Annotated in this window: 54 protein-coding genes and 1 pseudogene (1 of these 55 cut by a window edge); 24 read left to right on the forward strand and 31 right to left on the reverse strand. The window is 64.9% G+C overall.

Features of this window, described 5'->3' with window-relative positions; all coding sequences use genetic code 11:
• Positions 1–854: the 3' portion of a branched-chain amino acid ABC transporter ATP-binding protein/permease gene (locus S58_RS32620; RefSeq protein ID WP_015669705.1), read on the forward strand. Its footprint begins 916 nt before the window's first position; only the last 854 of its 1,770 coding nucleotides appear in the window; its start codon lies off the left edge, out of view; its stop codon occupies positions 852–854.
• The gene (locus tag S58_RS32625; RefSeq protein WP_015669706.1) at positions 851–1,576 is read left to right on the forward strand and encodes an ABC transporter ATP-binding protein; all 726 of its coding nucleotides are present in this window, start codon (positions 851–853) and stop codon (positions 1,574–1,576) included. Before S58_RS32620 ends, S58_RS32625 begins: the two co-directional genes overlap by 4 nt.
• Positions 1,577–1,605: 29 nt before the next feature.
• Here S58_RS32625 and S58_RS32630 read toward each other — a convergent pair whose 3' ends face one another.
• From S58_RS32630 to arsA, 7 genes are all read right to left on the reverse strand, one after another.
• Positions 1,606–2,412 carry a shikimate dehydrogenase family protein gene (locus S58_RS32630; protein WP_015669707.1) on the reverse strand — a complete coding sequence of 269 codons (807 nt, stop codon included), beginning with the start codon at positions 2,410–2,412 and terminating at the stop codon, positions 1,606–1,608.
• A gap of 96 nt (positions 2,413–2,508) precedes the next feature.
• Positions 2,509–3,654 (reverse strand): ABC transporter substrate-binding protein, encoded by a 1,146-nt coding sequence (locus S58_RS32635; RefSeq protein ID WP_015669708.1) that lies wholly within the window; start codon positions 3,652–3,654, stop codon positions 2,509–2,511.
• Positions 3,655–3,868: 214 nt separating this feature from the next.
• Positions 3,869–4,288: an acyl-CoA thioesterase gene (locus S58_RS32640; RefSeq protein WP_015669709.1), complete on the reverse strand. Its 420-nt coding sequence runs from the start codon at positions 4,286–4,288 to the stop codon at positions 3,869–3,871.
• A 210-nt stretch (positions 4,289–4,498) separates the two neighbouring features.
• A complete protein-coding gene (locus S58_RS32645; protein WP_015669710.1) occupies positions 4,499–5,263 on the reverse strand; it encodes an SDR family NAD(P)-dependent oxidoreductase in 765 nt (254 codons plus the stop codon).
• 25 nt (positions 5,264–5,288) lie between these two features.
• Entirely contained in the window at positions 5,289–7,190 is a 1,902-nt protein-coding gene (locus S58_RS32650) for a feruloyl-CoA synthase (protein ID WP_015669711.1), read from the reverse strand.
• 1 nt (position 7,191) lies between these two features.
• A complete protein-coding gene (locus S58_RS32655; RefSeq protein ID WP_015669712.1) occupies positions 7,192–7,995 on the reverse strand; it encodes a crotonase/enoyl-CoA hydratase family protein in 804 nt (267 codons plus the stop codon).
• An 836-nt stretch (positions 7,996–8,831) separates the two neighbouring features.
• Positions 8,832–10,589, reverse strand: coding sequence for an arsenical pump-driving ATPase (arsA, locus tag S58_RS32660; protein WP_015669713.1), 1,758 nt, complete (start codon positions 10,587–10,589; stop codon positions 8,832–8,834).
• A gap of 164 nt (positions 10,590–10,753) precedes the next feature.
• On the opposite strand from arsA, the pseudogene S58_RS39240 reads away from it, so the two are divergent.
• Both S58_RS39240 and S58_RS35900 read left to right on the forward strand, forming a co-directional pair.
• Positions 10,754–11,093, forward strand: a pseudogene (locus S58_RS39240) (TRAP transporter substrate-binding protein); the annotation flags it as partial.
• A gap of 205 nt (positions 11,094–11,298) precedes the next feature.
• The gene (locus tag S58_RS35900; RefSeq protein WP_015669714.1) at positions 11,299–11,631 is read left to right on the forward strand and encodes a hypothetical protein; all 333 of its coding nucleotides are present in this window, start codon (positions 11,299–11,301) and stop codon (positions 11,629–11,631) included.
• 366 nt (positions 11,632–11,997) lie between these two features.
• Here S58_RS35900 and S58_RS32670 read toward each other — a convergent pair whose 3' ends face one another.
• The 4 genes from S58_RS32670 to S58_RS32685 form a co-directional block, all read right to left on the reverse strand.
• Complete coding sequence (locus S58_RS32670) at positions 11,998–12,477, reverse strand: DUF3237 domain-containing protein (protein ID WP_015669715.1); 480 nt, start codon at positions 12,475–12,477, stop codon at positions 11,998–12,000.
• Positions 12,477–13,796 (reverse strand): TRAP transporter large permease, encoded by a 1,320-nt coding sequence (locus S58_RS32675; RefSeq protein ID WP_015669716.1) that lies wholly within the window; start codon positions 13,794–13,796, stop codon positions 12,477–12,479. The genes S58_RS32670 and S58_RS32675 overlap by 1 nt, the downstream gene beginning before the upstream one ends.
• Before the next feature lie 6 nt (positions 13,797–13,802).
• Positions 13,803–14,312: a TRAP transporter small permease gene (locus tag S58_RS32680; RefSeq protein WP_015669717.1), complete on the reverse strand. Its 510-nt coding sequence runs from the start codon at positions 14,310–14,312 to the stop codon at positions 13,803–13,805.
• A 254-nt stretch (positions 14,313–14,566) separates the two neighbouring features.
• Positions 14,567–15,586, reverse strand: coding sequence for a TRAP transporter substrate-binding protein (locus tag S58_RS32685; RefSeq protein WP_015669718.1), 1,020 nt, complete (start codon positions 15,584–15,586; stop codon positions 14,567–14,569).
• 384 nt (positions 15,587–15,970) lie between these two features.
• Between S58_RS32685 and S58_RS32690 the strand changes: the two genes are divergently transcribed.
• On the forward strand, positions 15,971–16,393 hold the full coding sequence (locus tag S58_RS32690) for a PaaI family thioesterase (RefSeq protein WP_015669719.1): 423 nt from the start codon (positions 15,971–15,973) through the stop codon (positions 16,391–16,393).
• A 9-nt stretch (positions 16,394–16,402) separates the two neighbouring features.
• Here S58_RS32690 and S58_RS32695 read toward each other — a convergent pair whose 3' ends face one another.
• Positions 16,403–17,287, reverse strand: a complete 885-nt coding sequence (locus tag S58_RS32695; RefSeq protein ID WP_015669720.1) for a LysR family transcriptional regulator — start codon at positions 17,285–17,287, stop codon at positions 16,403–16,405.
• 121 nt (positions 17,288–17,408) lie between these two features.
• Here S58_RS32695 and S58_RS32700 point away from each other — a divergent pair, with 121 nt between their 5' ends.
• Positions 17,409–18,041, forward strand: coding sequence for a pyridoxamine 5'-phosphate oxidase family protein (locus S58_RS32700; RefSeq protein WP_015669721.1), 633 nt, complete (start codon positions 17,409–17,411; stop codon positions 18,039–18,041).
• A 1-nt stretch (position 18,042) separates the two neighbouring features.
• Here S58_RS32700 and S58_RS32705 read toward each other — a convergent pair whose 3' ends face one another.
• A complete protein-coding gene (locus S58_RS32705) occupies positions 18,043–18,771 on the reverse strand; it encodes a glutathione S-transferase family protein (RefSeq protein WP_015669722.1) in 729 nt (242 codons plus the stop codon).
• Between the two features lie 216 nt (positions 18,772–18,987).
• On the opposite strand from S58_RS32705, the gene S58_RS32715 reads away from it, so the two are divergent.
• Together S58_RS32715 and S58_RS32720 are read left to right on the forward strand one after the other, a co-directional pair.
• Positions 18,988–19,686 carry a helix-turn-helix transcriptional regulator gene (locus S58_RS32715; protein ID WP_015669723.1) on the forward strand — a complete coding sequence of 233 codons (699 nt, stop codon included), beginning with the start codon at positions 18,988–18,990 and terminating at the stop codon, positions 19,684–19,686.
• The gene (locus S58_RS32720) at positions 19,679–19,987 is read left to right on the forward strand and encodes a YkgJ family cysteine cluster protein (protein ID WP_015669724.1); all 309 of its coding nucleotides are present in this window, start codon (positions 19,679–19,681) and stop codon (positions 19,985–19,987) included. The genes S58_RS32715 and S58_RS32720 overlap by 8 nt, the downstream gene beginning before the upstream one ends.
• Before the next feature lie 25 nt (positions 19,988–20,012).
• On the opposite strand, the gene S58_RS32725 is transcribed toward S58_RS32720, so the two are convergent.
• The 4 genes from S58_RS32725 to S58_RS32740 all read right to left on the reverse strand — a co-directional run bounded on the left by S58_RS32725 (position 20,013) and on the right by S58_RS32740 (position 22,758).
• Positions 20,013–20,402 carry a hypothetical protein gene (locus S58_RS32725; protein ID WP_015669725.1) on the reverse strand — a complete coding sequence of 130 codons (390 nt, stop codon included), beginning with the start codon at positions 20,400–20,402 and terminating at the stop codon, positions 20,013–20,015.
• Between the two features lie 130 nt (positions 20,403–20,532).
• Positions 20,533–20,883, reverse strand: a complete 351-nt coding sequence (locus S58_RS32730; RefSeq protein WP_042341059.1) for a DUF3307 domain-containing protein — start codon at positions 20,881–20,883, stop codon at positions 20,533–20,535.
• A gap of 302 nt (positions 20,884–21,185) precedes the next feature.
• Positions 21,186–22,067, reverse strand: a complete 882-nt coding sequence (locus S58_RS32735; protein WP_042340374.1) for a DUF6537 domain-containing protein — start codon at positions 22,065–22,067, stop codon at positions 21,186–21,188.
• 19 nt (positions 22,068–22,086) lie between these two features.
• Entirely contained in the window at positions 22,087–22,758 is a 672-nt protein-coding gene (locus S58_RS32740) for a Crp/Fnr family transcriptional regulator (RefSeq protein WP_042340376.1), read from the reverse strand.
• Between the two features lie 271 nt (positions 22,759–23,029).
• On the opposite strand from S58_RS32740, the gene S58_RS39245 reads away from it, so the two are divergent.
• From S58_RS39245 to S58_RS32760, 4 genes are all read left to right on the forward strand, one after another.
• Positions 23,030–23,245: a hypothetical protein gene (locus tag S58_RS39245; protein WP_042340377.1), complete on the forward strand. Its 216-nt coding sequence runs from the start codon at positions 23,030–23,032 to the stop codon at positions 23,243–23,245.
• 363 nt (positions 23,246–23,608) lie between these two features.
• The gene (locus S58_RS32750; protein WP_015669729.1) at positions 23,609–24,406 is read left to right on the forward strand and encodes an enoyl-CoA hydratase/isomerase family protein; all 798 of its coding nucleotides are present in this window, start codon (positions 23,609–23,611) and stop codon (positions 24,404–24,406) included.
• A gap of 158 nt (positions 24,407–24,564) precedes the next feature.
• Entirely contained in the window at positions 24,565–25,299 is a 735-nt protein-coding gene (locus S58_RS32755) for a helix-turn-helix transcriptional regulator (protein WP_015669730.1), read from the forward strand.
• A gap of 82 nt (positions 25,300–25,381) precedes the next feature.
• A complete protein-coding gene (locus S58_RS32760) occupies positions 25,382–26,065 on the forward strand; it encodes an acyl-homoserine-lactone synthase (RefSeq protein WP_015669731.1) in 684 nt (227 codons plus the stop codon).
• A 651-nt stretch (positions 26,066–26,716) separates the two neighbouring features.
• Here S58_RS32760 and S58_RS32765 read toward each other — a convergent pair.
• The 8 genes from S58_RS32765 to S58_RS32800 form a co-directional block, all read right to left on the reverse strand.
• Entirely contained in the window at positions 26,717–27,370 is a 654-nt protein-coding gene (locus tag S58_RS32765) for a nitroreductase (RefSeq protein WP_042340378.1), read from the reverse strand.
• Between the two features lie 182 nt (positions 27,371–27,552).
• On the reverse strand, positions 27,553–28,800 hold the full coding sequence (locus tag S58_RS32770; protein ID WP_015669733.1) for an acyl-CoA dehydrogenase: 1,248 nt from the start codon (positions 28,798–28,800) through the stop codon (positions 27,553–27,555).
• A gap of 121 nt (positions 28,801–28,921) precedes the next feature.
• Complete coding sequence (locus S58_RS32775; RefSeq protein ID WP_015669734.1) at positions 28,922–30,166, reverse strand: acyl-CoA dehydrogenase; 1,245 nt, start codon at positions 30,164–30,166, stop codon at positions 28,922–28,924.
• 152 nt (positions 30,167–30,318) lie between these two features.
• On the reverse strand, positions 30,319–31,446 hold the full coding sequence (locus S58_RS32780) for an acyl-CoA dehydrogenase family protein (RefSeq protein ID WP_015669735.1): 1,128 nt from the start codon (positions 31,444–31,446) through the stop codon (positions 30,319–30,321).
• Positions 31,447–31,621: 175 nt separating this feature from the next.
• Positions 31,622–33,490 carry an AMP-binding protein gene (locus S58_RS32785; protein ID WP_015669736.1) on the reverse strand — a complete coding sequence of 623 codons (1,869 nt, stop codon included), beginning with the start codon at positions 33,488–33,490 and terminating at the stop codon, positions 31,622–31,624.
• A gap of 42 nt (positions 33,491–33,532) precedes the next feature.
• The gene (locus S58_RS32790) at positions 33,533–34,339 is read right to left on the reverse strand and encodes an enoyl-CoA hydratase/isomerase family protein (protein WP_015669737.1); all 807 of its coding nucleotides are present in this window, start codon (positions 34,337–34,339) and stop codon (positions 33,533–33,535) included.
• Positions 34,340–34,598: 259 nt separating this feature from the next.
• Entirely contained in the window at positions 34,599–35,357 is a 759-nt protein-coding gene (locus tag S58_RS32795; RefSeq protein ID WP_015669738.1) for an SDR family NAD(P)-dependent oxidoreductase, read from the reverse strand.
• A gap of 82 nt (positions 35,358–35,439) precedes the next feature.
• The gene (locus S58_RS32800; protein WP_042340379.1) at positions 35,440–36,099 is read right to left on the reverse strand and encodes a TetR family transcriptional regulator; all 660 of its coding nucleotides are present in this window, start codon (positions 36,097–36,099) and stop codon (positions 35,440–35,442) included.
• A 138-nt stretch (positions 36,100–36,237) separates the two neighbouring features.
• On the opposite strand from S58_RS32800, the gene S58_RS32805 reads away from it, so the two are divergent.
• The 4 genes from S58_RS32805 (at position 36,238) to S58_RS32820 (ending at position 41,111) form a co-directional block, all read left to right on the forward strand.
• Positions 36,238–37,410 carry an acetyl-CoA C-acetyltransferase gene (locus S58_RS32805; protein ID WP_015669740.1) on the forward strand — a complete coding sequence of 391 codons (1,173 nt, stop codon included), beginning with the start codon at positions 36,238–36,240 and terminating at the stop codon, positions 37,408–37,410.
• Positions 37,411–37,581: 171 nt separating this feature from the next.
• The gene (locus S58_RS32810; RefSeq protein WP_015669741.1) at positions 37,582–39,123 is read left to right on the forward strand and encodes an acyl-CoA synthetase; all 1,542 of its coding nucleotides are present in this window, start codon (positions 37,582–37,584) and stop codon (positions 39,121–39,123) included.
• 438 nt (positions 39,124–39,561) lie between these two features.
• Positions 39,562–40,632, forward strand: a complete 1,071-nt coding sequence (locus S58_RS32815; protein WP_042340380.1) for an alpha/beta fold hydrolase — start codon at positions 39,562–39,564, stop codon at positions 40,630–40,632.
• 95 nt (positions 40,633–40,727) lie between these two features.
• Positions 40,728–41,111, forward strand: coding sequence for a hypothetical protein (locus tag S58_RS32820; RefSeq protein WP_015669743.1), 384 nt, complete (start codon positions 40,728–40,730; stop codon positions 41,109–41,111).
• 69 nt (positions 41,112–41,180) lie between these two features.
• On the opposite strand, the gene S58_RS32825 is transcribed toward S58_RS32820, so the two are convergent.
• Positions 41,181–41,903 carry a hypothetical protein gene (locus S58_RS32825; protein WP_015669744.1) on the reverse strand — a complete coding sequence of 241 codons (723 nt, stop codon included), beginning with the start codon at positions 41,901–41,903 and terminating at the stop codon, positions 41,181–41,183.
• 200 nt (positions 41,904–42,103) lie between these two features.
• Between S58_RS32825 and mbfA the strand changes: the two genes are divergently transcribed.
• From mbfA to S58_RS32840, 3 genes are all read left to right on the forward strand, one after another.
• The gene (mbfA, locus tag S58_RS32830) at positions 42,104–43,075 is read left to right on the forward strand and encodes an iron exporter MbfA (RefSeq protein WP_015669745.1); all 972 of its coding nucleotides are present in this window, start codon (positions 42,104–42,106) and stop codon (positions 43,073–43,075) included.
• Between the two features lie 74 nt (positions 43,076–43,149).
• Entirely contained in the window at positions 43,150–43,680 is a 531-nt protein-coding gene (locus tag S58_RS32835) for a cytochrome b (RefSeq protein WP_015669746.1), read from the forward strand.
• 84 nt (positions 43,681–43,764) lie between these two features.
• A complete protein-coding gene (locus tag S58_RS32840) occupies positions 43,765–45,234 on the forward strand; it encodes an amidase (protein ID WP_015669747.1) in 1,470 nt (489 codons plus the stop codon).
• A 218-nt stretch (positions 45,235–45,452) separates the two neighbouring features.
• On the opposite strand, the gene S58_RS32845 is transcribed toward S58_RS32840, so the two are convergent.
• Entirely contained in the window at positions 45,453–46,541 is a 1,089-nt protein-coding gene (locus S58_RS32845) for a Zn-dependent alcohol dehydrogenase (RefSeq protein WP_015669748.1), read from the reverse strand.
• Between the two features lie 304 nt (positions 46,542–46,845).
• Entirely contained in the window at positions 46,846–48,630 is a 1,785-nt protein-coding gene (locus tag S58_RS32850; protein ID WP_015669749.1) for an acyl-CoA dehydrogenase family protein, read from the reverse strand.
• Between the two features lie 108 nt (positions 48,631–48,738).
• On the opposite strand from S58_RS32850, the gene S58_RS32855 reads away from it, so the two are divergent.
• A complete protein-coding gene (locus tag S58_RS32855; RefSeq protein WP_015669750.1) occupies positions 48,739–49,758 on the forward strand; it encodes a glutathione S-transferase family protein in 1,020 nt (339 codons plus the stop codon).
• A gap of 95 nt (positions 49,759–49,853) precedes the next feature.
• A complete protein-coding gene (locus tag S58_RS32860) occupies positions 49,854–50,555 on the forward strand; it encodes an SDR family NAD(P)-dependent oxidoreductase (protein WP_015669751.1) in 702 nt (233 codons plus the stop codon).
• 264 nt (positions 50,556–50,819) lie between these two features.
• Here S58_RS32860 and S58_RS32865 read toward each other — a convergent pair whose 3' ends face one another.
• A complete protein-coding gene (locus S58_RS32865; protein WP_015669752.1) occupies positions 50,820–51,410 on the reverse strand; it encodes a GNAT family N-acetyltransferase in 591 nt (196 codons plus the stop codon).
• A gap of 78 nt (positions 51,411–51,488) precedes the next feature.
• Complete coding sequence (locus tag S58_RS32870) at positions 51,489–51,701, reverse strand: DUF1127 domain-containing protein (RefSeq protein WP_015669753.1); 213 nt, start codon at positions 51,699–51,701, stop codon at positions 51,489–51,491.
• A gap of 114 nt (positions 51,702–51,815) precedes the next feature.
• Here S58_RS32870 and S58_RS32875 point away from each other — a divergent pair, with 114 nt between their 5' ends.
• The 3 genes from S58_RS32875 to S58_RS32885 all read left to right on the forward strand — a co-directional run bounded on the left by S58_RS32875 (position 51,816) and on the right by S58_RS32885 (position 54,747).
• Positions 51,816–52,736 carry a transcriptional regulator GcvA gene (locus tag S58_RS32875; RefSeq protein ID WP_015669754.1) on the forward strand — a complete coding sequence of 307 codons (921 nt, stop codon included), beginning with the start codon at positions 51,816–51,818 and terminating at the stop codon, positions 52,734–52,736.
• Between the two features lie 120 nt (positions 52,737–52,856).
• Positions 52,857–54,170: an MFS transporter gene (tcuC, locus tag S58_RS32880; protein WP_015669755.1), complete on the forward strand. Its 1,314-nt coding sequence runs from the start codon at positions 52,857–52,859 to the stop codon at positions 54,168–54,170.
• Between the two features lie 94 nt (positions 54,171–54,264).
• The gene (locus tag S58_RS32885) at positions 54,265–54,747 is read left to right on the forward strand and encodes a CinA family protein (RefSeq protein WP_015669756.1); all 483 of its coding nucleotides are present in this window, start codon (positions 54,265–54,267) and stop codon (positions 54,745–54,747) included.
• A 161-nt stretch (positions 54,748–54,908) separates the two neighbouring features.
• Here the strand turns inward: S58_RS32885 and S58_RS32890 are convergent, their stop codons facing one another.
• Entirely contained in the window at positions 54,909–56,159 is a 1,251-nt protein-coding gene (locus S58_RS32890; RefSeq protein WP_244440678.1) for an IS4 family transposase, read from the reverse strand.
• Between the last annotated feature and the right edge of the window lie 191 nt (positions 56,160–56,350).

Below are 56,350 nucleotides of genomic sequence, written 5' to 3' on the forward strand. Positions count from 1 at the left end.
GGCCATGGCTGACCGCGCGGCTGCCGTTCAAGCCCATCGCCAAGAAGCCGGACACCACGATCAAGCTGCCGGCCCGCATGCGCGCCGCATCGACCCCCGGCGTGCTGCTGCAGGTCGACAACGCGCGAAAACAGTTCGGTGGCGTGGTCGCGGTCAACAACGTTTCGTTCGACGTCCAGGCCCGCGAGATCGTGGCGCTGATCGGACCCAACGGCGCCGGCAAGAGCACGACCTTCAACCTGATCACCGGCGTGCTGCCGCCGACCTCCGGCAACATCTCGGTGCTCGGCAAGGCCGTCGGAAACGCGCCGCCGCAGGACGTCGTCAAGCTCGGCATTTCCCGCACCTTCCAGCACGTCAAGCTGGTGCCGGACATGACCGTGCTGGAGAACGTCGCGATCGGCGCCCATCTGCGCGGCCACTCGGGCGCGATCTCCAGCATGTTCCGGCTCGACCGCGGCGACGAAGCCAAGCTGCTTGCGGAAGCCGCGCGGCAGATCGAGCGCGTCGGGCTCGGCGACCAGATGCACCAGCTCGCTGGTTCTCTTTCTCTGGGCCAACAACGCATCGTCGAGATCGCCCGCGCGCTGTGCGTCGATCCGATGCTGCTGCTGCTCGACGAGCCCGCAGCCGGCTTGCGCCACATGGAGAAGCAGCGCCTCGGCGCGCTGCTGCGCGATCTCCGCGCCGGCGGCATGTCGGTGCTGCTGGTCGAGCACGACATGGGCTTCGTCATGGATCTCGCCGACCGCATCGTGGTGCTCGATTTCGGCACCAAGATCGCCGAGGGCACACCAGCCGCGATCAAGACCAATCCCGAGGTGATCAAGGCGTATCTCGGAGCCGACGCATGAGCACATTGCTGGAAGTCACCGACGCTCACGTCTCCTACGGCAAGGTCGAGGCGGTCCGCTCGGTCTCGCTCACCGTCGCCGAGAACGAGATCGTCACCATCATCGGCGCCAACGGCGCCGGCAAGACCACGCTGCTCAGCGCCATCATGGGCGTGTTTCCGCTGAAGGGCCGCGTCTCCTTCCTCGGCGAGGACATGGCCCGGCTGGAGATCGAGGACCGCGTCGCGCGCGGCCTCTGCCTGGTGCCGGAGCATCGCGAGCTGTTCGCGACCATGAACGTCGAGGACAATCTGCAGCTCGGCGCCTTCCGCATGAGCAAGGCGCACGCTTCCAGAGGCTTCGAGCACGTCTACACGCTGTTCCCGAAGCTGAAGGAGCGGCGCAAGCAGCTCGCCGGCACGCTCTCCGGCGGCGAGCAGCAGATGCTGGCGATGGGCCGTGCATTGATGGGCGCGCCGAAGATGCTGATGCTGGACGAGCCGAGCCTCGGGCTCGCGCCGATCATCGTCGCCGGCATCTTCGAGATCGTCGCCAAGCTGCGCCAGGAGGGTGTCTCGGTGCTGCTGGTCGAGCAGAACGCCAAGGCCGCGCTGAACGTCGCCGATCGCGCCTATGTGATGGAGCTCGGCGAGTTCGTGCTCAACGGCAAGGCGAGCGAGATCGCGACCGATCAGCGCGTCGCGGCGAGCTATCTCGGCTTCGCCGAGACGGCGGCCAGCTGAGCCCAATCTCGATCGTGTGAGGCGCTGTCTCAGGATGGCGTCTCCCGCATCAGCAGGAAGTCGACCATCACACGCTCCAGCGCCCGGTACATGTCGGTGCCGGTCGCCGTCAGGCAGCCGCGCGCACGCGCTTCGGCGATGAACGGCGACACCTCCGGCCGGGTGATGACGCAGCCGCAATAGGCCGACGAACTGACCGTCGCCATGTCGACCGGCAGGGGATCGCCGGGCCGCATGCCAGCCGGCGTCGCATTCGCGACCATGTCGAAGCCGGTGGCATCCGGCGAGCCGACCAGCACACGGCCCCTGCCCCGCTCATTGAGCCGTGCGATCAGCGTATCGCGACGCCCGGCATCGCTGTCGTGAATGGCGAGTTCGCTGACCCCGGCATCGATCAGCGCGAGTGCGATCGCCGAGCCGGCACCGCCGGCCCCGATCTGCAGCGCGCGACAGCCCGCGGGGTCAAACCCTTTGGCTTGCGCCGCACCGACGAAGCCGAGGCCGTCGACCATGTCGCCGTGCCAGCCCCCATCGGTGTCACGGCGCATCAGGTTGACGGCGCCGATGAACTGCGCGCGCTCGGTCGCCGTCGCGCAGGCGCGATAGCAGGCGAATTTGTGCGGGATGGTCGCGACGATGCCGTCGAGGTTTTTCACCCGCGTCATCGCCGAGATGAAGTCGGGCAGATCCGCCGGCGCGACCTGCATCGCGACCAGGATGGCGTCGCGGCCGCGCTCCGCAAAAGCCTGGCTGACGCCCGCCGGCGCGCGCACCTGCGCGATCGGATCACCGATGATGATGTGGAGCCGGGTGGCTCCGGTGGGGGCGGGAATCATGGGGGGCCTCCCAAAAGATCAAGGATCGTGGTCCCAATAGCCGAAAGGCCGGCTCACCGAGCCGGCCTTTCCTGATGCTTATATGGTCTGTGCGGCTCACTTCGCCGGGACGTATTTGCCGTCCTTCACGGTCAGGATGATGCGGGAGCGGTCGTCGAGGCCCGAGCGATCCTTTTCGGTGAAGTTGTAGACGCCCTGTGAGGCCGCCATGTCCTTCTCGGTCATCAGCGCCTGGCGGATGGCCTCGCGGAACTCCGGCGTGCCGGGCTTGGCGGTCTTCAGCGCCACCGGGATGACGCGCTTGAGGATCTCGAACGCGTCGAAGGAGTGACCGGCGAACTGGCTGCGGCTGTTCGGGCCATACTTGGCCTCATAGGCCTTGTTCAGCTCGAGGCCGGGCTTCTTGGTCAGCGCGCTGTCATCCTGCGTTTCCGGCGACATCACCGGACCCGAGGCCATGATCACGCCCTCCGCCGCCTTGCCGGCGATGCGGATGAAGTCCATGCTCGCCGCGCCGTGGGTCTGGTAGATCAGGCCGGTGTAGCCGCGCTCGCGCAGCTCGGTCTGCGGCAAAGCAGCCGCGGTGCCGGAGGCGCCGACCAGGATCGCATCCGGATTGGCGGCGACCAGCTTGAGCACCTGGCCGGTGACGGAGGTGTCGGGACGCGCAAAACGCTCCTCGTCGGCGATGGTGATGCCCATCGGCCCGCCCTGGTTCTTCAGATCGTTGAACCAGAGGTCGCCGTAGGAGTCGGAATAGCCGATATAGCCGACGGTCTTGATGTTGTGCGCCTTCATGTGCTCGTAGAGCACCTTGCCCATGATCGGCACCGGCTGCGGCATCACGACCGACCACTTGGCGCGCTCCGGCGTAACCGGGAACGGCGCCAGGCCGAAATGCGGAATGCCGGCTTCGCTGGCGACGTTGGACACCGCGATGGTCGGCGGCGTCAGCGCCGAGCCCATGATGATGTCGGCCTTGGACTCCGTCACGAAGCGGCGCGCGTTGGTGGTTGCCGTGGTCGGATCGCCGCCGTCGTCGAGCACGATCACCTTCAGCGGCACGCCGCCGATTTCCTTCGGCACGAATTCGAGCGCGTTGCGCTCGGGGATGCCGAGCGCGGCGCCGGGGCCGGTCGTGGTCGTGGTGATGCCGATGGTGATCTCGCTGGTCTGCGCCAGCGCAGGAGCAGCTGCAAGCATCGCGATGACGCCAGCCGCCGCCAGATAGGCCTTCCTCATAAAATCCTCCCTCAATCTTTTCGGTTCAGCTCGTGATCCGCCGATCCTGTTTGCAGTCCCGCCCCTTGTCCGGGACGTCTTCCGGATGGCCGGCCGATAAGTGTCCAAACGTGATCATAGCATTGAACACGAGAAGATCACGCCTCACCAGTCGACCAAAGCACGACAGCTGATCATCCTTAAGACGGCCGCATGTCGCACCCATTCCCGCGCTTCAATCCCCGAGAAACTTGGTTCGCATCTCCTCGGGGAACGGCGCCGATTTCAGTTTGTCCGGGTCGGCCGGATCGCGCCCGACCAGCACCCGTGTCTCAAAACCTTCGAGCGCCAGCGCCTCGCCCTTGAACACCTTGTGGGTGACGTCGAAGGACGAACGCTTGATGCTCTCGATGCGGCTCTCGATCGTGATCCAGTCGCCATAGGTCGACGGGATGTAGAACTTGGCGCGGGTGTCGACCATCGGGATGCCGACAAGGCCGTAGCGGCGGACGATGTCCTGCTTGGAAAAGCCGGCCGCCTCGAACATCACCGAGGTCGCATCGTCGAACATCGCGAAGTAGCGCGGGTAGTAGACGATATTGGCAGGATCGCAGTCGCCCCACTGGATCTGCACGTCGCGGCGGTGGATGAACATGTTTGGGAAGCCTCACTCCGTCGCCGAGGGCGGTCCGTAGGGTGGGCAAAGGCGCGTAGCGCCGTGCCCACCATCTTCAGCGGCGGTGGGCACGCTGCGTTTTGCCCACCCTACGATTCTCTCCGTCATTGCGAGCGAAGCGAAGCAATCCAGGGCCGGGTCGGGACTCTGGATTGCGTCGTCGCTTCGCTCCTCGCAATGACGAGGCACTTACTTCGGCGCCATGCGCAGCGAGCCGTCGAGGCGGACGACTTCGCCGTTGAGGTAGGGGTTCTCGACCATGTGCAAAGCGAGTGCGGCGAATTCGTCGGCGTGGCCGAGACGGCGCGGGAACGGGATCGCGGCGGCCAGCGAGTCCTGGGCTTCCTGCGGCAAATTGGCGAGCAACGGCGTCAGGAACAGGCCGGGCGCGATGGTCAGCACGCGGATGCCGAACTGCGCGAGCTCGCGGGCGATCGGGAGCGTCATGCCGACGATGCCGCCCTTGGAGGCCGAATAGGCGGACTGCCCGATCTGGCCGTCATAGGCGGCGACCGACGCGGTGTTGATGACGACGCCGCGCTCGCCGGTCGCCTGCGGCTCCAGCTTGGTCATGCCGTTGGTGACCAGCCTGAGCATGTTGAACGAGCCGATCAGATTGACCTTGATGACCTTCTCGAAATCAGCGAGCGCCATCGGGCCGTCGCGGCCGACGACGCGCTTGGCGACGCCGATGCCGGCGCAGTTCACCAGCACGCGCGGCTGCTGGCCGAGCGCCTTGACCGCCTCGGCGACGCCGGCTTCGGCGCCCGCGGCGTCAGAGACGTCGCAGACCACCGAAACGCCGTTGATCTCGGCCGCGACCTCCGCCGCCAGCTTGGCGTTGAGATCGAACACGGCGACCTTGGCGCCCTGCGAGGCGAGCTTGCGGGCGGTGGCGGCCCCGAGGCCGGAGGCGCCGCCGGTGACGATGGCGGCCTGATCTTTCAACAACATGTCGTTTCTCCCTAAAATGCGTCGATCAGCGGGCGAGGATGACGTCGTCGCCCGGCGTCGCGGCGTAGATGCGCTCGATCAGGTCCTTGCGGTTCTCCAGCACGGCGCGCTGGTTGATCGAGCCCTTGTCGGTGACTTCACCCTTGTCGATGGACAGCGGCACACCGAGCAGAACGGCGCGTGTGATCCGGGTCGAGGACCCGGTCGCGGTCTGCTGGAATTTTGTGAAGCGCTCGCGGAAGGCCTCGACGATCAGCGGATCGGCGGCGGTGGCGGCGAGATCGTCGAACGGCAAGGTCGCGTTGATCAGGCGGCAGCCGTCGACATCGAGCACAATGATGGCCGCGATCTCGTCGCGGTTGATGCCGGCGATGATGACGTCACGCGCCAGCGGCGCGCAGGCGGCAATGAAGCGCGCCCTGAGAGGACCGACCGAGACCCAGGTGCCGGATGCGAGCTTGAAGTCCTCGGCGACGCGGCCGTCGAAATCGAAGCCGGCGTTGAAGTCGTTGGGATCGACGGGCTTGAGCGCGTCGCCCATCTGGTAGTAGCCCTCGGAGTCGAACGCCGCGGCCGAGACCTCCGGCAGGCGCCAATAGCCCGGCGTGACGTTCGGGCCCTTGGCCCGCACTTCCATCTTGCCGTTGTTGGGCACGAGCTTGGCCTCGTTGCCGGAGACGGGCAGACCGACATGGCCGGAGCGGCTGGTGCGCGGATTGACCGACATGAAGAACGGCGCGGTCTCGGTCGAGCCGAGGCCGGTCAGCATCGGCACGCGATAGCCCGTCTCGGCCACCGAGAGCTCGTCGAGTTCGTTCCAGACATGCGGCGCCAGCGCGGCACCCGAGAAGAACATCGCGTGCAGCCGGCTGAAGAAGGTCTTTCGCAACCCTAAGTCCTCGCGGAAATAGGGCAGCAGCGACTCGTAGCCCTTGGGGACGTTGAAATACACCGTCGGCGAGATCTCGCGCAGGTTACGCACGGTCTCTTCGATGCCGCCCGGCACCGGCTTGCCCTGGTCGAGATACATCGAGCCGCCGTTGAACAGCGTGAGTCCGATGTTGTGGTTGCCGCCAAAGGTGTGATTCCAGGGCAGCCAGTCGACGATGACAGGCGGCTCGTCCTTGAGGAAGGCGAGCGTCTCGCGGATCATCACCTGGTTGGCGCAGATCATGCGCTGGGTGTTGATGACGGCCTTGGGATTGCCGGTCGAGCCCGAGGTCAGCAGGAATTTCGCGATCGTGTCCGGGCCGATCTTGTCATGCGCGGCATCGAGGCCGGGGAATAGCGGCGAAGCGATGAGATCAGCGAGCATCGTGATCTTGCGGCCCGGCACCGAGCCGAACGACGCCACGATCTCGGTGCCTTCAGGCACGTTGGCCGAGAGCGCATCGGCAAACTTGTCGGCGTCATCGACGAAGACGAGTCCCGGCGTCAGCAGCTTCATCAGATAAGCGAGCTTGCCGTAGTCCCGCGACACCAGCGAATAGGCCGGGGACACCGGGCAGAACGGCACGCCGGCATAGAGCGAGCCGAACGCGACCAGCGCATGGTCGATCGAATTGCCCGACAGGATCATCACCGGCCGGTCCGGCGACAGCCCGCGCGCGAGCAGCCCCGACGCGATGTGCCGGCTCGCCGCCAGCAGCGTGGCATAGGTCAGCTCGCGCCACCCCTCTGGGCCGACGCGCTCGGCCATGAACACGCGCTCTGGTGTGGCTTTGGCGAAGTGATGCAGCCGGTCCGTGATCCGCTGCGGGAAGTCGCCGAGCGGCTGCTTCGGGCGAAGATAGATGGTGCCGTCATCGCGGCGATCGACGGTAACAGCGGGATCGTTGAACGAGATCGCGCGCAACGGATGAACACTGGCGCTGCGCGCCGTGTCGTCCGTTCCTCCCTGTGTGCTTGTTTTTGCTTGTGCGGTCATGTCACGTCGGCTTCACTTTGGCAGTCTTGTGATCCAGGAAGGCGCGGATGCGGCTCTTGGCCTCCTTGTCGCTCTGCGCGACGGTGGCCATCAGCGATTCCATCAGCAGGCCGGTCTGCGGATTGGCCTCGGCGATCATCGGCAGGGCCTGCAGCACGGCGAAGTTCGTCAGCGGCGCGTTACCCGCGATCTTCGTTGCCAGCTCCAGCGCCTTGGTCATCGAGGCGCCGGCGTCGACCAGATATTGCGCGAAGCCGTAGGACGAGCCTTCGGTCGCGGAATAGACTCGGCCAGTCAGCATCATGTCCATCATACGGGCGACGCCGATCAGGCGCGGCAGCCTGACCGAGCCGCCGCCACCGACGAAGATACCGCGCTGGCCCTCGGGCAGTGCGAAATAGGCCGAGGGCTCGGCGACGCGGATATGCGCGGCGCAGGCGAGCTCGAGCCCGCCGCCGATGACGGCGCCCTTCAGCGCCGCAATGACCGGCACGCGGCAATACTGGATGCGGTCGAACACACGATGCCACATCTGCGAATGCACCAGGCCTTCAGTGGCATCACGCTCGCGCAGTTCGGACAGGTCGAGGCCGGAGGAGAAATTGTCGCCGAGGCCGTGGATCACGACGCAGCGGACGTCTTCGGGCAGGCTGGTGAAGCACTCGCCGATGGCGAGGATGATGCCGTCATTCAGCGCATTGCGCTTGGCCGGGCGGTTGAGCCCGATCGTCAGGACGGCACCCTGCTGGTCGATCTGCAGCAGAGACGGATCGCCCGCTGGCGTGGCGGTGTCGGCGTTTCCCATCGCTTGATTGTGTCCTGTTCAGAATAGTTATGTTTTATAACGATCTTGGCGGGAGTCAATAAGCGCTCCCCGAGATCATGTTGTGCAATGCGAAAGACGGCGCCGGACTGACTGCTTGCGCGAGCTACGCGACGACATGTCCGGGCCCATGGCGGCATGGTAAGGCGTGTCTGCGCAAAGGCAAATGACATGGTCGGGCATTCCCGCGGCGAAATCACGCCCGGGGCTTGCTCAGCGTTCACCCTCTTGTGCAGAGGGCGCAGGGAAGGCCAGGCGCCGACTGACGCCTGCGGCCCGCCTGCGAAAAAAATGCAGGCGGCAGGTACCACAGGTGCAGCCGGAATCACCCGGCCTTCCCTGCGCGGTGGTCTTCACGCTTATACGCAGTCTCCCTGGTGCGCCGGGCTTGTTGGCCACCATCACCACGCGGCGCCTGAGGCGCCATCGCGGCTTGATACCAGCATCGGGGTATCAGGACGCTGCGACTTCACGTCCACGAGACGTTCGTTCGTCCGCAGGCCCGTGAGAGCCTGCTGCGAAGTCTCGCGGCCACCGCTCCCCGCCCCGCGTGTCGTGACGATCGCGCGCTACGCCCCTCGCTTGGGACGGGATGGCGGCATCATGCCTGATTTCTTCAAAAGCGAAAGCGAAAAATTTCCGGATATCGATCTCGATCGATGCACCGCATTGAAGTGGCAGGCAAAATGATTTTTGGTGCGCAGGCGATTTATCTTGGCACGCGGCCGGAATCGCGCGGAAAGGTCGCGCGAAGCCTCAAAGTGATTTGCTCGTCGGGCAGGAGGAACGGGACTTCTGTCTTGGACACTCATGATCGATCATGACAACGCCTTGAGCTGCTCAATTCCGATCGGCGGCTTGCTTCGCCAGCCGATCAGGAATGCCCGGTTTGCAAGTCCGTTCCGAACGCGATCAATCTGCATCCTTTCTCTCGCAAGCCGCGACCGCAACAACGGATCGCGAGTTCCCGAGGCGCTGAGGCATTTGTTGATGACCCAACCGAATGGCTCGATGCTGGCGCGGCGCAAATCATCCTGAAGAGCGGCGGCTTCGGAAACTGGGGTCGTCTCCGGCAGAGCCACAAGGATCACGCGCGTATGAGCGGGGTCTTGAAGTCTCATCAGCGGCGTAATGATACGCCCTGGGCCGCTCGGGTCGAGTTGGCGTGTCATCTGCCGATGATAAGCGCCGGTGGCATCGAGCAGGAGCAGAGTATGGCCCGTGGGTGCCGTATCGAGAACGACAAAGTCGCTTCGCGCCTCCGCGACGATCCGGGAGAAGGCATGGAACACGGCGACCTCCTCGGTGCACGGCGAAGCGAGGTCCTCGAGCAGCAGCGCCTTGCCCTGCTCATCCAGGTCACGGCCACGGCTGGCCAATATTTTCGCGACGTACCGTTCGGTCTCGATGCGAGGATCGATCCGATCCACGGTCAGGCCCGGCATTGCACCCTCAACGACGAAAGCGACATGGGCTGCAGGATCGGTCGTGCTGAGGTGGACGGCATGCCCGCGCTTGGCGAGTCCCACGGCAACGGCAGCGGCAACCGTCGTCTTTCCCACGCCGCCCTTGCCCATGACCATGATCAGGCCGTGCCTGCCGCCAGCGATATCATCGACCAACCGGTCGAGACCCGGCAAGTCGACCGGCTCGGCATCCCCTGCCCCGGCTGTCATCGGAAGCGATGCACTGGATGGTGACAACAATGCTCTAAGCGCCGCGACACCCACGATGTCAAAGCCAAACAATGGAATTTCATCACGCGGTAGCTTCGTCAGCGACGCTGGCATCGCGGCGAGAGCCTCGTCCTGATCGCGCTGAAGGGCGACTGCCACGGCATCGGCTGGGTCCGCGGCATGAAAGCGTCCGTTCACAGCCAACACCTGGTTCGAGAGATTGAGCGCGTCGAGCTCGCCTGAAGTTCTGGCGGCTTCGCGTATCGCTCCCCGCTCGGCCCGGGTGACAAGGACGATGGTCGTGCGCTCGGAATTGCCCAACGCCTGAAGCGCCCGGCGAAATCGCTCCTCCTGCATCTTCAAACCCGAATGCGGGCCGAGGCAAGATGCCCCGCGGTCGTTGTCCTTCAGAAAGCCGGTCCATGCCTTTGGCAAGCTGAGAAGCCGCAACGTATGGCCGGTCGGAGCTGTGTCGAACACGATATGGTCGAAGCCCGCCATATCACCATCCAGCAATCCCACGAACTCATCGAAGGCGGCTATCTCAGTGGTGCAGGCACCGGAAAGCTGCTCGCGGACGGTCGATTTCTCCTCAGAAGTCGCAGCAGGCCCGAGTTGTTCGAGCACGCGGACCCGATAGCTCTCGGCTGCCGTCTCGGGATCAATGTTCATTGCGAACAGCCCAGCCACGTTCGGCACCGGCAGTGGGCTATCAGCCAGGCTGACTTCCAGCATCTCGTCGAGGTTCGATGCAGGATCGGTGCTGACGAGGAGGACACGCAAGCCACGGTCGGCAAGACCGATGGCCGTGGCACAAGCCAGCGAGGTCTTGCCGACGCCGCCTTTGCCGGTGAAAAAGAGAAATGGTGTCGGAGCATCTAGGGCGCGCAAACGAGGCATCACAATTCATCCTGAGGCCGGCGCGCTGGTGCAAGAGAACCGCCTGAACACTGGGCATTTCCTGCAGGCCGCGCTGACAGTCGAGTTTCGTTGGTAGAACCCTGACAGGGCGCCTCGTTGCGATGGATCAATAGCGCGGCGCGCCAAATGTCCCGCAGGCGCAATCCGGCATCGGTTCGGCCGGCGCCTGGCTGCCTCACTATCTGAACCGGGACGAACCGGACGACAACACGAGCTGCCGCAACCGCATTGTTGCGGCGATATCGGAGGTTCGCAATGCTGCGTCGGAAGACGATCTGCTGACATGTCAGCGCGACGTCGACGCAATCATCGGAGAGACCCTCAAATCCTACGATGATGGAGCAATCGAACAAGAGGACCTCGCCGCATTCGGTCTTGTCCTTGAACTTTTTCAATCATGCCATTGCCGAAAGGCGAGCGACGCTGCAGAGCGCCCCGCCGATCACGAAAACGACCGCTCGAATCCTCGCCTCTCGGCGATAGGCGCGCCCGGCTCATGAGGTCCAGGCTGCTGCCGACTCATCGGTCCAGCGCCACGCTGCCGTTGATGACCCCAAAGACTCCATCGGCATTCGCGTTGCCATGCGCCGAGGCCGGCCTCGGACATGAACGGCTAACAACAGCACGTTCAGCGCGGCTTCAAAGCGCGCAAGGTAGAACGTCACCACACTTCCCAATGGAGGGGACCATGGTTTCGCTGAAGACATCTCTCGCTGGCGGCGTCGCCGCGCTCGCCGTGACCGCAACGCTGTTCGCCGGCGCGGCGCCCGCTCAGGCCCATGACGGACGCAATGCGGCGCTGATCGGCGGCCTGGTGGCCGGGGCTCTCATCGGCGGCGCGCTGGCGTCGGCGTCGGAAGCGCAGGCGTATGAGCATGCGCCGGTCTATCGTTCGCATTACCGCGACGCGGCGTATGACGGCTACGGCTACGAGGGCTATCGTTACGTGCCGGCTCACCGCTATCGCGATTGCGACCACGGCGGCTATGGACGGGTTTCGGGTTGGGACGACGAGGAGTAGACGTAGGTCTCCGGGAATACGAGCTGTCCCGCCGCAAGCCCCGCTGGCGTCCCGGGCAAGCCTGGGCAACACGACAGCGTTGGCCGGGCGCCGACCCGGGACCCATAACCAGCGGCGTCGGTTTGGCGATAACTGGTCGCCGTTCAAGCGTCCCCGAGAGATCACGCGGTATGGATCCCGGGTCGGCGCCTCTACGGCGCTCCGCGCCGCCGAGGCTTGCCCGGGACGACAGCAGTGATCGGAGTAACATCTCGAGCCACAACGTCATTGCGAGGAGCGGAGCGACGAAGCAATCCAGGGCTCGGGTAAGACTCTGGATTGCTTCGCTGCGCTCGCAATGACGGAGCACGTGGCAGGCAGCCCGGCCTACAGCACCACGTGCACGTCGATGATGACGCGGTCGGCGTGGCGGGCGGCGGAGCCGATGAAGACATGCTGCATCAGCCAGCGATATTTGTCGTGGCCGGTCTCGAAACGGGGATGGGTGCGGAAGTAGATCAGCTTGGGATCGACGGGCTCGCCGCGCTTCAGCTTCTGCAGCAGATCGACCGGTCCGAAGCGGATGCCGCGGTTCTCGACATAGATGGTGGCGCCGTCGTCGGTCTCGAAGGCGTATTTGGCTTCGAGGTCGATCAGCTCGTTGGGGCGGATCACCTGGAAATCGGCGCCGAAGTTGCAGATCTTGCCGCTGATGCCCTCGCCGTCGCGGCCGGGCCCCTTCACCTCGCCGCCATGGATCGGGATGATCCGGCGCACGCCGATGCCGGTCTCGCCGGCGCTGGTGACGTCGCCGATCGATACTGTGAGGGTGAAGACGTATCTGGTCTCGAGGATTGGCGTCGTCATCAGCGGTTCATCATCTGTTGCGGCAGCCAGGTGGCGAGCAGCGGGAAGGCGATCAGGATCACCAGCCGGATCAGGTCGGTGGCCACGAACGGCAGCACGCCCTTGAAGATCGTGGAGAAGGAGACGTCCTTCACCACACTCTTAATGACGAAAACGTTCATGCCGACCGGCGGATGGATCAGGCCGAGCTCGACGGTCATCACGATGATGACGCCGAACCAGATCGGATCGAAGCCGAGATGCGAGATCACCGGGAAGATGATCGGCACGGTCAGGATGATCATCGCCATCGCGTCCATCAGGCAGCCGAGCACCAGATACATCACCATGATCAGCGCCAGCACGCCGTAGGGGCCGAGGCCGAGGCCGGTGAGGAACTCCGTCACCTTTTGCGGCGTCTGCGTCACCGTCAGGAAGTAACCGAAGATCAGCGCGCCGATCAGCACCGTGAACACGGCAGCCGCGGTGCGCGTCGCCTGCAGCAGCGAGGCCAGGATCTTGTCCTTGTCGAGCCGTCCCGTGAACAGGCCGATCAGGAAGGCGCCGGTGGCGCCGACGCCGCCGGCCTCGGTCGGCGTGAAGCGTGGCAGGAACGGCAGGCCGTAGAGGCCCCCGATCACGAACAGGAACAGCAGCATCGGCGCCCAGATGCCCTTCAAGCCGGCGATGCGTTCGCGCCACGGCGGCGCCTCGCCCTTCGGCAGGAAGTCCGGCCTGACGCGGCCGATCACCGTAATGGTGATCATGTACATGGTCATCGCCAAGAGGCCCGGGATGATGCCGGCGATGAACAGCTTGCCGATGTCCTGCTCGGTGATGATGCCGTAGACCGCGAGCACGGTGGACGGCGGCAGCATGGCGCCCAGGGTGCCGCCGGCGGCGATGACGCCGGTGGCGAAGGATTGCGGATAGCCGAAGCGGCGCATCTCCGGATAGGCCACGGCCGAGAACGTCGCGGCGGTCGCGACCGACGAGCCGCAGATCGCGGCGAAGCCACCGCAGGCCGCGACGGTCGCGATGCCGAGCCCGCCGCGCAGATGGCCGACGAAGCCGTTGGCGGCTCGGAACAGCTCGCGGCTCATGCCGGAATTGGAGACGAACGTTCCCATCAGGAGGAACATCGGGATCACGCCGAACGTGTAGTCCGTGACCGTGCGCATCGAGGTCTGGCCGACCAGCTTCAGCGCCGCCGTGCCGTTGACGAGATAGGCGAAGCCGGACACGCCGACGAGCCCCATCGCCATGCCGACCGGCACGCGCAGGAGCATCAGCGCAAACAGCGCAACGAAGCCGATGACGGCGACCGCATCCGTGCTCATGCGGCGCTACTCCGTGACCTTGACGTGGGGGTCATGAATCTCCTCGGGGTGGAAGATCAGGCGATAGGTTCTGATGGCAATCAGGAGCACCGCCGAGACGTCGCCGATCCAGGCGATGGCGAAGAACGGCCAGGTCGGCATGTGCAGGTCGAAGGTGAGGACGTTGTCCTCGTAGGTGCCGCGCACCTTGTCGAACAAGGTCCAGGTCTGCACCGTGACGACGAACAGCAGCACGAGAGTTGCGAAGATGTCGATCCAGCGCTGGTAGCGCGGGCCGACATTGCCCCAGATCAGATCGACCGTGATGTGGGTGCCGCGGTACGATGTCGCAGCGATGCCCCAGAAGATCAGGATGCCGAGCAGCATGCGCCCGATGTCGAAGGAATCGGGGATCGAATAGTTCAGCGTGTTGCGCAACAGCACCGACAGGAAGATGTCGAGCGCGACGATGCCGACGAAGAACGCGGCGATCCACTCGATCCCATCGATGATCCGGTCCATGTAGGCGCGCTGCATGGCGTTCCCGTTTTAGCAATCAGGTTTGCATCTCGAAAATGTCGGGCGAGCTGCTGCGCAGCAGGCGGTGCCCCGCCTCTCCCCGCTTGCGGGGAGAGGTCGGATTGCATCGCAAGATGCAATCCGGGTGAGGGGGTACAGGTCTGACCGCGAACACTTCTCGTGCGGCTGCCCCTCACCCCGACCCTCTCCCCGTGAAGGACGGGGAGAGGGAGCGCACCGCCGTCGGCGCAACAGCTTGGTATCAGGAGACGTTACTGCGCCAGCGCGTTGTACTTGGCGAGCGAGGCCTTCAGCTCGGTCATGGCGGCGTCGGCGTCGACGCCGGTCTTCTTGACGCCGTCGGCCCAGGTCTTGAACAGCGGCTCGGAGGCCTTCTTCCACGACGCGGTCTGCTCCGGCGTCAGCTTGTAGACCTCCTGCCCCTGCTCGGCCTTGATCTTGTCGACGCCGGCGTCCTCGAACTTGCCCCAGGGCTCGCCGACCCGACCAGCGGCTTCCGTGTTGCAATTGTCGTCGATCGCCTTCTTCTGCATCGCCGACATCTGGTTGTACTTGTCCTTGTTCATGACGAACACGAAGGTCGTCACGTAGAACGGCGCGTCCATGTGGTACTTCGTGACCTTGTCGACGCCGAACAGCACCAGCGATCCGGCCGGGAACGTCACGCCGTCGGCGACGCCGCGCTCGATGATGTCGCGCACTTCCGGGGCCGACGACTGCACGTTGGTGCCGCCGAGCAGAGTGACGAAATTGGCGATGGTCGCATCCGCCGGGCGGATCTTCATGCCCTTGACGTCCTCAGGGACGACGACCTTCTTGGTGCGGGTGTGGAAGGATGAGGGCGTGTGGACGAAGGCGAGGCAGTATTTGACGTCCTTCATCTCCTTCTCGGCATATTTCCGATACCAGGCGTCGAGACCTTCCGAACCGCCCTTGGCGTCGGAGATCAGGAACGGCAGCTCGCCGGCGCCGATGATCGGGAAACGGCCGGGCTGATAGCCGGGATTGACGTAGGTGACGTCGGCGATGCCGTCGCGCGCCATGTCGTAATGATCGAACGCCTTGCCCAGCTGCTGGGCCGGGAACACCTTGCCCTTGATGGTGCCGCCGGAGGCCTTCTCGACCGACGCGGCCCAATCCTCCAGCGCCTTCTGCAGCGGATGGCTGGCCGGGACCCAGTGCGAGATCTTCAGATCGAACGTCTTGTCCTGCGCGAGCGCGGGGGTGGTCACACCGGCAGCCAGCGCCAACGCCAGAAGCGTCTTCCTCATCGAGATCGTCTCCTTCCATCGGTTGAGCCTTCGAGGGCCCTTTGCTTCATTGTTATAGCATATAAACATCATTGCAAGCGCGGCAGCAGGTCGGCCACCGCCGCTCGCCGCAATGCGCTGCCGATCGCTTCGGCCCGCCCGAATATGACAGACGAAAGTCGAAGGCGCACGCCATTTCATTAACACGTTAAGCATCTCCAGTGCACCCGAAATTGCGGGGGCACGTCGACGCACCGCAAAATTGCGGGCGATGGACACCTGACGTCCACGGTCAGGTGTTCGTTTTCAAACATCGCCGCAAATTGCGTTTCAAACTTTGTAGGCGGTGCAAATCGGGCGCGGTCGTCGTTCACTGCCGGGCATGTTGAGCGCAACGAGAGCCGCATGTCCGACAATGCCATCCCCGCCGGTTTCGAACCGCATTTCCGCAAGAGCCCGTTCACCGATCCCTGGGAGCCGCTCTACGCCAGGACAACGGACAAGGCGGTCATCCTCGGCCTGCGCCTTGCCACACCGCACACCAATTCGCGCGGGCTGATCCATGGCGGCCTGATCGCGTCATTGGCCGACAATGCGATGGGCTACAGCTGCGCCCAGGCGCTGGGCTGGGAGGTGTCGCTGGTCACGATCAATCTCGCGGTCGACTACATCGGAAGCGCCGGGATCGGACAGTGGCTCAGCGTCGAAAGCGAGGTCATCAAGAGCGGCCGCACGGTGTGCTTCGTGCAAAGCCTGGTGCTCGCCGACGATACCGTGATCGCGCGCGCGAATGCGACGTTTCGCGTGGTACCGAAAAAGGAGGGATGACAACAGGCCTCAGCCGAAGCGCCAGTCGCAGGTCGTGGTGACCAGATCGACGAAGGCGCGGACCTTGGCCGAGAGCAGGCGTGAGCTCGGAAACACGATATGGATCGGCAGCGGCGGCTGCTCGAATTTTGCCAGCACGCGCTTGAGGCGGCCGCGGTCCAGCGCCTCGGCGGCCTGATAGGCCAGCACCCGCGTCACGCCGCCACCGGCCTCGGCATATTGGATCGCGGCGTCGGCATTGTTGGTGACGAGCCGCGGGCTGATCTCGATCCCCAGCTCGCGGCCCTCCCTCACGAAGCGCCAGTCCGCCCACGGGCCGAACTGGATGGTCTGGTGCTTCGCCAGCGCCTCCGGGGTCCGCGGCTCGCCGTGCGCCTTGAAGTAGGCGGGCGCGCCGACCACGATCCGCCGCATGCTGCCGACCTGGCGTGCGACCAGCGAGGAATCGGCAAGATGGCCGATGCGCACGGCGCAATCGATGCCGTCCTCGACCAGATTGACCTGGCGGTCCTCGAGGCGCAGCTCGGCGGAGACGTCGGGATAGCGGCTCAGATAGGCAGACATCACCGGGCCGACATGCAGGCGGCCGAATCCGACCGGCGCCGACACGACCAGCCGCCCGGCCGGCCGCAGGCGCTCGCTCTCGGCGGCGAGCTCCGCCTCCTCGAGGTCGGCCAGGATGCGCCTGGCCCGATCGAGATAGCGCCGTCCGGAATCGGTCAGCGTCACGGAGCGCGTCGTCCGCTGCAGCAGGCGGACGCCGAGATGCTCTTCGAGCCCCGCGACCAGACGCGTCACCGCCGACGGCGACAGCTTCAGCCGGCGCGCTGCCGGCGCAAAGCCGGCGAGCTCGGCGACGGTGACGAAAGCCTGCATGGCATCGATGCGGTCCATCCGATTATTGCAGCATCTGCAATGATCTGATGTCAACCGCCTGGATTATTTCCGAGGGTGATCGGGGCCATATTGTCGGCGACGGCGGCAGTCACTGCCGCAGAGACAAGGAGTCATTGCGATGACCCAGACAACCATTCAAGCGCCCGGCGACGTCATGTTCTCACCGGCCGTGAAGGCGATCCAGGCGCGCAAGGGGTCGCGCGAGAGCTATGCGCATGTGGAGCAGAGCCGCGGCTTTCGCCACGAGGTCGACGCCGATCTCGCCGGCCGCCTCGCCGAGGCCACGAGCTTCTATCTCGCGACCGCTTCGGCCGATGGCCAGCCCTACATCCAGCACCGCGGCGGACCGAAGGGCTTTCTGAAGGTGCTGGACAGCCGCACGCTGGCCTTCGCCGATTACAGCGGCAACAAGCAGTACATCACGCAAGGCAACCTGTCGGAGAATCCGCACGCCTACATCTTCGTCATGGACTACGCGCATCGCCGCCGGGTCAAGATCTGGGGCACGGCGCGGGTCGTCGAGGATGATGCTGCGCTGACGGCTTCCCTCATGCCGAAGGGCTATAGGGCGCGTCCGGAGCAGGTCATCCTGTTCACCATCGAGGCCTGGGACACCAACTGCCCGCAGCACATTCCGCAGAAGTTCGACGCGGCCGACGTCGCCGAAGCCCTCGCGGTCCGGGATGCGCGCATCGCGGAGCTGGAGGCGGAGCTGGCGCGCCTAAAGGGCCGGCCCGCGCCGACGGTGTAGCTCAGGCGGCCTCGGCCGCCCTGCCCCATTCGAACTCCGGAAAATACTGCGCCATCATGCGGTCTGCATAGGCGACGAGATTGCCGAAGCCCTCGGTGCGCCGGCGCAGCTCCGACTCGAAGAACGGCGTGAGGATGCCGGCGATGACGGCGAACGCCGTCGCGTCGGTGCCGCAGGGACGATCGCCCATCAGATAAGGCCTGTCACCAAGCTGGACCGACAGCGCGCGAAGCGAGCGTGCGGCCAGATCGATGTCCTCGTCCGGCGCGTGGCGGCCGAGGCCCGAGATCAGATAGTTCTCGGCGACGCGGAACTGCGCGTCCTCGCGCAGCTTCTCGCGCCTGTCGGCCGGGACGCCGTCGAAGAAATGCGCCGGTCCCTTGGCGAAGTTGACCGGGTCGACCCAACGCGACCCGACCAGCGCAAAATACAGATGGTGCTCGATCATGCGCTCGAATGCCCAGGCCTGCGCCCGCGCCCGCACATCCAACCCATGATCGAAGTCGAAGCCATATTTGCGCTCGATATGGGCACGGATGAAGGTCGAATCGGCGATCAGCTCGCCGCCATCGTCCATGAAGGGCAACTGCCCCTTCGGCGAGGCCGGCGGCATTGCCCGCTGCTTCCGAAAAGCGAGGCCCGCCATCTTCAGCTGCACCTCCGTCTTGGTGACGAAGGGGCTGATCTCCGGCAGGCCGAAGCCCGCGCCCAAACCGAACAGACTGATCATGACAGCACTCCCGACTTCCTGAGCAGACGCCGGACGCTACGAACATGCTGCTGCCACCATGGTGTCAGCAGCGGCAGGTGCGTGGTGACAAGGTCAAGGCCATAAAGCATCATCATCGACATCACCCCTTCAATGCAGTGTTGGCCCGGTATAAAGACGGGCTGCTGCCAGCATCCTGTCAGCATTGGCGGGGTGATCGCTTCCGCAGGACACACCATGAGACGCGCCGACCGGCTGTTCCAGATCATCCAGGTGCTGAGACGCACGCGGCGGCCGCTAACGGCCGACGCGATCGCGGCCGAGCTCGAGACCTCGAAGCGCACGATCTATCGCGACATCGCCACCCTGATCGGGCAGCGCGTGCCGATCCGCGGCGAGGCGGGCATGGGCTACATCCTGGAGAAGGGTTTCGATCTTCCGCCCTTGATGCTGACACCGGACGAGATCGAGGCCGCGGTGCTCGGGGCGCAATGGGTATCCGTCAATGCCGATCCGGTGCTGGCACGCGCGGCCGAGGACCTGATGGCCAAGATCGCCGACACCGTGCCGGAGCGGCTGCGGCCGTTCGTGCTGGAGCCGGCGAGCCGCGCGCCGCGACCCTGGAGTCGCGAGCCCGACCGCATCGACATGTCACGGACGCGATCGCAGATTCACGAGGGCCGCAAGATCAGGCTGCGCTATCGTGACGAGCAGGGCCGCGACAGCGAGCGCGTGATCTGGCCGATCGCGATCGGCTATCACGACGCGGTCCGCATCCTTGCCGCGTGGTGCGAGCTGCGCCACGATTTCCGCAGCTTCAGGACCGACCGGGTGGTCGAGGCGGACTATCTCGACGACAAATACCCTGAGCGGCGTGAGGCGCTCCGCGCCAAATGGCGGCGGAGCCTGGTGTGGGAGGTTCCCAAGGATGTCTAATCAGACCGACGCCGGCCCCTGCCAGAGCTGCGGCGCCTGCTGCGCCTATTCGTCGAACTGGCCGCGCTTCACGATCGAGGAGGATGAAGCGCTGGATCTGATCCCGTCCGCGCTGGTCAATGAGCGGCTATCGGGCATGCGCTGCGAAGGCGACCGCTGCTGTGCGCTGGACGGCGAGATCGCGCGCGCGGTGGCCTGCAGGATCTACGCGATCCGCCCCGAAGTGTGCCGGACCTGCATGCCTGGCGATGCCGAATGCGCGATGGCGCGGCGCAAGTTCGGACTTCCGGTGCTCACCTGAGCCTGCGCCACGACGAAGCGGCGAATCAGGCCGTGACCGGCTCGAGACTGTCGTCGAAATCGTCCTCGAACGGCTTCATCACCGAGAGCGGCTTGGTGGAGAGCGAGATCGGCTTGCGGCTTGACGTCGCGGCCGGACTGGACCGGCTGCCGCGGGACTGTGCGTAGAGCGCCGATCCGACCCGTCCACCGAACTGCGACAGATCCTGCTCGCTGCAGGTGGATGCAATCGCGAGCGCCAGCGGGTGAAGATGCGTGCGCCGGTAGCAGAACAGCGCCAGCATGACCCTGACTTCGGCGGAAACGCTCTCGACCAGCGCGGGCAGCCCGTTGGCATCGGCACGATAGAGCTCGCCGAGCAGTTCCTCGCCCACCGGGCAGGTGTCGCCGTCAAACGCATCGCGGCGCGGAAGCATCGTTTTGATTCCCATGACGCGACGATGCCGCGCGAATCGCTAATACACCGTTAACCAAACCGTATGACCGGCCCGACCCCGGATTGTTACCGGCCTCGCGATGAACCGACGATTCGTCCGAATGCAGATCTCAGCCGTTCGCGGCCATGAAGATCGACAATCCAAAACCCGTGAGGTGATGCAGCGCCTGGTCGACACCGATCAGGGTCCAGAACCAGGGATGCTCGAGGGTCATGCCGAAGCGCGACGAGCAGATGCCCTTGAGGCGATCGATCGTGATGTGGATGACGAAATCGATCACGGCGACGAACCAGAATTTCGGCGCGACGATCAGGATCAGCACCATCGCAACGGCGAGATGGATCAGGCAATGCACCAGCAGCGGCAGCGCCCAGCCCTTCCGCTGGTCCTTGCCATAGGCCATCCAGGCGTTCTGCAGAACGAAATCGCCAATGATGTGCTTGAAGGTGAGCAGCAGCATCCAGCCGACCAGCGCACCAACCGGGACCGACGAGGACAAAGAGGGAAAAGACAAAGCTGACGCTCTCGCTACGACTAACCTTGGACGCACCGGCAACTACAGGCGTTCAGCGCAATCTTATGAGAATACCCGGCCAATTCGACGCGTATGCGACGCTTATGACATCTCTGGTGGCGAATTGCACGTGAAAGGGAACCCCAATTCGCACTCTGCTACCTTCCTACCGCTCCGACGAGAGGTAAGGTTACCTGCGCCGCTGGCCGATCCGCCGGCGCGCAAACCGCCTCACCGCTCCGCGGAGCTCATTCCGCCGCATCGCTGTTCGATCCCACTGCCAGCGCCCGCGCGCGGATCTGCGCGATCGTGCGCTTCAGGGCGACCTGGCGCGGATCCGGCATGGCCGCGGCGCGCGCCTCGGCGATGGCGGCGGCGAGATCCGGGATCGGCAGTACGCCGTCGAAGGTCGGCTTGGCCAGGCCATTGATGATGGCGTGCCAGTCGGCGAGGCCCTGGCAATAGCCGTCCCCCTGGCCATGGATCATCGTCGCCGTGGCGATGATGGCGGGGGCGGAGCTGGGCTGCTTGTCCAGGGCCCGGGCGATCATGTGCAGCCAGCGTTCGGCCCAGGCGCGTTCCTCGCCATAGCGCACCGACTGCAGCCGCCAGCGCCGCAGGCCGGCGATCGTCCGGAGACGGCGGACCGCAAGCCGTGATCGGATCGAGAACCGGAGCTTCAGCCGGCGGCGGCCGAGCCAACCGACCTGCTCGAAGCCGGTCAGCAGCGAATCGGCCAGCGCTTGCGGCAGCACGCCGATCAGCTCCTCGAGCCGGAACCTCCTGAGATCGTCGCTGTCGCGTCCGCCGGTCCGGCCCATTGCAAGGTCGAACAATTTCAGCTGCGCGATCCGGATCGGATCCTCATAGGCCATGCGCGCCGCCAGGTGCTGCGCGATCTCGCATAGCATCGCGGCGTCGACGTTCGATCGTCGAACGAACCGTTTGATACGATCGACATAGAGCTGCGCGTAGCTCGCACCCTGATACTCCATCAGCAGATGAATGCCCTCGCTCACCACCGGAGCTGCGGCGTCGGGCAGGCCTTCCGGCAGAAAAGGCGGTTCACCGTCGTCGTCGCCGATGAAGTCGGCGAGCAAATATCGCAGCGAGGACCGAACGCTTTTCACCGCGTGATGGCTCCCCGGGTCACGCCGACTTGGCCACGGCCGCCGGTGCCGCGACGGTCTGCTGCGCCAGCCGCCGCTCGAGCGTCTCGATGTTCTGGAACAGCCGGGCGCTGGCGAGGCGCAGGAAGTAGAAGGCGAAAGCGGGATTCTGGACGTAGAGCTGCTCGACCTGGTCATAGGAGACCGACAGGATCAGCCCGCCCTCGACGCATTCCAAGGTCTGTGTGCGCGTATTGGACGGCGAGATCATGCCGAACTCGCCGACGATCGCGCCGACCGGCAGCTCGATACCGGATTCGACCAGCCGGAAGCGGCCGCTGACGATGTAGTACATGCTGTCGGCCTTCTCGTCCTTGTAGAACAGCACCTCGCCGGGACCGCATTTGCGCTCGGTCATGAACGGCTTCAGCCATTCCATCGACAGGTCGCTGTTGACCGACTGCTTCACGTCGCGGACCAGCTGCAGCATCTGGTGCAGGCGATAGCTGTTGAGCGGCAGCAGTACGCCGTGCAGCACCAGGACCGGATAGTTGTGCGTCGGCACCGCGGTCGCGAGCAGGACGATGTTGGTGAGGATGGCGAAAACCCGCAGCGGAATCATCGTCCGCATCGACAACGTGGCGACCACGAAGATCGATGCGAAGAGGCTGCCGGCGGCGCCTGCATGTTCGACCAGGTGTGAGGTATCCATCGGGATCAACCAAACTCTTGCGACGCAGGTGGGCGGCCGCTTGGTTCCGGCCCCCTGTGGCTAATTTAGCGTGTCCATGCCCACTGTTGATATACGGCGAACAGACGACGATTGAACCGGTATTTGAGTTGGGACAGAAAAATTCCCCCCTCGATGCCGATCGGTTGGGCCGGCTGTGACGCCGCGCAACAGCCCGGCATCGTTGACGGGCGTTCCCGCGCAGGGCGCTTTGCCGGCGCCGGAACATGACCACCGACAGGCGGCTGGTCCGATGACCAAACCGCTGCGATCTCTTGCCCTGGCGGCGTTTGCCGCGGCGACGGCCGGCCGAAACATGACCCGTGTCGCCTCCATCGCCGTGGCGCTCGGCATCGGCGCCATGGTGCTGTCGATGAGGCTGCAAATCGCTGGATCGTTGCCCTGTTATGGGGATGCCTTGCCTGTTTCGTCGCCGAATGGGGCGTGCGGGTTCAGCGGGCGGCGCTGAGGCGGCGGACGGCCAGCTACCTGGCCGCCCCCGCCGGGGCCTGCTGGATACCGTCCCGGTGATCGCCGTGCCGGCGGGCGACCCCTGCTGTCGGTGCTGGTGCTGCTCCTCGGCCTGGTCGCGGAATACGCGTTCGAGCAGACCAGCCGCCGGCCACCTTTGGCCCCATCCCGGCCGGCTCGAGTGGGCTGTCAGATGGCGCTGCTTGGAAACGGCCTGCGCTTGGCCAATATCGACCTCGCCCCGGCTGTCCGAGCTGCTGGGCCTCGACCTCGTCGATGTCGCGTGCTGATGGTACGCCACCCCCGATCTGGCGCAGAGCATCGATGCCGAAGCGCAGCGCCGCGCGATGGAGAACAGGACATGACCGACGGACCGACCAGCCCAGGCGAGGACACGCCGAGCACGCCGCTTCTGACCATCGAGGGCACCCGCGCCACCATCCGGCTCAATCGTCCCCGCCATCTCAACCGCCTGCAGCCGGAGGATCTCGGCGCGCTGATGGCGCTGTTCGACCGCGTCGAGGCCGACGCGGCCCTGCGCGTGCTGGTTCTGACCGGCACCGGGCGCGCCTTCAGCGCAGGCTTCGATCTCGGCGCCATTGGTGCAGCGCCGGGGGCCGATACGGCCGCAGCGGCCAGCCCGGCGTTCGAGGACGTCGTCGACCGGCTGGAGGACCTGGCGCTCCCGACCATCTGCCGGATCAATGGCGGGGTCTATGGCGGTTCGACCGACCTGGCGCTGGCCTGCGATTTCCGCATCGGGATCGACAGCGGCGAGATGTTCATGCCGGCCGCGCGGCTCGGGCTCCATTACTACCCGAACGGCATCAAGCGCTACGTATCCCGCCTTGGCATCGACAATGCCAAGCGCCTCTTCCTGACGGCGGAGCGGATCGACGCGCGCGAGATGCTGCGCATCGGCTATCTCACCGCGATGGTCGCGGCCGACGCCCTCGACGGCGAGGTCGACCGCGTGGCGACGATCCTGGCCGGCAACGCACCGGAAGCGATGCGCGGCATGAAGCGCGCCATCAATGAGTTTGCCCGCGGCGCTCTCGACGATGCGGCAGCCCGCCGCAGACACCTCGACAGCATGAGCGGCGCAGAGATCAGTGAAGGCATGAAATCGTTTGCAGAGAAGAGGCAGCCGCGATTCTGAGCGCATCTGCGCCGCCGCCCGGCGAATTTTTGCATGCAAAGTCCCTGTATCCAGGCGGTGTTCCGACACACGCTCAACGAACTATCGACGTAAAGCTCCAATTTGCGGTTGACAGCCTTTTGTCCGCAGCTAGCTTGGCTTTGGGCGGAGACTTTCACATGCAAGTGATAGATGCGTATTGGGGACGACGAGCTCTGGACTACGTCGATGCGATCGAGGCGTCGACGACCAGCGCGAGCGTGCTCTCCCAATTCGAGAAGATGATCGGCGACCTGGGCTTCCACGCCTACATCATGGCCGGCGTGCCGGCGCCGGGGCAATCGCTGCAGCAGACGATCCTGGCCAATGGCTGGCCGCGGGATTGGTTCGAGATGTACGCCAGGGAGCAGTTTCACCGCTGCGACCCGATTCCGCGGCACTGCGTCTCGACGCTGAATCCGTTCGCATGGTCGGAGGCGCCGTATGACCGCGACGACGAGCCGGGTGCGCATGAGGTGATGACGCGGGCGAAGGATTTCCGATTGAACGAAGGCTTCTGCGTGCCCATCCACTATGACGATGCCGTGGGCGCCGTCAGCCTCGCGGGCGAGAACCCCAACCTCGCGCCCGACGCCAGGGGCGCGCTGCACCTGATCAGCATCTTCACGCACAGCAGGCTGCGGGCGCTGGCACGCTCCGCAATGAACAATCAGAGCCGGCGGCTGTCCCGGATCGAGGCCGAGGTGCTGGGTTGGGCGGCGCGCGGCAAGACGGCGTGGGAAACGGCGCGAATCCTCGGCGTGTCCGAACGCAACGTCCGTTGGCATCTCGAGGAGGCGCAACGCAAGCTTGCGACCAAGAACAAGACGGCGACGGTTGCGATCGCTCTTGTCAACGGCGAGATCTCGATCTGATCTGGCGTTTTTTCCACTGGATCAATCGAACAGCATCAGCAATCTGCAAACCCCAAGTTGGTTCAGACGACCGGGGGTTTCGATGCCTGAGATTCATGTCGTTCGAAAAGATAATCGCGCTCTCTACGAGAAATATTTTGATCCCTATTACCGCCTGCGCCATGAGATCTACGTCAAGCAGCGCAAATGGATGGCACTCGACCGCCCCGACGGCCGCGAAATCGACCAGTTCGACACCGAGGAGTCCGTCTATCTGTTCTGCATCGACAAGGGTCAGCTGATCGGCTCGATGCGGGCGGTGCCGACGCTGATGCCGACGCTGATGAGCGACATCTTTCCCTATCTCAATCTGCGTGGTCAGATTCAACGCCCGGATGTCTACGAGCTGTCGCGCATATTCGTGATCCCCGAGCGCCGCGGCGAGCACGCGGGACCGCGCGTCGACCTGCTGCTGCTCACCGCAATCATGGAATACGGCATCTCGATCGGGCTGACCGGCTTTTCGATCGTGCTCGAAACCTGGTGGCTGCCGCGTTTCGAGAAGTGCGGCTGGAAAGCGCGCCCTCTCGGCGTGCCTCACATGATGGATGGAATGTCGGTGATGGCCGTGCTGGTTGATTGTGACGAGACGACGTGGAAGTCGCTATGTACCCAGATCGGCCTGACGCGGCCGACGCTGACCTGGCAAGGCCTCGAAGACGTCAGCCGCCAGGCCCTGCCGGATATCTTTCTTCAGCTTCCACCAGCCTTTCAGCCAGCGCAATGAGCTGCTCACGGTGCCGCGTCAGTCTCAGTCTATGGAAAGCCTTCAAGAGGCGGTGACCAAGGAGCGTCGCCTCATCCACCTCGAGGGCATAAAGGTTGGACGGCGTGTTCATGGAATCCATCGCTGACACTTCAGGTTTTGAACCGTGACTGAACCTTCAATCGAGAAGATCATCGAGCGTCTGCAATTTTGCATCGTAGATGCTCGGGCGATGCAACTCAAAATGTTAGAGAGGATTTTGTCAATATCATTGCTTGAAGCTCACGAGCTCAAGGAAAGATGCGCGCCCAAGTCGAGCAACAGCAATCACTAGGTCTCCGCGCTGAAAGCACGCGCCACGGCGCGTGCCCTGCAGCGAGCTTCGCGGCGTCGCATCCGCCGACAAACCGTTGATTTCAGTGCCGCTTTGAATGTGAGAGTCCGATCGGAAGACGCGTGATCATGTTTGCCGGATTGCGCACGTCGAACTTGGAAAACTTCGCGGCGGGATGATGGCAACGCGCGCACGCAGGCCTGCGTTCAGCAAACTCGGTTTACAAATCTAGACACGGTTGCAGCGTCGGATCGCATCACGGCGATCGGAGTCCCGTATAGTGGAACTACTGCTGCCTGCCGATGCGCTCCGACGAGTGCGTCGCACGACTGCCGGACTTACAGTTCCTCGTCGTGAAACCGAGCCGTCTCTGCGATCGAGGCCCGGTTGGTGCGGTAGGAGTTGGCCTTGTGGCCGAGATCTGGATAACCGAACGAGATGCCGCAGACGACCTTGCGGTCGTCACCTAATCCGAAGTGCTGTCGCACCAGGTCGGAATGAAACGCCAGCGCCGCCTGCGGCACCGTGGCGATGCCGAGCGCCTGCGCCGCCAGCATGAAGCTCGTCACATAGCCGCCGCAGTCGATCGCGCCGTAGGTGCCGAGCGCCTCGTCGCTGTGGATGATCGCCACATGCGGCGCGCCGAACAGATTGTAGTTCTCCAGCGCCTGCCGGGCATAGCCGGCCTTGTCACCACGTGGGATGTCGAGCGCGTTGTAGAGCTGGAAGCCGCTCTCGCGCCGCCGCTCCAGATAAACGCCCGTGTACTCGCGCGGAAACGGAAAGTCGCCCGATGCCGGCTTGCCGCTGGACGCAGCCGCATACATGACTTTCCGAAAGGCCTCGGTCGCCGGCCCGGAGGTGATCTCGAGGCGCCAGGGCTGGCTGTTGCACCAGGACGCCGTCTTCTGCGCGGCGGTGAGAATACGCTCGATGACGGCGCGCGGCACCGGGTCATCCCGGAAGCGGCGGCAGGAAAACCGCGCGGCCATCAGCTCTTCGAGGATGGTGATGGGATCTTGCTCTAACTTTGGCGCTGCTGATGACATGACAACCTTCTGTACAGTTCGACCGGAGACGCTCGCGTTGCGCTCGCCCTCCACACCCCCCGCCATTCAGGGGCGGTCGCCAAAGCGACCGAACCCGGAATGGCAGTCGTTGTGATGCAGTGGGATTAGCTCCGTCCCTTGGTCGGTACCTTGTTGAACGGCACGTCCTTGTCGACTCTGATATCGCCGGGCAGGCCGAGCACGCGCTCGGCGATGATGTTGCGCAGGATCTCGTCGGTGCCGCCGGCGATGCGCATCGACGGCGAGGTCAGCAGCATCTGCTGGAATTGGCCTTGCGTCACCCCCTCGTCCGCGCCGGTGAGAACGCCGGCGCCGCCTTCGAGATCCATGGCATAGGTCGCGATGTCCTGCAGCATGGTGCCGGCGACCAGCTTGCCGATCGAGTTCTCCGGTCCCGGACGTTCGCCCTTGGACAGCGCCGAGACCGCGCGGTAGCTGGTGTACTTCAGGCCGCTCGCCTTCACCGCCCACGAGGCCAACTTCGAGCGAACCGCGCGGTCATCGATCGCGAGCCCGTCCTCCATCATCAGGTTGGCGCAGAGTTCGAACATCTCCGGGAAACCGGTCGCGAGCCGCGCGCCGATCGACATGCGCTCGTTCATCAAGGTCGTCAGCGACACGTTCCAGCCGTCGCCGACCACACCGAGCCGCTGCGAATCCGGGATCACCACGTCGGTGAAATAGACCTCGTTGAACTCCTGCATGCCGTTGGCCTGCTTGATCGGGCGGACCTCGACGCCCTTGCTCTTCATGTCCAGGAAGAACATCGTCAGGCCCTTGTGCTTGGGCACGTTGGGATCGGTGCGCGTGATCAGCAGGCCGTAGTCGGAGTAGTGCGCGCCCGAGGTCCAGATCTTCTGGCCGTTGATGATCCAGTCGTCGCCGCGCTTCTCGGCGCGCGTGCGCAGGCCCGCGACATCGGAGCCACCGGCGGGCTCGGAGAACAGCTGACACCAGATCTCTTCCCCCGCGGCGAGCTTGGGCAGATAGCGCCGCTTATGCTCCTCGCTGCCATAGGCCATCACGGTCGGGCCGCACATGCCCTCGCCGATCTGGAACGGCTGCGTCAGCTTGCCGTAGACGCCCTCCTCCTGCTGCCAGATCACGCGCTCGATCGGCGTCGCTCCGCGGCCGCCATACTCCTTCGGCCAGTGCAGGCAGGCCCAGCCGGCGTCGGACTTCTTCTTCTGCCAGGCCTTGCCGACGGCGACGATGTCGGCATGCTTGAGGCGGATGCGCCCGAGCGAGGAGCTCGCAAGTTCGGCCTCGAGCTCCTTCGGCGCATTGGCGGCGATCCATTGCCGTGCTGTATCTCGGAAGGCGGCTTCCTGCGGGGTGTCGTCGAAGTTCATGGCCTAACCTCACTTCGTATGCGTAGGGCGGGTTAGCCGAAGGCGTAACCCGCCATTTGATCAGCGTTGTATGAGCCATCGGCGGGTTACGCTGCGCTAACCCGTCCTACGACAGCACGTGTTAGTTTCGTCCCTTGGTGGGGACCTGGTTGAACGGCAGGTCCTTGTCGACCCGGATGTCGCCGGGCAAACCGAGCACGCGCTCGGCGATGATGTTGCGCATGATCTCGTCGGTGCCGCCTTCCACGCGGGTGCCGGGCGCGCGCAGCAGCATCGCCTGGAATTTTCCGGCGAGCTCCGCCTCGGGGCCGCTGAGCACACCGGCCGCGCCCTGCAGGTCGAGTGCGTAGGCGGCGACGTCCTGGATCATCGGTCCGGCGACGAGCTTGCCGATCGAGTTCTCGGGGCCCGGCCGCTCGCCCTTCGACAGCGCCGAGATGGCGCGGATGCTGGTGTATTTCAGCCCGCTCGCTCTCACCGCCCAGCTTGCAAGCCGGGAGCGCACGTTGCGGTCCTCGATTGCGGGGCGGTCGTCCAGCATCAAATTGGAGCAGAAGTCGAACAGCTCCGGAACGCCGGTTGCGACGCCGGCGCCGATCGACATGCGCTCGTTCATCAAGGTCGTCAGCGCGACATTCCAGCCGTCATTGACGGTGCCCAGCCGCTGCGAGTCCGGAATCACGACGTCGGTGAAGTAGACCTCGTTGAAATCCGAGTGCCCGCTCGCCTGCTTGATCGGCCTGATATCGACGCCGGGGCTCTTCATGTCCAGAAAGAACATGGTGAGGCCCTTGTGCTTCGGCACGGTCGGATCAGTTCTCGTGAGCAGGATGCCGTAGTCGGAGTAGTGGGCGCCCGAGGTCCAGATCTTCTGACCGTTGATCACCCAGTCCTCGCCGCGCTTCTCGGCGCGGGTGCGCAGGCCCGCAACGTCGGAGCCGCCGGCCGGCTCGGAGAACAGCTGGCACCACACCTTTTCGCCCGAGGCCAGCGGCGGCAGATACTGCCGCTTATGCTCTTCCGACGCGTAGGCCATCATCGTCGGCCCGCACATCCCGTGGCCGATGATGAACATGCCGGAGAGCTTGCCGAACGGCCCCTCCTCCTGCTGCCAGATCACCCGCTCGATCGGCGACGAGCCGCGGCCGCCATACTCCTTCGGCCAGTGCAGGCAGGCCCAGCCAGCCTCCGCCTTCTTCTTCTGCCAGGCCTTGGCGACCTGAAGAATATCGGCATTCTTCAGCCCAACGCGGCCGAGCGAGGTCGCGCGCAGCTCGTCCTCATACTGCTTCGGCGCATTGGCAGCGATCCAGGTACGGGCCTGGCTGCGGAACGCCGCCTCTTGCGGGGTGTCATCGAAATTCATGGGCAAGCCTCTGAAATTGTAGCAATCATTGATGCAGCTTTTTCAGTCTCGTCATTGCGAGCGAAGCGAAGCAATCCAGGGCCGGAAGGAACGTCTGGATTACTCCGTCGCCTTCGGCTACTCGCAATGACGACAGAACACTGAAGCTCACCTCACGCCGCGTTGCGCTTGCGCATGCGGTCGATCAGCTGGTCCTCCCAATAGGACAGGCTGCCGAGCCCGAGCGCGAGCGCGTTGGCGCGGCGGTAGTACATGTGGCAGTCGAACTCCCAGGTGAAGCCCATGCCGCCATGCACCTGGATGTTGTTCTTCGAGCAGTGCTGAAAGGCCTGTGTCGCGCTGATGCGCGCCGACGCCGCGGCTTCGGGCAGCTCCGGCGCATTGGTCGAGAGTGCCCAGGCGCCATAATAGGAGTTCGAGCGCGCCAGGGTCGCCGACACATACATGTCGGCCAGCATGTGCTTGACCGCCTGGAACGAGCCGATCGGGCGGCCGAAGGCGATGCGATCCAGCGCGTAGTCGCGGCCCATCTCCAGCGCACGGTCCGAGCCGCCGACCTGCTCGAAGGCGGTCAGCACGGCGGCGCGATCGAGCACCTCCGTGAGGATGCTCCAGCCCTCGCCGGCCGCGCCGAGCGGCTCCGCCTTGCAGTTCTTGAACGTCAGCTCGGCCTGGCCGCGGGTCGGATCGAGATTGGTCAGCGCCTTGGCCTCGACGCCGCCGGCCTTGGCGTCGACGAGGAACAGCGAGATGTCGCTGTCGCGGCCGGTCGAGCCCGTGCGCGCGGCGACGATGATGAGATCGGCGATCGCGCCGTCAGCGACCGGCTTCTTGGTGCCGTTCAGCACGCCGTTCGCGGCCTCTACCTTGATCGCCTTGGGCGACGGATTGCCGGTGCCCTCGAACAAAGCGAGCGTACCGATCGCTTCACCGCTGGCGATCTTCGGCAGCCAAGCCTGCTTCTGCGCGTCGCTGCCAGCGAGCATGAGCGCTTCGGCGGCGAGATACACCGTGGATGAGAACGGCACCGGCGCCAGCGCCCGGCCGACCTCCTCGGCGATCACGCACAGCTCGAGATGGCCGGCGCCGGCGCCGCCATATTCTTCCGGAATGGCGACGCCGAGAAAGCCCATCTCGGCAAAGCCCTTCCACAGCGCGCGGTCATACGGTGCCTGCCCGTCGAGCACGACGCGCACCGCCTTGGGCGGGCACTTTTCGGCGAGGAATTTCCGCGCCTGGTCCCGCAGCTGCTTCTGGTCGTCGGAGAAATCGAAGTTCATCGGATGTCACTCTATTGTTTGAAAGGCTCTTGGTGGTCGTCCCCGCGCACGCGGGCACCCATAACCACCGGCGGTTTGGTGTGCCCGAAACTAGCTCCAGTAGAGTACGGATGGTCCTCGGAGTATGGGTCCCCGCGTTCGCGGGGACGACAGCGAGCAAGTGGCAAGGACCTCATCACAGCACGATCACGTCGCTGTCGGGCTTAGCCGCATACAGCCGCTCGACCAGTGCGGCGCGGCGGTCGAGGCCGGCGCGCTGGTTGATGTAGCCCTTGTCGGTCAGCTCGTGGCCATCGATCGACGGCGGCTCCACCATCAGCATCGCTCGCACGATCCGCCGGCTGCTCGCACCTTCGCACTCCTTGTTATGGGCTTCGAGGCCGCGGCGAACACAGGCGATGACAACGGGATGCTTCACGACATCCTCAAAGCTCGCCTCAGGATTTCCAACCAGCTGCCGGCAGGCGTGCAGGTTCGGCCACGCCAGCAGGCCGACATACTCACGATCCTGCCCCGTCACCAGCGCATCATGGATCGCCGGCGTTGCGGCTGCGATCGCATCGGTGCGCAGCGAGCCGACATGCACGAAGGTGCCGGTCGTCAGCTTGAAGTCCTCGACGACGCGGCCGGCAAAGATGATGCCTTGCGCGGGATCATTGGGATCGACGAACACGCCGGCATCGCCGATGCAATAAAAGCCCTCCTCGTCGAACGCCTTCTTCGTCAGCTCGGGCTGGCCGAAATAGCCGGGCATCACGTTGATGCCGCGCAGCCGCAGCTCATATTTGTCACCGACAGGCACCATCTTCAGCTCGACACCCGGGAAGGGCAGCCCGATCAGGCCGACGCGCTCCGTATTCCAATAGGTGCCGGTCGAGGTCGGCGCGGTCTCGGTCGAGCCCCAGCCGGTGTAGAACACGATGCGCTCGCCGGTGGTCTTCACCGCCAGCGCCTGCATCCGCTCGTAGAGATCGTCCGGCAGCCGCGCGCCGCCATAGGCCATGATGCCCAGATCCTTGAAGAAGGAGCGGCATAGCGCGTCGTCCTTCTCCATCGCCGCCGCAAGCGCGGCATAGCCGGCGGGCACGTTGGCGTAATAGGTCGGCGACACCTCGCGCAGGTTGCGGATGGTCTCGTCGAACTGGCCTGGCATCGGTCGCCCGTCATCGATGTACAGCGTGCCGCCCTCGATCAAGAGCGGATTGAACAGCGCGTTGCCGCCCATGGTGTGATTCCACGGCATCCAGTCGAGCACCGTGGAAATCGGCGCGTCGGGCCCGCGCGGCCGCGTCTGCATCATCATCGCCGCATTGGCGCACATCATGCGCTGGGTGTTGATGACGGCCTTGGGCATGCCGGTCGAGCCGGACGTGAACAAGAGCTTGCCGACGGTATCAGGCGTGATCTGCGCGATCGACGCCTCGACCTCGCTCGTGACCGGCGTCGCGGCCAGATCCGCGTAGCTGATGCTCGGGATGCCTTCGCAGGGGCGGGCGACGTGGACGACGGTGACGCCGTCGAGATCGAGCGCCCTGAGCGCCTTCTCGAAGGTCGGGCCGTCCTGCACCATCACCACGCCCGGCTTCACCAACCCGAACAGATATTTGAGCTTGAGGTGATCGTGGCTCATCAGCGAATAGGCCGGCGACACTGGTGCTGCCGGCAGCCGCGCCTGCATCGCGGCGAGAGTGAGGAGCGCGTGCTCGATCGAATTGCCGGAGAGGATCGCGACCGGGCGGCCATCGAGCTTGAGATCGAGAAGCGCTTGCGTCAGCCCATCGGCGGTGCGCTTGGCTTCGGCATAGGACAATTTGCGCCATTGCCGATCGGGGCCACCGCGCTGCGCGAGCCAGGTCCGCGCGGGCGCTTCCTTGGCCCAGCGTGCGAGCGGCGCAGCAAGATGCGGCTCATAGGCCTGCAGCGCAATGCGCGACTTGATGACGACGACGCCATCATCGCGCCTGATGACATCGATGTCGCGCGCCAGCCAATTGACCTTGCGGAATGCCGGCTTCTCCAGCACCGCAGCTGTCGTCCCGTCCATATTTGCGTCTCCCGAAATATCGTCCTTTGCGGATCTTGATATCTAGCGGTTGGTATAGACCGGCTTGCGCTTCTGTAGGAAGGCCTCAATGCCTTCCTTGAAATCTTCCGAGCGGCTGCACAGCACCTGGTTACGATCTTCCATGGCGATCACGGCCTCGATCGACGACGCATCGACGCTCATGTTGAGACATTCCTTCGACAGTCGAAGGCCGACCGGCGAGGCCGTCATCATCGCATCGATGAAAGGCGCAGCCGCGCTGTCGAGCATGTCCTCCTCGACGATCTCCGACACCAGTCCGACCATGAGCGCGCGCTCGGCGCCGATGAAGCGGCCGGTGAGGATCAACTCGGCGGCGACGGAGACGCCGACGAGACGCGGCAAAAAGTAGCTGGTGCCGATGTCGCAGCCGCCGAGGCCCAGCTTGATGAAGGCGCAGTTCATCCGCGCCGAGCGCGTCGCGATGCGGATGTCGGCCGCGAGCGCCAGCGCGAAGCCGCCGCCGGCGGCCGCACCCTGCACCAGCGCGATGATCGGCTGCGGACAGCGCCGCATCAGCATGACGATGTCGGCGATGCGCCGCTGCGAGTCGAGCGACTCAGTCACGCTCGGCGGCTCGTTGACGCCGCCGCGCCGCTGCATCGCGGCTTTCAGATCGAGCCCGGCGCAGAAATTCTTGCCCGCGCCTTTAAGCACCACCACGCGCGTGGTGCGATTCCGCTGAAGGCTTTCGAAATATGAATTGAGCGCGTCGATCAGTGCGGAGTCGAGCGCGTTCAGGCTTTCCGGACGGTTGAGCGTCACCCGGTCGACACCATCGTCATGCTCGATCAGCAGCGGTTGGGACATGGCGCTTTCCTCACCGTCATCCCGGCTACGCACCAGACCGGTGCCCGCCAGCGTTGTTTGACTCGCTCGCGCCTCGGGGCGCGCTGCAACCTCGCCCCGCTTGCGGGGAGAGGTCGGATTGCATCGAAGATGCAATCCGGTTGAGGGGGTACAGGTCTAACAGCAACCACTTCCCGTGCGGCTGCCCCTCACCCCAACCCTCTCCCCGTAAGAACGGGGAGAGGGAGCGCACTGTGCGCTGTCTCTCTGATCGTGCTCCCTACCGCGGGGCCATGCGGATGGCGCCGTCGAGGCGGATGGTTTCGCCGTTGAGCATCGGGTTCTCGACGATGTGGACGGCGAGGTTGCCGTATTCCGAGGCGTCGCCGAGGCGGGCAGGATGCGGCACCTGGGCACCCAGGCTCTTTCGCGCTTCTTCGTTGAGGCCCATCAACAGCGGCGTCAGGAACAGGCCCGGCGCGATAGTGTTGACGCGGATCTTCTGGCTGGCGAGATCGCGCGCCGCCGGCAAGGTGAGTCCGACCACGCCACCCTTCGAGGCCGAATAGGCGATCTGCCCGATCTGGCCTTCATAAGCGGCAACGCTCGCGGTGTTGATGGCGACGCCGCGCTCCTCGCCAACAGGCTCGGCGGTGACGAGGCGCTCGGCAAACAGCCGCAGCACGTTGAAGGTGCCGATCAGGTTGACGGTGATGATGCGCGTGAACTTGGCCAGCGGATAGACGCCGTCCTTGCCGACGATGCGCTGCGAGCCACCGATGCCGGCGCAGTTCACCAGCACGCGGGCGACGCCATGGGCAGCCTCCGCCTTGGCGAGGCCGGCCTTGACCTGCTCCTCGTCGGTGACATCAGCATGAATGGCGACGCCGTTGAGCTCGGCGGCGACCTTCTCGGCGTTCTCCTTGCTCTGGTCGAGCACGGCGATCTTGGCGCCCTTGGCGGCCATGGCGCGCGCGGTGGCGGCGCCGAGACCCGATCCACCGCCGGTGATGAGAACGGCAACGTTGTTCAATTGCATGGTGCGTTTCCTCCCTTGGTTTCTTGTTGGCGAAATAGCAAGTAGGGAGGTGCGAATAGAGGGAAGCCCAATTCGCACCTCCCTACTCGCCATTCGCGCCCTTCACTATTCCGCCGCAGATCAGCGCCTCCATGTGGGCGATGTATTGGCGGCAGACATCATCGGTGACCGGGCCGACGCCGATCGCGCGCGACATCGCGTGGCGGCCGAAGAACAGATGATCGCAGGCGCCGATCAGGCTGGTGTAGAACAGCACCGGATCGACCACGCGAAACTCGCCCTTGGCGACACCCTCCTCGAGCAGCCGGCGGTGAAAATCCAGCAATGGCGCGACGAAGAACTTTGAGACTTCGTCGGCGGCCTCGGCGCTGCTCTCGTGCAGCAGATAATGGATCAGCCGGTTCATATAGGGAAACCGGTAATAGGCGCGGATGATGCCGTTGATGTGCAGCTTCAGCTTCGCGGTCGGGCTGATCGGCTGCGCCAGCAGATATTCGAGGTTCGTCACTTCGGTCGCGGCGTCGCGCGCCAGGAGCGCCAGAAGCAGTCCGTCTTTGTTGCCGAAATGATATTTGACCAGCGCGGCGTTGGCGCCGGACTTCTGCGCGATGTCGCTCAGCGAAATCTCGATCGAGGATCGCTGGATCATCAGCTCGCTGGCGGCGACCAGGAGCTTCTCCGCAGTGGCATTCCGCCCCACGGCAAGTTTCTCCGGCGCGCTGTTCTGAAGCTGAGGTCCCACAATTCATCTCGCGATTGACCGGGCCAGATAAGCCGAAGCCAGAGTTGATCTCAAGAGTTAATTGATCGATTGACTAAGGCCCAGTCGCGCATTTAAATCGCGGCCAATCACGAACACCAAGTCTAGGGAGGACACGTCATGGCGGAAGCCTACATCGTCGCGGCTGCACGCACGGCCGGCGGCCGCAAGGGAGGCCGTCTGGCCGGCTGGCATCCGGCCGATCTCGCCGCGAAGGTGCTGGACGCGCTGGTCGATCGGTCCGGCGCCGCGCCGGACCAGGTCGAGGACGTGATCATGGGCTGCGTCATGCAGACCGGCGAGCAGTCGAACAACATCGCGCGCAATGCGGTGATGGCCTCGAAGCTGCCGGAGAGCGTGCCAGGCACCTCGATCGACCGGCAGTGCGGCTCGTCGCAGCAGGCGCTGCATTTCGCGGCGCAGGCGGTGATGTCCGGCGCGATGGATGTCGTGATCGCCGCCGGCGTGGAGTCGATGACCCGGGTGCCGATGGGTCTGTCGTCGACGCTGCCGGCGAAGAACGGCTTCGGGCACTACAAGAGCCCTGGCATCGAGAGCCGCTATCCGAACATCCAGTTCAGCCAGTTCACCGGCGCGGAGATGATGGCGGAGAAGTACGGTCTCTCCAAGGATGAGCTCGACGAATACGCCTATAACAGCCATCAGCGCGCGATCGCGGCCACGCAAGCAGGCCACTTCAAGGACGAGATCATCCCGCTCGAGATCGTCAGAGCGGACGGCTCGACCGATACCCACCACATCGACGAGGGCATCCGCTTCGATGTCACCCTCGACGGCATCAAGGGCGTCAAGCTGATCGCCGAGAACGGCAAGCTCAGCGCGGCCACCGCGAGCCAGATCTGCGATGGCGCGTCGGGCGTGATGGTCGTCAACGAGCGCGGCCTGAAGTCGCTCGGCGTCAAGCCGCTCGCTCGCGTGCACCACATGACCATGATGGGCGGCGACCCCGTCATCATGCTCGAAGCGCCGCTGCCGGCGACCCAGCGCGCGCTGCAGAAGGCCGGCATGTCGATCGACGAGATCGACCTCTATGAGGTCAACGAGGCGTTCGCTTCCGTTCCGACCGCGTGGCTCAAGACGGTCGGCGCCGATCCAAGCCGGCTCAACGTCAATGGCGGCGCGATCGCGCTCGGCCACCCGCTCGGCGGCTCCGGCACCAAGCTGATGACCACGCTGCTCCACGCGCTCAAGGCCCGCAACAAGCGCTACGGCCTGCAGACCATGTGCGAAGGCGGCGGCATGGCGAATGTGACGATCGTCGAGCGGCTATAGGTCGCGCCACAAACAACGGTGTCGTCCCCGCGAAAGCGGGGACCCATAACCACCGAATCCAATGATGCGCGAGCTGGAGCCACAGCTCGCTCTCGCCACAGCGTCCTGTGGCTATGGGTCCCGGCGCAAGGCCGGGACGACACCTTTTCCTTTTCTCAGCGGCGCGCCCTCATGACCCACCCTTCCATTCACGCCCAGAGCCATCCCGACAAGATCGCCTATCAGATGGCGGGGACCGGCAAGGCCATCACCTATCGCGAGCTCGACGAGCTCTCCAACCAGGGCGCGCAGCTGTTCCGCGCGCTGGGGCTCAAGGCCGGCGACCACGTCGCCTTCCTGATGGAGAACCGGCTCGCCTTCATGGAGATCGCGTGGGCCGCGCAGCGCTCCGGTCTCTACTATACGGCGATCAGCCGCTATCTCACCAAGGACGAGATCGCCTACATCATCAGGGATTGCGGCGCCAAAGTCTTCATCACCTCGCCGAAATGCGCCGAGCAGGTGCGGGAGCTCGTGACGGCCTCGTCGGACGGCCCGTTGTTCTTCATGGTCGACGAGCCCGAGCCAGGCTTCCGCTCCTGGGACAAGGAGGCCGGCGCGCAGCCGACGACGTCGATCGCCGACCAGGTCGCCGGCTACGACATGCTTTATTCGTCCGGCACCACCGGACGGCCGAAGGGCATCAAGAAGGATTTTGAAGGCAATCCGATCGAGCAGGCCAGCCCACTCCTGCGCGTGCTCTGCGCCGACATGTGCGGCATGAATGCGGAGAGCATCTATCTGTCGCCGGCGCCGCTCTATCATGCCGCGCCGCTGCGCTTCAACATGATGGTCACGGTGCTCGGAGGCACCTCGATCATCATGGAGCATTTCGACGCCGAGGAGTTTCTGAAGCTGGTCGAGGCCTACAAGGTCACGCAGTCGCAGCTGGTGCCGACCATGTTCGTGCGCATGCTGAAGCTTCCGGAGGAGGTCCGCAAGAGCTACGACGTCTCGACACTGAAGGGCGCGATCCACGCCGCCGCGCCCTGCCCGGTCGACGTCAAGGCCAGGATGATCGACTGGTGGGGCCCGATCCTGATCGAGTACTACGCGGGCTCGGAAGGCAACGGCGTCACCGTGTGCACCTCGAAGCAGTGGCTGGAGCATCGCGGCAGCGTCGGCCGCGCGGTGGTCGGCAAGATCAAGATCCTGGGCGAGGACGACAAGGAGATGCCGACCGGCGAGATCGGCTCGGTCTATTTCGCCGACGCGCCGCAGTTCTCCTATCACAACGATCCCGAGAAGACGAAGCGCGCCCATAATGACAAGGGCTGGTCGACGCTCGGCGATGTCGGCTATCTCGACGCCGACGGATTTCTCTATCTCACCGACCGCAAGTCCTACATGATCATTTCCGGCGGCGTGAACATCTACCCGCAGGAAACCGAGGACATCCTCATCACCCATCCCGATGTGGCCGATGTCGCCGTGTTCGGCGTGCCCAACGAGGAGATGGGCGAGGAGGTCAAGGCGGTGGTGCAGCCGCACGACATGGCGCGCGCCGGCAAGGCGTTTGAGGAGCAATTGATCCTGTTCTGCCGCCAGCATCTGTCGCCGATCAAATGCCCGCGCTCGATCGATTTCGAGCCGGAGCTGCCGCGCACCCCGACCGGCAAGCTGGTCAAGCGCCATCTGCGCGAGCGCTACTGGCCGAAGAAGGCGACGGCGTAGCGCCGACCGAAGCTGTCATCCCGGCGAACGCCGCGACCCATGGCGACCGTCCTCGGCTGTTGAGCACGCTGGAGCTACGTTCTTTGCAATCACCACGGCTGGTGGTTACGGATCCCGGGTCGGCGCCTTGGCGTCGCGACGCGCCGCCAAGGCTTGCCTGGGACGACAGCGATTTGTGTGGCGGGATCGCGCCTCATCAATGGTGTCGTCCCTGCGAACGCACGGACCCATAGCCAACGCCGCCGATGATGCGACGGGTACAAGCTCCAACTTGGCGCCACACGGGCGCCTGTGGTTATGGATCCCGGCTCGCGCTCGCTTCGCTCGCCTGGCCGGGACGACGCGAGGAGAGTTCACGCCATGTCAGAGTCCCTTCCACCCCTCCCCCTTCCCCCCTCCATCCGCTCCCGCTTCGTCGACGGCATCAACGGCCTGCGGATGCATGTGCTCGAAGCCGGCTTCGAGACGCCCGGCCGCCCCTGCGTGCTGCTGCTGCATGGCTTTCCCGAGCTGGCCTATAGCTGGCGCAAGGTGATGCCGGCGCTGGCTGAGGCCGGCTATCACGTGCTGGCGCCCGACCAGCGCGGCTATGGCCGCACCACGGGGTGGAACGCCGATTACGACGGCGATCTCGCGCCGTTTCGCTTCACCAATCTGGTGCGCGATGCGCTCGGCGTCGCCTATGCGTTCGGCCACCGCCACGTCGCGGCGGTCGTCGGTCACGACTTCGGCAGCCCGGTCGCGGCGTGGTGCGCGCTGATCCGCCCCGATGTCTTTCGATCGGTGGTGATGATGAGTGCGCCGTTCCCGGGCCCACCCGCAGCACCGTTCGGCATCGCCAACCATCCCCTCGCACTGCCCGACGATCCCGTGCATCACGAGCTGGCCGCGCTGCCGCGACCGCGAAAGCACTATCAATCGTACTACGCGACGCGCGAAGCCAATGCCGACATGGTCAGGGCGCCGCAAGGACTGCGCGATTTCCTGCGCGCCTATTATCACCACAAGAGCGCCGACTGGCCGGGCAACGCGCCCGCTCCGCTGCAGGCGTGGAATGCGAGCGAGCTCCCAAAGCTGCCGACCTACTACGTGATGGACCTCGCCAGGACGATGGCCGAGACCGTCGCGGAGGAGATGCCGGATGCGGCAACGATCGCCGCCAACCGCTGGCTGCCGGACGATGAGCTCACGGTCTACGCCACCGAATATGAACGGAACGGCTTCCAGGGCGGACTGCAATGGTATCGCTGTGGCACGTCGGGACTGTTCGATGCTGAATTGCAGACATGGTCGGATCGCACGATCGACGTTCCGTCTGCGTTCATCTCCGGTCTGCAAGACTGGGGCATCTACCAACGGCCCGGCGTGTTTGAAGCGATGCAATCCCGAATCTGCACCAACATGATCTTGTGCGAGCTGATCGATCGCGCCGGACATTGGGTGCAGCAGGAACAACATGAACGAGTGAGCCGGCTGCTGTTAACCTTCCTGAACAGAGCAGCAGCCTGATTTCGGACGTCGTTGTGAACTATAAGGCGAATCGAGGAACGAACCTTCGGGGTTGACGTTTCTGCATCCGGGCGATGCGCAACAGGAGATGATTTATGGATAAGAAGATCGCAGGCTTGCTGGGCGCAGTCGCCGCTGTCGGCGCGCTCGGCACCGCACAGGCATCGGCGGCTCCCGCGCCGACCGACGTGCTGAAGGCCAATTCCTATGCCGACCTTCTCGAACCGATCCCGGACGCCGCCAAGGTGCTGCAGGCGCTCGACGAGCAGGGACCACAGGCGTCTGAGCCCAAGGTGCAGCTGGCGCAGTGGTACCATCACCACCATCATCATCACCACCATGGCTACTGGCGCGGCCCGGGGTATGGCTATGGGTACGGCTATGGCTACGGACCTCGCGTCTACGTGGTGCCGCCGCGCCGCTTCTATCATCACCACCATCATCACCACCACCATCACTGGTACTACGATCGCTACTGATCGCGGTGGGATGAATTCGGATGGCGCCGGCCGCAAGGCTGGCGCCATCTCCATTTCAGCGGTCGGCTATCATGATTTGCGCGCCTTCTCCTTCGCGGCGCGGTGCAGATGGCGATAGGTGCCGTCGAACACGGTATCGGTGCTCGACACCCATTCGGTCTCCTTGGCGAGAACAGGCCGGCTGGCATGGATACGCCGCGACTGCAGCTCGCGTTCGGCGGCTTCTTCAGGTCCCATCGGCTCGACGGTGAAATTCGCCTCCTCCGGAATCACGATCACCTGCGCGAACGGCTCGCCAGGACGGAAGATGTGCGTCCGCCCTTCCGCAGGTGCCTTGAACACGCAGAAGAACAGCATCGGCCAGAAGTTGCGGATCAGGGCCGGCACCGCGATCGGGCAACTATCGGTCCGGTCGGTGTAAAAGCGCGGATGCGGCTCGGTCCGGATCGCAAAGCCCTTGGGCACCTTGAGATCGAGCAGGATCTGGTAGGTGTAGAAGCCGTCGCCGAAGTTGCGGAACGGCGGCCATTGCAGGCTCGGGCTCGGCGGCTCCCCCCAGTCGCCGGACAGCTCCAGCTTGCCGTCGCGGGTCGTCACCTGAAGCTCGAAGTCGTAGGGGTAAAACAGCTCGATGCCATATTGCGCACCTTCCGAGAATGGTACGCAATGCCAGACCTGCTCATGCGAGCCATTCGCGCGCGGCTGCCGTTCGCCTGCCCAGCCTGGAATATCCATCCGGGTTCGGCGCGGCGCCAGTCCTGGATCGTTGAGCCGGTATTTGACGCTGTCCATTGGAACTCCTTAGGTGGCAGAGCGAAACGCGAACGGTGAATTAGCGCTTGGGTTCCCTGACTGGAGCCTGAATGCGACGTCACGAAAGGTTTCGCGACCACTCGGCGGCGGCAGTTTGACCGCGCTGCGGCAAATCCATATAGACTTTAGAAACGTTCTAAACACTCGAATGTTGAGAGCGACAGATCCGGGGACCTGGAATGAAGAACTTCGCCGACCTCACCGAGCGCGAGATCCTGGCAATCGCGATCTCGGCCGAAGAGGAAGACGGCCGCATCTATATGAGCTTCGCGGAAGACCTGGCGGAGCGCTACCCGGATTCGGCCAAGCTGTTCGAACAGATGGCCGAGGAGGAGAAGGGTCATCGCCACATGCTGCTGGAGCTCTATGAGGAGCGCTTCGGCAAGAACCTGCCGCCGATCCGGCGCGACAACGTCAAGGGCTTCCTGCAGCGCCGGCCGATCTGGCTGACCAAGAACCTGTCGCTCGACACCATCCGCAAGGAGGTCGGCACCATGGAGTTCGAAGCCGAGCGCTTCTATGCGAAGGCTGCCGAACAGGCCAAGGATGTCGGCGTGCGCCGGCTGCTCGGCGACCTCGCGCTCGCCGAAAAGGGCCACGAGCAGGTCGCAGCGAAACTGACCGACAAGATTCTCAGCCCCGACGTCCGCCACAAGGAGGACGAGACGCGCCGCCGCGTGTTCGTGCTGCAATATGTGCAGCCCGGTCTCGCCGGCCTGATGGACGGCTCGGTCTCGACCCTGGCGCCGCTGTTCGCCGCCGCCTTCGCCACGCACCAGAATTTCCAGACCTTCCTTGTCGGTCTCGCCGCCTCGATCGGCGCCGGCATCAGCATGGGCTTTGCCGAGGCGCTGTCCGACGACGGCTCGCTGACGGGGCGCGGTTCGCCGTGGCTGCGCGGCGCCGTGTGCGGGGTGATGACGGCGATCGGCGGCCTCGGCCATTCGCTGCCTTATCTGGTTCCGGATTCCTGGGCCAACGCGTTCTGGATCGCCACCGCGATCGCCGGCATCGTCGTGTTCTTCGAGCTGTGGGCGATCGCGTATATCCGCGCCCGCTATATGGACACGCCGTTCCTGCAGGCAGTGTTCCAGATCGTGCTGGGCGGCATCATCGTGCTCGGCGTGGGCATCCTGATAGGCGCAGCCTAGCATCTGCGCCGCCGCGCGGACCCTCGCGCCGGAATACTGATTTGCGCCAGACTGATCATCACGGAAGGCCCGCCATGACGCCGCGTCTGCAATACGGCACCCCTGCAAAGATCCTCCATTGGCTGATCGTGGCGCTGCTCGCGATCCAGTATCCGATCGGCTGGCTGATGCCGGACCTGCATGCCAACACGCCGCCCGGCGCGCCGATGATCCTGCACATCTCCTTCGGGCTGACCATCCTGGCGCTGATTCTCCTGCGCTTCGTCTGGCGCCTCACCCATCCGGTCGCGCCGGAAAGCTCGCTGCCGCCGTGGCAACGGCTGAGCTCGGAGGTGGTGCATTGGCTGCTCTATGTGATGGTGCTGGCGAGCACCATCACCGGCTGGCTGTTTGCATCCTTCCGCGGCTGGAGCGTCTCGTTCTTCTATCTGTTCAATCTGCCGATGTTGGCGGCGCGCGACCCGGCCGGCAATCGCGCCATCGACGGGCTGCACCAGGCCGCCGAATGGCTGCTGCTGATCCTGATCATCGTTCACATCGGCGCTGCGCTGGCGCACATCTTCATCTATCGCGACCGCGTCATGCAGCGCATGCTGCCGGGCTAGACGGCGCTCCGCGATTTTGGTCGAGCGGCCGCCATCAGCATCGGCTAAGATTCCCGGCAAACATCCTACCGGGAGGATCGAGCTTTGGCCGCATCGCAATGGACGTTCGCAACCGCCGTCGACACGGCGAAGGCTCTGGCAGACCGCACGATCTCATCGGTCGAGCTGACCGAGCTCGCCATCGACCGTATCGAACGCCACGACTCCAAGATCAACGCCGTCTGCGTCCGTGATTTCGAGCGCGCGTTGGAAGCCGCACGGGCCGCCGATGCGGCGCTGGCACGCGGCGAGCGCCGGCCGTTGCTAGGTCTGCCGCTGACCGTGAAGGAATCCTACAACATCGCCGGACTGCCCACGACCTGGGGCTTTCCGCAGCACAAGAATTTCATCGCCCGCGAAGACGCGCTCACCGTGACCCGCGTCAAGGATGCCGGCGGCATCGTGCTCGGCAAGACCAACGTGCCGCTCGGGCTCGGCGACTGGCAGAGCTACAACGACATCTACGGCACCACCAACAACCCCTACGATCTCGGTCGCACGCCCGGCGGCTCCTCCGGCGGATCGGCCGCGGCGCTGGCCGCCGGCTACGGACCGCTGTCGCTCGGCTCCGACATCGGCGGCTCCCTGCGCGTGCCGGCGTTCCATTGCGGCGTCACGGCGCACAAACCGACCTATGGGCTCGTTGCTACGCGCGGCCATACGCCGCCGCCCTTCGATCCCATCCCGGGCGAAGCCGACCTTGCGGTGGTCGGCCCGATGGCGCGCTCGGCCGCGGATCTCGCACTGCTGCTCGACGTGATCGCTGGTGCTGATCCGCTCGAGGCTGGCCGAGCGTGGCGGCTGGAGCTGCCGCCATCGCGGCACACGCGCCTGCAGGATTTCCGCGTGCTGGTAATCGCGAGCGATCCGCTGCTGCCGACCGACGCGGCCGTGCGCGGCGCCATCGAACGGCTCGCCGACAATCTCGCCAAGGCCGGCGTCCGTGTCACCAGAGAGAGCAAGCTGCTGCCGGATTTCGCCGCATCGAGCCGACTCTACATGCGGATGCTGCTGGGCTTCCTCGGCGCCATGATGCCGCCCGACGTCCATGCCGGCGCCAGCCAGGCGGCCGCACACCTTCCCAAGGAGGCGACGAGCCTAGGCGCCGAGCGGCTGCGCGGCATTGCGCTGAGCCACCGCGACTGGGTGCAGGCCAACGCGGCCCGTGCCCGGCTGCGCGCGCAATGGCGGACGCTGTTCGAGAGCTTCGATGCGGTGATCTGCCCGATCATGCCGACACCGGCCTATCCGCACGACCACTCGCCCGACCAGGAGCAACGGCGCATCAGCATCGACGGCGTCGCGCACGTCTACACCGATCAGTTGGCCTGGCCCGGCATCGCGACCCTGCCCGGCCTGCCGGCGACCGCGATCCCGCTCGGCCTCGCAGACGGCCTGCCAGTCGGCGTGCAGATCGTCGGCCCGTTCCTCGAAGACCGCACGCCGCTGAAGCTCGCCGAGCTGATCGAGCGCGAATTCGGCGGCTTCGTCCCGCCGCCGATGTTTGCGGATTAGTTGGCCTCCGTGGGGAACACCGAAACGTGCCCTCACCACCGCTGTCGTCCCGGGCAAGCGCGTCGGCGCGATAGCGCCGGCGTGCGCCGACCCGGGACCCATACCGCGGAATCTCACGATTTAGTGCAACTATCAGTCATCGTCCCATAGCCGCCGGCGGCTATGGGTCCCGGCTCAAGGCCGGGACGACAGCAGTGTATGCAGCACGAGCACGCCCCTCACGCGTCGAACATGATCACGCTGCGCAGCGTCTTGCCGGCCTTCATATTGGCAAAGCCCTCGTTGATCTCCGACAGCTTGAGCTTGGCCGAGATCCAATCCTCCAGATGCAGCTTGCCGCGCAGGTAGAACTCCACGAGGCGGGGCATGTCGACGCGGAAATGATTGGAGCCCATCGACGAGCCCTGGATGCGGCGCTCGCGCAGGAAATCGAAGCCGTGCAGCTCGATCTTCTGGCCGAATGGAATCATGCCGACGATGGTCGCGGTGCCGCCCGGCGCCAGCATCGCGAACGCCTGCTCGGCGGTCTCCTTGCGCCCGAGCACCTCGAAGGCGTGCTGCACGCCGCCCTTGGTCAGCTCGCGCACTTGCCCAACGACGTCGCCGTCCGTGGGATTGATGACGTCGGTGGCGCCGAGCTTGGTTGCGAGCTGCAGCTTGGCCGGGTTGGTGTCGATGGCGATGATGCGCCCCGCACCGGCAATCTCTGCGCCGTTGATCGCGGCCATGCCGACGCCGCCGCAGCCGATCACGGCCACGGTCTCGCCGGCCGTCACCCGTGCGGTGTTCACGACGGCACCATAACCGGTGATGACGCCGCAGCCGATCAGCGCGGCGAGATCAAGCGGCATGTCGGCGCGAATTTTTACGATCGCATTCTCGTGCACCAGCATCTGCTCGGCGAAAGACGACAGATTGAGGAATTGATGCAGTTTCTCAGATCGTCCCCAGGACAGTCGATTCGAGGCGCCGGGCGGCATCTTCACGGTCGTATCCGTGCACAGCACCGGGCGGCCGGTGGTGCAGTTGTCGCAGGTGCCGCAGAACACCGAGAGACAGGTGACGACATGATCGCCCGGTTTCACATAGCTGACGTCCGAGCCGACCTGCTCGACGATCCCTGCGGATTCATGGCCGAGCACGGCCGGCAACGGATGCGGATAGAGGCCTTCGATGAAGTGCAGGTCGGAATGACAGAGACCGGCCACCGCCGTGCGGATCAGCACCTCGCGCGGGCCGGGCTTGGGCAGGCTGATGTCCTCGATGACAAGCGGCTTGTTGACCTCCATCAGCACGGCAGCTTTCATTGGCGTTCTCCCTGTTTGTTGTTGTGAGTTGAGACCCATCTGTTTCGACGCACTCGCTGCGCCCCCTCTCCCCGTTCTTCACGGGGAGAGGGGTGGGGTGAGGGGCGGCCGCACGGGAAGTGTTCGCGGAGAGACCTGTACCCCCTCACCCGGATTGCATCTTCCGATGCAATCCGACCTCTCCCCGCAAGCGGGGCGAGGTTAAACACCGAGCCCGCGGCAGCTTGTTTGCTCATCACTGTCGCCTGTGTGGAAGCACCTGCTTCACAGAAGCGTAGCAGACTAATTTCACTTCGCTAACAGCCTACGCCGCAGAAATCAGTTCGCCAACCTCCGCCATGCCCGCCGCTCGCTCGCCGAGCAGCAGCGACGCGATCGTGTCATCCGCCCTATTTTCCGCAAGCCGGAACGGATCGGACGGTGTCAGCCGGTGTGCGACGACGAGCTTGGCCAACAACAAGCGGCGCGCGTCGCCGCGCATCGCGTGGATGCGCGCGCTCTCCCACGTCAGAGAGACCGCGCTGGCGACGTGATAAAGCAGGCTGGTCGCGCGCCGCGCCTCGGCTTCGCTGTCGGCATGCCCGGCGACGTCCCGCGCAAAGGCGACTGCGCGATCGACCAGCCGATGCAGTTGATCACGCCACGCTTGCGGCACATCGGCGCTGTCGTCGAGCCGTGCATGCAGATCGGCCGCCAGCGCGGACTCCGCGCCGTGGCGGCCGACCGCGCGCTTGAGCGCATCAAGCGCGACGATGTTGCCGGTGCCCTCCCAGATCGAGCCGAGATGCGCATCGCGCAGCAGCCGCGATGTAACAAACTCCTCGACATAGCCGATGCCGCCGCGCATCTCCAACGCATCGCCGCAGACTTTTCGCGCGTCGCGCGTGGCACGGAATTTCAAGGTCGGCGTCAGGATGCGCAACAGCGCCGCGGCATCCTGGCTGCCGGCCTCAGTGCGGTCGAGCGCGTCGGCCGTGAGGAAGCTCATCGACAGCGCCTGCTCGGTGGGCAGCAGGATCTTCAGCAACTGACGGCGTCCGAGCGGCAGATCGACGATGCGCTTTCCGAACACCACGCGATTGCGCGCGACCGTGATGGCGTCGTGCCAGGCACGCCGCATCAACGCGGTCGACTTGACGCCGTTGGAGAGCCGGGACGAGTTGACCATCTCGGCCATCTGCACGAAGCCGCGATCGAGCCGCCCGACCGCGTAGGCGATGGCGCCCTCCAGCTTGATCTCGCCCGAGGCCATCGAGCGGGTGCCGAGCTTGTCCTTCAAGCGCACGATCCGATAGTGGTTCTGGCTGCCGTCATCGAGGAAGCGCGGCATCAGGAACAGGCCGACGCCGCGCGTGCCGCTTTCGGCGCCTTCAGGCCGCGCCAGCAGCATCACCACTTTCGCATCGGCATTGGAGCAGAACCATTTCTCGCCATGCAGGCGCCAGTGCTCGCCCTCCTGCACGGCCGTCGTCGTCAACGTGCCGACGTCGGAGCCGCCCTCCTTCTCGGTCATGAACTGGCCGCCCTGGGTCAGCTTCCTCATGTCGGTCTGGGTGAGGCCGTCGAGATACTTGGCCTTCAGCGGGCCGCTGCCGAAGCTCGCCAGCAGCTTGGCGCAGCCGTCGGTGACGTTGATCGGACAGCCCAGCCCGAACTCGGCCTGATTGAACAGGAAGGTGAAGGCGTGCTTCGCCGTGACGGGATATTTGTCGGGCCAGCCGAGAATGCCCTTGCGCACCGACATCGCATGGATGCCGAACTCGCCGAAGGCGGCGCGCTCCAGCTCGCGATAGGCCGGATGATATTCGATCCACTGCGCGTCGCGGCCGAAGCGATCGCGCTGATGCAGCACGGGTCCATGCCGGTCGGCAAGCCGCGCGCATTCGTCGAGATAGGAGCCGGCGAGCTCGCCGAGCCGGTCGAGATGCGGCACGAGGTGGCGAAACAAGGCGTCAGGCAGATGGATGCGCAGGAGGTCGGCGAGCGCCGGATCGGCGCGATAGAAGTTCAGCCCGGTGGTATCGGGCGCCAGCAGCTCCGGCCTGGTGCCGCCGGTCATCACGTCATCGCGTTTCAGGAACTGATGCATGAGCTTTAAGCCCTCGTTCGTTTTCGCAAGTCTCTCATGGACTCTTCGACAGGTTGCATCTGATCGGATACACCTGCACCACGCCCGAACGCGCCAGGGAGCAGTGTCATGACCAATCAGCCGAGGAAGGTTTATCGCATCTTCGGGGCGGAGATGTCGCCCTATTCGGTCAAGGTGCGATCGTATCTGCGTTACAAGGGCATTCCGCATCACTGGATATTGCGCAATGCGGAAAGCGAAGCGGATTTTGCGCGGCACGCCAAGCTGCCAATCATTCCGCTGGTGGTCGCGCCCGACGAGGTGCCGATGCAGGACTCGACGCCGATCATCGACGCGCTGGAGCTCGACTATCCGCAGAACCCGATCCATCCGGGCGATGTGCTGACGAGCTTCATCTCGGCCCTGATCGAGGAGTTCGGCGACGAGTGGGGCAACAAATGGATGTTCCATTATCGCTGGGCGCGCGACCTCGACCAGCGAGCCTCCTCCGGCCGCATCGCCCGCATGGTCGCACCGAAGGCTGACGAGATCAGCTTCGGCAAAATGGCGGAGAAGATCCGCGCCCGCATGGTCGAGCGGCTCTGGTATGTCGGATCCGACGAGGTCAACGGACCGCAGATCGAGCAGGGCTTTGTCGAGATGCTCGGTCTGCTGGAGCGCCATCTGGCCACCAGGCCTTATCTGTTCGGCGGACGGCCCTCTTACGGCGATTTCGGCCTGTGGGGGCAGTTCTACGAGCTGTGGACGGATCCCACCGCCGGCGCGCAGATCGAGGGCAGTGCGCCGCATGTGCTGGCCTGGATCCAGCGCATGCTGTGGCCGCGCGCGGAAGGCGAGTTCGAGCTGTGGCCGGAACTGTCGCTGACCCTGATGCCGATCCTGATCCGCCAGGTCGGCGGGCTGTTCATGCCGTGGACGATCGCCAACGAGACGGCGCTGCTCGAAAACCGCAGCACGTTCAGCGTCGAGCTCGGCGGCTCGGTATGGACGCAGAAGCCGCAGAAATATCATGCGCGCTCGCTGGCCATGCTTCGCGGCAAATACGCGTTCCTGCACGACCGCAGCCGGCTCGACGTCGTGCTGGAGGAAATCGGCTGCCTCGCCGGCCTGCAGCCGCGCCCGTCCTGAGATCAGGCAGAATTGTGGGGATGGACGATAGGAAGATGGTCCCGGCTGCACTAGCTTGAGCAAAGCGGACGCATTGCCAAGCCGAGGACAAGCCCATGGACATCCCAGCCTACAAGATCGCCCTGATCGTCGGTGCCGGCGAAGGGCTCTCCGCCTCGCTGGCGCGGCTGTTCGCGCGCGAGAAGATCCGCGTCGCGCTGGCTGCCCGCAAGATCGAGAAGCTCGGCGCGCTCTGCAGCGAGACCGGCGCCCGCGCCTATCCCTGCGACGCCACCAATCCGGAAGAGGTCGAGCGGCTGTTCGGCCTGGTCGAGCGCGAGATCGGTCCCCCGGATGTCGTCGTGTACAATGCCAGCGCCCGGGCGCGCGGACCCCTGGTCGATCTGGTGCCGGCCGACGTGCAACAGGCGATTGCCGTCAGCGCGTTCGGCGGCTTCCTGGTGGCGCAGCAGGCGGCGCAGCGCATGCTGCCGAACAAGCAGGGCGCGATCCTGTTCACCGGCGCGTCCGCGAGCGTGAAGGGCTACGCACAATCGGCGCCGTTCGCGATGGGCAAGTTCGCGCTGCGCGGCCTCGCCCAGAGCATGGCGCGCGAGCTGTCGCCGCAAGGCATCCACGTCGCGCATTTCGTCATCGATGGCGGCATCAGGAGCGCGGCCCGGCAGGACCCCGCCGAGCGTCCGGATTCGCTGCTCGATCCCGACGCCATCGCCGCCAGCTATTGGAGCGTGCTGCAGCAGCCGCGCAGCGCGTGGAGCTGGGAAGTCGAGGTGCGGCCGTGGGTGGAGACGTTTTGACGGCGGAGCGAAGGCATTCAATTCTCGTCATTGCGAGCGCAGCGAAGCAATCCAGGGCCCAGCAGGGACTCTGGATCGCTTCGCTTTTGCTCGCAATGACGTGGATGGGTGCCCGCCTCATGACAACTGTCATCGCCCGGCTTGACCGGGCGATCCAGTAAACGCAGCTGCTAGCGAGACACACCGAAGGCCGCACCGTACTGGATGCCCGCCTACGCGCGGCATGACAGGCGTCATGTGATGACCGGCGTTGCGACGCGCGGCTCACGCGCCGATCACATGCAAGTTCGCACCTTGCGAATGCGCCGCCACGCCGCTCAACGCCTTCTCGAACCGCACGAGGGTCCAATCATCCGCATGCGGCTGGATGGTGAAGCCGGCCTTTCGGGCCAGTGCAATCATCACGTCGTTGGTGCGGAGCGCGTCGCCTGACAGGGTCACAGCACCCAACCCGAGCGCGCGGCGCTCCAGATTCGCGATAAGCGCCGGGCCGATGCCGTGGCCATGCCAGCGGTCCTGCACCGAGAGGCCGAACTCCACACGGCCGGTGTCCCGATCGAGCGCGTAGCGCGCCTCGGCCACGATGCTTTCGATACCGTCCTGCTCCATCGTCGCGATCAGGCTGTAACGGTCGTTGCGGCCGAGCGCGACGAAATCCTCGAGCACCGTCTTCGGCAGTTCGCTGAGTGCGCCGAGGAAACGCTTGTGGCGCGAGCGTTGGCTCAAGGACCGGACATAGCTCTGCAGCGCGTCGGCATCTTTCGAAGTCACGAAGCGCAGGTTGACCCGCTCACCGCGCCTCGTGTGGATGACATCGGACACGGCAAGGCGGTCAACCACAGCGGGCGTCGGCATGGCGGGCTTCCTCGAGAGGAGAATTGCCGGCGCCCTCCTTTGCGAAGCGGCGCCGGCGCGGCGGGACGAGTGAGGGGCTCAGGCCCGCCAGAACGGCTTGTCGATCTCGGCGGCGATGTCGCTCCGGGAGAGGCCGAGGTCATGCAGATCGCGCTCGGACCAGAGCGACAGCTCGTGCCGTGTTCGGTAGCGGAAGCGCCAGGCCGCAAGCATATCGGCTGCCTCCGACCATAGGCCGTGGGGCTTATTTTCATGATGATTCGTCATCGACGAGGAGACGCACGTGGACATTGAAGCCTCCTGAAACTACATTGAGGCTGCACTATCGGTGTTCAGCAAGGCATCTACAAACGACATTAACTACCGCTTCGGATGATATAACGTCATGCATTGGGGAGGCCTTGGATGGCGCGGCTGCCGTCGCTGAACGGGTTGCGGGCGTTCGAAGCTGCGGCGCGGCATCTGAGTTTTACCCGTGCGGCGGCCGAGTTGAACGTGACGCAGACCGCGATCAGCCATCAGATCAAGCGGTTGGAGGACGAGCTCGGGCTGCGCCTGTTCGTGCGGCAGAACCGCAGCCTCGCGTTGACACCGCAGGCCCGCGACTATCTCCCGCTGGTCCGCGCCGCCTTCGACGATCTCCGGCTGGCGACCGAGCGACTGGTGCGCAAGGACAACGCCAAGGTACTGACGGTCTCCACCATCGCCTCGCTGGCCGCAAAATGGCTGCTGCCGCGGCTGACCGCATTCCAGGAGGCGCATCCGGGGATCGACGTGCGGATCACGACGTCGACCAATCTGGTCGATTTCCGCAAGGACGACGTCGACGCTGCGATCCGCTATGGCCGCGGCCACTGGCCCGGCGTGCGCGCCGAATGGCTGATGGCCGACGAGTTGTTTCCGGTCTGCAGCCCGGCGCTGCTGCAGGGCGACAGGCCGCTGCGCCGTCCGGAAGACCTCGCCCATCACACGCTGCTGCAGGCCAGCGGCGGCTATGACGACGACTGGCGGCTGTGGCTGACCGCGGCAGGTCTGCCGGTCGAGATGTCCAGGCAGGGCAGGCTGAGCTTCGATCTGTCGCTCATGACCGTTCAGGCCGCGATCGACGGCCTTGGCGTCGCGATCGGACGTACGGCCTACGTCCAGGACGACGTCGCCAAGGGCCGCCTCGTCGTGCCGTTCAAGATGGCGCTGCCGAGCGACGCCGGGTTCTATCTGGTGACGCCGGAGGGACGGACCGATCCACCAAAGCTGAGATCGTTCCGGCAATGGCTGAAGGGTGCAGCGCAGCAAAGAAATGCAGCGTCGAATTCTGTTCAGCGCTAGGCATTTGGTAGCAAACCTATTGGCCGACACGATGTCGCGTGGCAGATTGCCACACCCTTTCCTTTCGGCCGGCGCAGAATGTCTTCCGCACGAGCCACTCGACGGTAGGAGTTTTCTCGCGTGTCACCGACCTCAGCCCAGCAGCCCGCCACCATCAAGTCGCGCATCGGCGCGATCCTGCGCGCCACCAGCGGCAATTTTCTCGAGCAGTTCGATTTCTTCCTGTTCGGGTTCTATGCGGCCGCGATCGGCAAGGCGTTCTTCCCGTCGACCGACGAGACCGCGTCGCTGCTGAATACATTCGGCGTGTTCTGGCTCGGCGCGCTGATGCGGCCCGTCGGCGCCATCGTGCTCGGCGCCTATATCGACCGGATCGGCCGCCGCCAGGGCCTCATCGTGACGCTTGCCATCATGGCCGCCGGCACCGTCGTGATCGCGTTCTGTCCGACCTACGAGACCATCGGCATCGCCGCACCGGTCATCGTGCTGCTCGGCCGCCTGCTGCAGGGCTTCTCGGCCGGCGTCGAGCTCGGCGGCGTATCGGTGTATTTGTCCGAGATCGCCACGCCAGGCCGCCGCGGTTTCTACACCTCGTTCCAGTCCTCGAGCCAGCAGGTCGCGATCTTCGTCGCCTCGATCCTCGGCTATCTCCTGAGCGAGACGATGCCGGCAGCCACCGTGACCGCCTGGGGCTGGCGCATCCCGTTCTTCGTCGGCTGCCTGATCATCCCGCTGATCTTCTTCCTGCGCCGCACGCTGGAGGAGACGCCGGCGTTCCTCGCGATGAAGAAGCATCCGACCGCCAGCGAAGTGTTCGCCTCGGCGCTCGCCAACTGGCGCATCGTGCTGCTCGGCATGATGATCGCGATCCTGACCACCACGACGTTCTACTTCGTCACCGTCTATACGCCGACCTTCGGCAAGAACGTGCTGAAGCTGTCGACGGCGGACGCGCTGCTGGTGACGCTGCTGGTCGCGGTGACTAACTTCATCTGGAACCCGGTCGGCGGCGCGCTGTCCGACAAGATCGGCCGCAAGCCGGTGCTGATCGCGATCGCCACGCTGGCGCTGCTGACGGCCTATCCGGCGCTGAGCTGGCTGGTCTCGGCGCCGAGCTTCGGCAAGATGCTCGCGGTCGAGATGATGTTCTCGTTCTATTTCGGCATGTACAGCGGCACCATGCTGGGCGCGCTGGTCGAGATCGTGCCGGCGCATGTCCGCACCACCTGCTTCTCGCTGGCATTCGCACTCGCCGCGGCGCTGTTCGGCACCTTCACGCCGTTCGCCTCGACCTGGCTGATCGACAAGACCGGCGACAAGGCCTCGCCCGGCTACTGGCTGATGTTCGCTGCCGTGCTCGGCATCATCGCGGCACTGACGGTGTATCGCGGTGGCCGCCAGGCGGTCGCGGCGCGCGAGCCGGTCACGGCCTGATCGCGCCTTCTGTGATAGTCCGGGCGGCATCGGGACGGTGCCGCCCGTTTTTTATGTGCCGCCGGCGCGCGGGCGGCCCGTGGAGAAAATTGACATGGACGAGCTGATCGCCATTGCCGGGCAGGTCGCGGCACGACTGATCTCGCGCAAGCAGACCATTGCGGTCGCCGAATCCTCGGCCGGCGGACTGATCGCGGCTGCGCTGCTTGCTGTGCCCGGCGCCTCGGCCTATTTCCTCGGCGGCGCCGTGGTCTATACCCGCGATGCCCGCCGCGTGCTGATGGATATTCCGGACGAAGCGATGAAGGGCATCCGCTCGGCGTCGGAGCCGTATGCCGAGCTCCTGGCGCGGCAGATCAGGACGCGCTTTGCGACCGATTGGGGTCTGTCGGAAACCGGCGCAGCCGGCCCGACCGGCAACCGCTATGGCGACGCGGCAGGGCATGCGTGCTTCGCTGTCGCCGGGCCTGCGTCCGCTGTAGTGACATTAGAAAGCGGCGGCAGCGACCGTTTCGCCAACATGCAGCTGTTCGCGAAAGGCGCGCTGGAGCTGTTGCTCGAGAAGCTCACCCCATAATCCGGTGTCGTCCCGGACAAGCCCGCTGACGCGCGGCGTCGGCGGGCGCCGATCCGGGACCCATACCGCGTGATCTCGCTTGGGGCAGGCTCCGCGTTGTTGCAGTCGCGCAAACCAACGTCCGCCGGTGGTTAGGGGTCCCTGCGTTCGCACTAGGGTTTCTACACGGTTTGGAGGGCTCTGCCGGCGACGAGGATTTGGAAGCGATTCATTCCGTTGTGGAAGGTGATGGGCCCGGGAGGCCGATGGGAGGCGTAGCCGGTCCATCCTCCGAGTTTGGCGATGATCCATGCCGCCCACGCGAGTGTTTCGGAAGGATGAGGGTTTTCCTGAAGCTTGGTCCTGCCCTTCATCGTCTTGTTGATGGCCGCCAGGGCCTTCATTTCTTCCGGAGTGAAGGCGCATTCGATCGGCAGTTGTTGACCGCCGTTGCGGGCCTGAACGAGCTGAATGACGATGCAGGCTGCTTTGGTGGCGATGGCCACGAGCTTGATCAGGGCCTGGGCGCTTTCGAGCTGGCTGTCCTCGATCTGCAACCCTTGGGTCTTCAGCGAGCGGAAGAGCTGTTCGATGATCCAGCGCTGCTTGTACCAGGAGACGATCTGCCAAGCGTCGGACGCCTTGGCGATCGAATGAGTGGTCAAGAGCAGCCAATGAACGGCCTCAGCCCCTTTCGGAGGATACAATTCGACGACTTCCACGAAGCTGACTTCGACGCGCTCCGGCAGGCCCTTCACGCCGGGGCGCGCCGGCCGCTTGAGCTCGGCCGTTCCGAACCGCAGCGAGAGCTGAGCTTGGCGGGCGCGGCGATCCATGCGCTGCGGCAGGTCGATCATCGCCTTGTCGCAGAAGCGCGCTCGCTCCACCGCCTGGTAGAGTGTGCTGCCATCGGCCAGCGCATGATCGTGCATGGCTCGCGTCAGCAGGTGGACGTTGTCTCCCGGCGTCAAAGCCCAATGCGCAAAGAACTCCCCTTCGCGATCATTGACGACGGTGATCATGCGTGCGGCAGCCAGAACGTCACAGGCCTGTTCGGCGGTCGTCACCCAGCGCGCCGATTCCTTGTCGGCCAACTCCCGCTGGTCGTGAGGCACCTTCACCTTGCCCCGGCGCGTCCACACCTTGCCGCCGGTGAGACCGAGGCAGGCGCCGCTGTCGGCATCGACCGCCAACATGGCATGCAACAGCACGCCACGGGCATTGCCTTTGCCGACCTCGCCCAGTCCGCGCCGCCGCCCCTTCCGCGTCTGGAATTTGACCTCGCTGGTGTCCTGGATCGCCAGCACATGCCGCCCCGCGACCACAGTCGCCGTCTGCCGGCTCCAGCCTTCAATCAGCCGATCGATCGTGACTTGCGGATTGTTCACAAACCGCCAGTACGCCATGTACGCGGCCCAGTCACCCTGCGCCATCCGGCGCAGGCAGACGCTGCGCGTGCAAAGCATAGCCTGGACGAACGCTGCCCCCTTTTATCGAGGCGAACGTCGCCAAACTCCCCCAGTGACAGATCCGGCTCTCGCTCCATCTCCGATGCTCCCTTGAATCAAGCATCGGAGATGGAATCATACAACCCGTAAAGACGGCACAACATCATGACTTCCCG

This window comes from Bradyrhizobium oligotrophicum S58, assembly GCF_000344805.1.
In the GTDB taxonomy this organism is placed as follows: Bacteria; Pseudomonadota; Alphaproteobacteria; order Rhizobiales; family Xanthobacteraceae; genus Bradyrhizobium; species Bradyrhizobium oligotrophicum.

Coding starts and splice junctions, on each gene's coding strand:
- S58_RS32775 (WP_015669734.1), bottom strand. CDS start 30,166: ATGAATTTCGATGACACCCCGCAAGAGGCGGCGTTCCGCAGCCAGGCC.
- S58_RS32885 (WP_015669756.1), top strand. CDS start 54,265: ATGGACGAGCTGATCGCCATTGCCGGGCAGGTCGCGGCACGACTGATC.
- S58_RS32855 (WP_015669750.1), top strand. CDS start 48,739: ATGACCAATCAGCCGAGGAAGGTTTATCGCATCTTCGGGGCGGAGATG.
- S58_RS32780 (WP_015669735.1), bottom strand. CDS start 31,446: ATGAACTTCGATTTCTCCGACGACCAGAAGCAGCTGCGGGACCAGGCG.
- S58_RS32690 (WP_015669719.1), top strand. CDS start 15,971: ATGTCCGACAATGCCATCCCCGCCGGTTTCGAACCGCATTTCCGCAAG.
- S58_RS32765 (WP_042340378.1), bottom strand. CDS start 27,370: ATGGCCGCGCGGTTTTCCTGCCGCCGCTTCCGGGATGACCCGGTGCCG.
- S58_RS32845 (WP_015669748.1), bottom strand. CDS start 46,541: ATGAAAGCTGCCGTGCTGATGGAGGTCAACAAGCCGCTTGTCATCGAG.
- S58_RS32705 (WP_015669722.1), bottom strand. CDS start 18,771: ATGATCAGTCTGTTCGGTTTGGGCGCGGGCTTCGGCCTGCCGGAGATC.
- S58_RS32670 (WP_015669715.1), bottom strand. CDS start 12,477: ATGACGACGCCAATCCTCGAGACCAGATACGTCTTCACCCTCACAGTA.
- S58_RS32725 (WP_015669725.1), bottom strand. CDS start 20,402: ATGCTTCCGCGCCGCGATGCGTTTGACGGCGACACCTGCCCGGTGGGC.
- S58_RS32860 (WP_015669751.1), top strand. CDS start 49,854: ATGGACATCCCAGCCTACAAGATCGCCCTGATCGTCGGTGCCGGCGAA.
- arsA (WP_015669713.1), bottom strand. CDS start 10,589: ATGCCTCGTTTGCGCGCCCTAGATGCTCCGACACCATTTCTCTTTTTC.
- S58_RS32715 (WP_015669723.1), top strand. CDS start 18,988: ATGAGACGCGCCGACCGGCTGTTCCAGATCATCCAGGTGCTGAGACGC.
- S58_RS32815 (WP_042340380.1), top strand. CDS start 39,562: ATGCATGTGCTCGAAGCCGGCTTCGAGACGCCCGGCCGCCCCTGCGTG.
- S58_RS32625 (WP_015669706.1), top strand. CDS start 851: ATGAGCACATTGCTGGAAGTCACCGACGCTCACGTCTCCTACGGCAAG.
- S58_RS32720 (WP_015669724.1), top strand. CDS start 19,679: ATGTCTAATCAGACCGACGCCGGCCCCTGCCAGAGCTGCGGCGCCTGC.
- S58_RS32890 (WP_244440678.1), bottom strand. CDS start 56,159: ATGGCGCAGGGTGACTGGGCCGCGTACATGGCGTACTGGCGGTTTGTG.
- S58_RS32795 (WP_015669738.1), bottom strand. CDS start 35,357: ATGCAATTGAACAACGTTGCCGTTCTCATCACCGGCGGTGGATCGGGT.
- S58_RS32675 (WP_015669716.1), bottom strand. CDS start 13,796: ATGAGCACGGATGCGGTCGCCGTCATCGGCTTCGTTGCGCTGTTTGCG.
- S58_RS32695 (WP_015669720.1), bottom strand. CDS start 17,287: ATGGACCGCATCGATGCCATGCAGGCTTTCGTCACCGTCGCCGAGCTC.
- S58_RS32740 (WP_042340376.1), bottom strand. CDS start 22,758: ATGGATACCTCACACCTGGTCGAACATGCAGGCGCCGCCGGCAGCCTC.
- mbfA (WP_015669745.1), top strand. CDS start 42,104: ATGAAGAACTTCGCCGACCTCACCGAGCGCGAGATCCTGGCAATCGCG.
- S58_RS32650 (WP_015669711.1), bottom strand. CDS start 7,190: ATGACCGCACAAGCAAAAACAAGCACACAGGGAGGAACGGACGACACG.
- S58_RS32820 (WP_015669743.1), top strand. CDS start 40,728: ATGGATAAGAAGATCGCAGGCTTGCTGGGCGCAGTCGCCGCTGTCGGC.
- S58_RS32865 (WP_015669752.1), bottom strand. CDS start 51,410: ATGCCGACGCCCGCTGTGGTTGACCGCCTTGCCGTGTCCGATGTCATC.
- S58_RS32870 (WP_015669753.1), bottom strand. CDS start 51,701: ATGTCCACGTGCGTCTCCTCGTCGATGACGAATCATCATGAAAATAAG.
- S58_RS32635 (WP_015669708.1), bottom strand. CDS start 3,654: ATGAGGAAGGCCTATCTGGCGGCGGCTGGCGTCATCGCGATGCTTGCA.
- S58_RS32685 (WP_015669718.1), bottom strand. CDS start 15,586: ATGAGGAAGACGCTTCTGGCGTTGGCGCTGGCTGCCGGTGTGACCACC.
- S58_RS32645 (WP_015669710.1), bottom strand. CDS start 5,263: ATGTTGTTGAAAGATCAGGCCGCCATCGTCACCGGCGGCGCCTCCGGC.
- S58_RS35900 (WP_015669714.1), top strand. CDS start 11,299: ATGGTTTCGCTGAAGACATCTCTCGCTGGCGGCGTCGCCGCGCTCGCC.
- S58_RS32760 (WP_015669731.1), top strand. CDS start 25,382: ATGCCTGAGATTCATGTCGTTCGAAAAGATAATCGCGCTCTCTACGAG.
- S58_RS32755 (WP_015669730.1), top strand. CDS start 24,565: ATGCAAGTGATAGATGCGTATTGGGGACGACGAGCTCTGGACTACGTC.
- S58_RS32875 (WP_015669754.1), top strand. CDS start 51,816: ATGGCGCGGCTGCCGTCGCTGAACGGGTTGCGGGCGTTCGAAGCTGCG.
- S58_RS32730 (WP_042341059.1), bottom strand. CDS start 20,883: ATGCTGCTGCTCACCTTCAAGCACATCATTGGCGATTTCGTTCTGCAG.
- S58_RS32810 (WP_015669741.1), top strand. CDS start 37,582: ATGACCCACCCTTCCATTCACGCCCAGAGCCATCCCGACAAGATCGCC.
- S58_RS32770 (WP_015669733.1), bottom strand. CDS start 28,800: ATGAACTTCGACGACACCCCGCAGGAAGCCGCCTTCCGAGATACAGCA.
- S58_RS32835 (WP_015669746.1), top strand. CDS start 43,150: ATGACGCCGCGTCTGCAATACGGCACCCCTGCAAAGATCCTCCATTGG.
- S58_RS32785 (WP_015669736.1), bottom strand. CDS start 33,490: ATGGACGGGACGACAGCTGCGGTGCTGGAGAAGCCGGCATTCCGCAAG.
- S58_RS32655 (WP_015669712.1), bottom strand. CDS start 7,995: ATGGGAAACGCCGACACCGCCACGCCAGCGGGCGATCCGTCTCTGCTG.
- S58_RS32790 (WP_015669737.1), bottom strand. CDS start 34,339: ATGTCCCAACCGCTGCTGATCGAGCATGACGATGGTGTCGACCGGGTG.
- S58_RS32805 (WP_015669740.1), top strand. CDS start 36,238: ATGGCGGAAGCCTACATCGTCGCGGCTGCACGCACGGCCGGCGGCCGC.
- S58_RS32850 (WP_015669749.1), bottom strand. CDS start 48,630: ATGCATCAGTTCCTGAAACGCGATGACGTGATGACCGGCGGCACCAGG.
- S58_RS32640 (WP_015669709.1), bottom strand. CDS start 4,288: ATGTTCATCCACCGCCGCGACGTGCAGATCCAGTGGGGCGACTGCGAT.
- S58_RS32630 (WP_015669707.1), bottom strand. CDS start 2,412: ATGATTCCCGCCCCCACCGGAGCCACCCGGCTCCACATCATCATCGGT.
- S58_RS32750 (WP_015669729.1), top strand. CDS start 23,609: ATGACCGACGGACCGACCAGCCCAGGCGAGGACACGCCGAGCACGCCG.
- S58_RS32680 (WP_015669717.1), bottom strand. CDS start 14,312: ATGCAGCGCGCCTACATGGACCGGATCATCGATGGGATCGAGTGGATC.
- S58_RS39245 (WP_042340377.1), top strand. CDS start 23,030: ATGACCAAACCGCTGCGATCTCTTGCCCTGGCGGCGTTTGCCGCGGCG.
- S58_RS32700 (WP_015669721.1), top strand. CDS start 17,409: ATGACCCAGACAACCATTCAAGCGCCCGGCGACGTCATGTTCTCACCG.
- S58_RS32825 (WP_015669744.1), bottom strand. CDS start 41,903: ATGGACAGCGTCAAATACCGGCTCAACGATCCAGGACTGGCGCCGCGC.